At 64.0% G+C, this 57,097-nt stretch carries 53 protein-coding genes (1 of these 53 only partly in view); 30 read left to right on the forward strand and 23 right to left on the reverse strand.

Going from position 1 to position 57,097, the window contains the following annotated elements:
• Positions 1-1,224 carry the 3' portion of a bacillithiol biosynthesis cysteine-adding enzyme BshC gene (gene bshC, locus DEIDE_RS07945; RefSeq protein WP_012693436.1) on the forward strand. It extends 333 nt beyond the left edge of the window, so 1,224 of the gene's 1,557 nt are visible here — the last part of the coding sequence; its start codon lies beyond the left edge, outside the window; it ends in the stop codon at positions 1,222-1,224.
• A gap of 30 nt (positions 1,225-1,254) precedes the next feature.
• Here bshC and ftsY read toward each other — a convergent pair whose 3' ends face one another.
• Genes ftsY through DEIDE_RS07960 form a run of 3 tightly spaced genes read right to left on the reverse strand, consistent with a single transcriptional unit; the run spans position 1,255 to position 4,640 of the window.
• A complete protein-coding gene (gene ftsY, locus DEIDE_RS07950) occupies positions 1,255-2,211 on the reverse strand; it encodes a signal recognition particle-docking protein FtsY (protein ID WP_012693437.1) in 957 nt (318 codons plus the stop codon).
• Positions 2,212-2,247: 36 nt separating this feature from the next.
• Positions 2,248-2,562 carry a glutaredoxin family protein gene (locus DEIDE_RS07955; protein WP_012693438.1) on the reverse strand — a complete coding sequence of 105 codons (315 nt, stop codon included), beginning with the start codon at positions 2,560-2,562 and terminating at the stop codon, positions 2,248-2,250.
• Positions 2,559-4,640, reverse strand: coding sequence for a protein kinase domain-containing protein (locus DEIDE_RS07960; RefSeq protein WP_012693439.1), 2,082 nt, complete (start codon positions 4,638-4,640; stop codon positions 2,559-2,561). Before DEIDE_RS07960 ends, DEIDE_RS07955 begins: the two co-directional genes overlap by 4 nt.
• Positions 4,641-4,843: 203 nt before the next feature.
• On the opposite strand from DEIDE_RS07960, the gene DEIDE_RS07965 reads away from it, so the two are divergent.
• Together DEIDE_RS07965 and DEIDE_RS07970 are read left to right on the forward strand one after the other, a co-directional pair.
• A complete protein-coding gene (locus DEIDE_RS07965) occupies positions 4,844-6,640 on the forward strand; it encodes a hypothetical protein (protein WP_012693440.1) in 1,797 nt (598 codons plus the stop codon).
• Between the two features lie 70 nt (positions 6,641-6,710).
• Complete coding sequence (locus DEIDE_RS07970; RefSeq protein ID WP_012693441.1) at positions 6,711-7,367, forward strand: glycosyltransferase family 2 protein; 657 nt, start codon at positions 6,711-6,713, stop codon at positions 7,365-7,367.
• 147 nt (positions 7,368-7,514) lie between these two features.
• Here the strand turns inward: DEIDE_RS07970 and proC are convergent, their stop codons facing one another.
• Positions 7,515-8,306: a pyrroline-5-carboxylate reductase gene (proC, locus tag DEIDE_RS07975; RefSeq protein WP_012693442.1), complete on the reverse strand. Its 792-nt coding sequence runs from the start codon at positions 8,304-8,306 to the stop codon at positions 7,515-7,517.
• A gap of 87 nt (positions 8,307-8,393) precedes the next feature.
• Here proC and DEIDE_RS07980 point away from each other — a divergent pair, with 87 nt between their 5' ends.
• Together DEIDE_RS07980 and DEIDE_RS07985 are read left to right on the forward strand one after the other, a co-directional pair.
• Positions 8,394-9,209: a 50S ribosomal protein L11 methyltransferase gene (locus DEIDE_RS07980; protein WP_012693443.1), complete on the forward strand. Its 816-nt coding sequence runs from the start codon at positions 8,394-8,396 to the stop codon at positions 9,207-9,209.
• Positions 9,206-9,922 carry a 16S rRNA (uracil(1498)-N(3))-methyltransferase gene (locus DEIDE_RS07985; RefSeq protein ID WP_012693444.1) on the forward strand — a complete coding sequence of 239 codons (717 nt, stop codon included), beginning with the start codon at positions 9,206-9,208 and terminating at the stop codon, positions 9,920-9,922. The genes DEIDE_RS07980 and DEIDE_RS07985 overlap by 4 nt, the downstream gene beginning before the upstream one ends.
• 122 nt (positions 9,923-10,044) lie before the next feature.
• On the opposite strand, the gene recO is transcribed toward DEIDE_RS07985, so the two are convergent.
• Complete coding sequence (recO, locus tag DEIDE_RS07990) at positions 10,045-10,788, reverse strand: DNA repair protein RecO (protein WP_012693445.1); 744 nt, start codon at positions 10,786-10,788, stop codon at positions 10,045-10,047.
• Between the two features lie 214 nt (positions 10,789-11,002).
• On the opposite strand from recO, the gene DEIDE_RS07995 reads away from it, so the two are divergent.
• The 5 genes from DEIDE_RS07995 to pruA all read left to right on the forward strand — a co-directional run bounded on the left by DEIDE_RS07995 (position 11,003) and on the right by pruA (position 15,291).
• Positions 11,003-11,413 (forward strand): hypothetical protein, encoded by a 411-nt coding sequence (locus DEIDE_RS07995; protein WP_012693446.1) that lies wholly within the window; start codon positions 11,003-11,005, stop codon positions 11,411-11,413.
• A 190-nt stretch (positions 11,414-11,603) separates the two neighbouring features.
• Entirely contained in the window at positions 11,604-11,834 is a 231-nt protein-coding gene (locus DEIDE_RS08000; protein WP_012693447.1) for a hypothetical protein, read from the forward strand.
• 239 nt (positions 11,835-12,073) lie between these two features.
• The gene (locus DEIDE_RS08005) at positions 12,074-12,736 is read left to right on the forward strand and encodes a GntR family transcriptional regulator (RefSeq protein WP_012693448.1); all 663 of its coding nucleotides are present in this window, start codon (positions 12,074-12,076) and stop codon (positions 12,734-12,736) included.
• Positions 12,733-13,665, forward strand: coding sequence for a proline dehydrogenase family protein (locus tag DEIDE_RS08010; protein WP_012693449.1), 933 nt, complete (start codon positions 12,733-12,735; stop codon positions 13,663-13,665). The genes DEIDE_RS08005 and DEIDE_RS08010 overlap by 4 nt, the downstream gene beginning before the upstream one ends.
• Before the next feature lie 54 nt (positions 13,666-13,719).
• Positions 13,720-15,291, forward strand: a complete 1,572-nt coding sequence (pruA, locus tag DEIDE_RS08015; protein WP_012693450.1) for an L-glutamate gamma-semialdehyde dehydrogenase — start codon at positions 13,720-13,722, stop codon at positions 15,289-15,291.
• A gap of 449 nt (positions 15,292-15,740) precedes the next feature.
• On the opposite strand, the gene DEIDE_RS08020 is transcribed toward pruA, so the two are convergent.
• The 4 genes from DEIDE_RS08020 to DEIDE_RS08035 form a co-directional block, all read right to left on the reverse strand.
• A complete protein-coding gene (locus tag DEIDE_RS08020; RefSeq protein WP_012693451.1) occupies positions 15,741-17,096 on the reverse strand; it encodes a phytoene desaturase family protein in 1,356 nt (451 codons plus the stop codon).
• 2 nt (positions 17,097-17,098) lie between these two features.
• Positions 17,099-17,971 (reverse strand): UbiA family prenyltransferase, encoded by an 873-nt coding sequence (locus DEIDE_RS08025; protein ID WP_012693452.1) that lies wholly within the window; start codon positions 17,969-17,971, stop codon positions 17,099-17,101.
• Between the two features lie 58 nt (positions 17,972-18,029).
• A complete protein-coding gene (locus DEIDE_RS08030) occupies positions 18,030-18,560 on the reverse strand; it encodes a phosphoribosyltransferase family protein (protein WP_012693453.1) in 531 nt (176 codons plus the stop codon).
• 148 nt (positions 18,561-18,708) lie between these two features.
• Positions 18,709-19,257, reverse strand: coding sequence for a phosphoribosyltransferase family protein (locus tag DEIDE_RS08035; protein ID WP_012693454.1), 549 nt, complete (start codon positions 19,255-19,257; stop codon positions 18,709-18,711).
• Between the two features lie 489 nt (positions 19,258-19,746).
• Here DEIDE_RS08035 and DEIDE_RS08040 point away from each other — a divergent pair, with 489 nt between their 5' ends.
• The 8 genes from DEIDE_RS08040 (at position 19,747) to DEIDE_RS08075 (ending at position 27,054) form a co-directional block, all read left to right on the forward strand.
• The gene (locus DEIDE_RS08040; RefSeq protein ID WP_012693455.1) at positions 19,747-20,208 is read left to right on the forward strand and encodes a DUF4395 domain-containing protein; all 462 of its coding nucleotides are present in this window, start codon (positions 19,747-19,749) and stop codon (positions 20,206-20,208) included.
• A gap of 30 nt (positions 20,209-20,238) precedes the next feature.
• Positions 20,239-21,810 (forward strand): nitrite/sulfite reductase, encoded by a 1,572-nt coding sequence (locus DEIDE_RS08045; RefSeq protein ID WP_012693456.1) that lies wholly within the window; start codon positions 20,239-20,241, stop codon positions 21,808-21,810.
• Positions 21,807-22,352 carry an adenylyl-sulfate kinase gene (gene cysC, locus DEIDE_RS08050; RefSeq protein WP_012693457.1) on the forward strand — a complete coding sequence of 182 codons (546 nt, stop codon included), beginning with the start codon at positions 21,807-21,809 and terminating at the stop codon, positions 22,350-22,352. The genes DEIDE_RS08045 and cysC overlap by 4 nt, the downstream gene beginning before the upstream one ends.
• Positions 22,349-23,125, forward strand: a complete 777-nt coding sequence (locus DEIDE_RS08055; RefSeq protein WP_012693458.1) for a phosphoadenylyl-sulfate reductase — start codon at positions 22,349-22,351, stop codon at positions 23,123-23,125. Before cysC ends, DEIDE_RS08055 begins: the two co-directional genes overlap by 4 nt.
• 84 nt (positions 23,126-23,209) lie before the next feature.
• Positions 23,210-24,379 carry a sulfate adenylyltransferase gene (sat, locus tag DEIDE_RS08060; RefSeq protein ID WP_012693459.1) on the forward strand — a complete coding sequence of 390 codons (1,170 nt, stop codon included), beginning with the start codon at positions 23,210-23,212 and terminating at the stop codon, positions 24,377-24,379.
• 92 nt (positions 24,380-24,471) lie between these two features.
• Positions 24,472-25,446: an ABC transporter substrate-binding protein gene (locus DEIDE_RS08065; protein WP_012693460.1), complete on the forward strand. Its 975-nt coding sequence runs from the start codon at positions 24,472-24,474 to the stop codon at positions 25,444-25,446.
• Positions 25,447-25,450: 4 nt separating this feature from the next.
• Positions 25,451-26,287 carry an ABC transporter permease gene (locus DEIDE_RS08070; RefSeq protein WP_012693461.1) on the forward strand — a complete coding sequence of 279 codons (837 nt, stop codon included), beginning with the start codon at positions 25,451-25,453 and terminating at the stop codon, positions 26,285-26,287.
• Positions 26,284-27,054, forward strand: coding sequence for an ABC transporter ATP-binding protein (locus DEIDE_RS08075; protein ID WP_012693462.1), 771 nt, complete (start codon positions 26,284-26,286; stop codon positions 27,052-27,054). The genes DEIDE_RS08070 and DEIDE_RS08075 overlap by 4 nt, the downstream gene beginning before the upstream one ends.
• 490 nt (positions 27,055-27,544) lie before the next feature.
• Here the strand turns inward: DEIDE_RS08075 and DEIDE_RS08080 are convergent, their stop codons facing one another.
• Positions 27,545-28,948 (reverse strand): MATE family efflux transporter, encoded by a 1,404-nt coding sequence (locus DEIDE_RS08080; protein ID WP_012693463.1) that lies wholly within the window; start codon positions 28,946-28,948, stop codon positions 27,545-27,547.
• Positions 28,949-29,107: 159 nt separating this feature from the next.
• On the opposite strand from DEIDE_RS08080, the gene lysS reads away from it, so the two are divergent.
• The 8 genes from lysS (at position 29,108) to DEIDE_RS08120 (ending at position 39,310) form a co-directional block, all read left to right on the forward strand.
• Positions 29,108-30,274, forward strand: a complete 1,167-nt coding sequence (lysS, locus tag DEIDE_RS08085) for a homocitrate synthase (protein WP_012693464.1) — start codon at positions 29,108-29,110, stop codon at positions 30,272-30,274.
• A 359-nt stretch (positions 30,275-30,633) separates the two neighbouring features.
• The gene (locus DEIDE_RS08090; protein ID WP_012693465.1) at positions 30,634-31,455 is read left to right on the forward strand and encodes a PhzF family phenazine biosynthesis protein; all 822 of its coding nucleotides are present in this window, start codon (positions 30,634-30,636) and stop codon (positions 31,453-31,455) included.
• A complete protein-coding gene (locus DEIDE_RS08095; protein WP_012693466.1) occupies positions 31,452-32,651 on the forward strand; it encodes a benzoate/H(+) symporter BenE family transporter in 1,200 nt (399 codons plus the stop codon). The genes DEIDE_RS08090 and DEIDE_RS08095 overlap by 4 nt, the downstream gene beginning before the upstream one ends.
• Before the next feature lie 83 nt (positions 32,652-32,734).
• Positions 32,735-33,766, forward strand: a complete 1,032-nt coding sequence (gene rlmN / locus DEIDE_RS08100) for a dual-specificity RNA methyltransferase RlmN (protein ID WP_012693467.1) — start codon at positions 32,735-32,737, stop codon at positions 33,764-33,766.
• Between the two features lie 130 nt (positions 33,767-33,896).
• Positions 33,897-35,501 (forward strand): tetratricopeptide repeat protein, encoded by a 1,605-nt coding sequence (locus DEIDE_RS08105; RefSeq protein ID WP_242402889.1) that lies wholly within the window; start codon positions 33,897-33,899, stop codon positions 35,499-35,501.
• On the forward strand, positions 35,498-36,712 hold the full coding sequence (locus tag DEIDE_RS08110) for an SPOR domain-containing protein (protein ID WP_012693469.1): 1,215 nt from the start codon (positions 35,498-35,500) through the stop codon (positions 36,710-36,712). Before DEIDE_RS08105 ends, DEIDE_RS08110 begins: the two co-directional genes overlap by 4 nt.
• 1 nt (position 36,713) lies before the next feature.
• Positions 36,714-37,412: a redox-sensing transcriptional repressor Rex gene (locus DEIDE_RS08115; protein WP_012693470.1), complete on the forward strand. Its 699-nt coding sequence runs from the start codon at positions 36,714-36,716 to the stop codon at positions 37,410-37,412.
• Positions 37,409-39,310 (forward strand): hypothetical protein, encoded by a 1,902-nt coding sequence (locus DEIDE_RS08120; RefSeq protein WP_012693471.1) that lies wholly within the window; start codon positions 37,409-37,411, stop codon positions 39,308-39,310. Before DEIDE_RS08115 ends, DEIDE_RS08120 begins: the two co-directional genes overlap by 4 nt.
• A 58-nt stretch (positions 39,311-39,368) precedes the next feature.
• Here DEIDE_RS08120 and cpdB read toward each other — a convergent pair whose 3' ends face one another.
• The 5 genes from cpdB to DEIDE_RS08145 all read right to left on the reverse strand — a co-directional run bounded on the left by cpdB (position 39,369) and on the right by DEIDE_RS08145 (position 46,500).
• Positions 39,369-41,288, reverse strand: coding sequence for a 2',3'-cyclic-nucleotide 2'-phosphodiesterase (gene cpdB / locus DEIDE_RS08125; protein WP_012693472.1), 1,920 nt, complete (start codon positions 41,286-41,288; stop codon positions 39,369-39,371).
• A gap of 253 nt (positions 41,289-41,541) precedes the next feature.
• Positions 41,542-42,198 carry an FAD-binding oxidoreductase gene (locus DEIDE_RS08130; protein WP_012693473.1) on the reverse strand — a complete coding sequence of 219 codons (657 nt, stop codon included), beginning with the start codon at positions 42,196-42,198 and terminating at the stop codon, positions 41,542-41,544.
• Positions 42,185-43,648, reverse strand: coding sequence for an FAD-binding oxidoreductase (locus DEIDE_RS08135; protein ID WP_012693474.1), 1,464 nt, complete (start codon positions 43,646-43,648; stop codon positions 42,185-42,187). Before DEIDE_RS08135 ends, DEIDE_RS08130 begins: the two co-directional genes overlap by 14 nt.
• Positions 43,645-44,922: a glycolate oxidase subunit GlcF gene (gene glcF, locus DEIDE_RS08140; protein WP_012693475.1), complete on the reverse strand. Its 1,278-nt coding sequence runs from the start codon at positions 44,920-44,922 to the stop codon at positions 43,645-43,647. The genes DEIDE_RS08135 and glcF overlap by 4 nt, the downstream gene beginning before the upstream one ends.
• 405 nt (positions 44,923-45,327) lie before the next feature.
• A complete protein-coding gene (locus DEIDE_RS08145; RefSeq protein ID WP_041227180.1) occupies positions 45,328-46,500 on the reverse strand; it encodes an MFS transporter in 1,173 nt (390 codons plus the stop codon).
• Positions 46,501-46,601: 101 nt separating this feature from the next.
• On the opposite strand from DEIDE_RS08145, the gene DEIDE_RS08150 reads away from it, so the two are divergent.
• Positions 46,602-47,105 (forward strand): hypothetical protein, encoded by a 504-nt coding sequence (locus tag DEIDE_RS08150; protein ID WP_012693477.1) that lies wholly within the window; start codon positions 46,602-46,604, stop codon positions 47,103-47,105.
• A 118-nt stretch (positions 47,106-47,223) separates the two neighbouring features.
• Here DEIDE_RS08150 and DEIDE_RS08155 read toward each other — a convergent pair whose 3' ends face one another.
• From DEIDE_RS08155 to trpC, 7 genes are all read right to left on the reverse strand, one after another.
• On the reverse strand, positions 47,224-47,742 hold the full coding sequence (locus tag DEIDE_RS08155; RefSeq protein WP_012693478.1) for an isoprenylcysteine carboxyl methyltransferase family protein: 519 nt from the start codon (positions 47,740-47,742) through the stop codon (positions 47,224-47,226).
• Positions 47,739-48,683, reverse strand: coding sequence for a methylmalonyl Co-A mutase-associated GTPase MeaB (meaB, locus tag DEIDE_RS08160; protein WP_012693479.1), 945 nt, complete (start codon positions 48,681-48,683; stop codon positions 47,739-47,741). The genes DEIDE_RS08155 and meaB overlap by 4 nt, the downstream gene beginning before the upstream one ends.
• Positions 48,684-48,782: 99 nt before the next feature.
• The gene (locus DEIDE_RS08165; RefSeq protein ID WP_012693480.1) at positions 48,783-49,496 is read right to left on the reverse strand and encodes a histidine phosphatase family protein; all 714 of its coding nucleotides are present in this window, start codon (positions 49,494-49,496) and stop codon (positions 48,783-48,785) included.
• Positions 49,493-50,578 carry a phosphoribosylformylglycinamidine cyclo-ligase gene (gene purM, locus DEIDE_RS08170; protein WP_012693481.1) on the reverse strand — a complete coding sequence of 362 codons (1,086 nt, stop codon included), beginning with the start codon at positions 50,576-50,578 and terminating at the stop codon, positions 49,493-49,495. The genes DEIDE_RS08165 and purM overlap by 4 nt, the downstream gene beginning before the upstream one ends.
• A 78-nt stretch (positions 50,579-50,656) precedes the next feature.
• Positions 50,657-51,349 carry a TVP38/TMEM64 family protein gene (locus DEIDE_RS08175; protein WP_012693482.1) on the reverse strand — a complete coding sequence of 231 codons (693 nt, stop codon included), beginning with the start codon at positions 51,347-51,349 and terminating at the stop codon, positions 50,657-50,659.
• Between the two features lie 71 nt (positions 51,350-51,420).
• Complete coding sequence (locus DEIDE_RS08180; RefSeq protein ID WP_012693483.1) at positions 51,421-52,212, reverse strand: MBL fold metallo-hydrolase; 792 nt, start codon at positions 52,210-52,212, stop codon at positions 51,421-51,423.
• Positions 52,209-53,015, reverse strand: a complete 807-nt coding sequence (trpC, locus tag DEIDE_RS08185; RefSeq protein ID WP_012693484.1) for an indole-3-glycerol phosphate synthase TrpC — start codon at positions 53,013-53,015, stop codon at positions 52,209-52,211. The genes DEIDE_RS08180 and trpC overlap by 4 nt, the downstream gene beginning before the upstream one ends.
• A 79-nt stretch (positions 53,016-53,094) precedes the next feature.
• Here trpC and hpt point away from each other — a divergent pair, with 79 nt between their 5' ends.
• The 3 genes from hpt to leuS all read left to right on the forward strand — a co-directional run bounded on the left by hpt (position 53,095) and on the right by leuS (position 56,706).
• A complete protein-coding gene (gene hpt, locus DEIDE_RS08190) occupies positions 53,095-53,622 on the forward strand; it encodes a hypoxanthine phosphoribosyltransferase (protein WP_012693485.1) in 528 nt (175 codons plus the stop codon).
• A 2-nt stretch (positions 53,623-53,624) separates the two neighbouring features.
• Entirely contained in the window at positions 53,625-54,053 is a 429-nt protein-coding gene (locus tag DEIDE_RS08195) for a hypothetical protein (RefSeq protein WP_012693486.1), read from the forward strand.
• A gap of 157 nt (positions 54,054-54,210) precedes the next feature.
• The gene (gene leuS, locus DEIDE_RS08200; protein WP_012693487.1) at positions 54,211-56,706 is read left to right on the forward strand and encodes a leucine--tRNA ligase; all 2,496 of its coding nucleotides are present in this window, start codon (positions 54,211-54,213) and stop codon (positions 56,704-56,706) included.
• A 75-nt stretch (positions 56,707-56,781) separates the two neighbouring features.
• On the opposite strand, the gene DEIDE_RS19025 is transcribed toward leuS, so the two are convergent.
• On the reverse strand, positions 56,782-56,970 hold the full coding sequence (locus DEIDE_RS19025; protein WP_012693488.1) for a hypothetical protein: 189 nt from the start codon (positions 56,968-56,970) through the stop codon (positions 56,782-56,784).
• Positions 56,971-57,097 lie beyond the last annotated feature (127 nt).

Genomic DNA, 57,097 nt, shown 5'->3' on the forward strand with positions numbered 1-57,097 from the left:
GCGGTGTACTGGGTGGCCAGCCAGGACCACGACGCGGCAGAGGTGGCTTCCACCACCCTGCTGGACCACGCCGAGCGGCTGCACAGGCTGACCCTGGATGTGCCGCAGGGAGTGCCGGTAGGCCGGGTACCGTGGCGTCCGGAATGGACCGCTCAGGTTCACACTCTGCTGGATCAGTTCGACGCCCCGGCCGAGCATGTCGCTGCCGTGCGCTGCCGTCTGGAGCGGGCCCTTGCAGCGGGCGGCAGCTACGCTGACGTGTTTGCACGGCTGATCCACGGCCTGCTCGGGCCTGCGGGCCTGCTGGTTCTGGACCCGCTTCATCCGGCCCTGGCATCGCTGATGGCTCCCACGCTGGCCAGAGAGCTCGAACGGCCGCTGGAGTCCTCGTCGCGTATCGAAGAGGCGGCGCACGCCCTGGAGCAGGCCGGCTTTACTCCGCAGCTTCGCCGGCCGGCTGGCGCGACCAACCTGTTTCTGGAAGAAGACGATGGCCAGCGGCGCCTGCTGCGTTTTGACGGGCAGCAGTTTCGGACAGAAGCCCGTACCTACAGCCCGGCGCAGATCCGCGCGAGTCTGGAGGCTGACCCGTCCAGACTGACCCCGGCCGCCGGCTTACGCCCGGTTGTCCAGGACGCCTTGCTGCCGACCCTGGCCTTTGTGGTGGGGCCGGGCGAGATTGCCTACGGAGCACAGCTGCGCGATGTCTACCCGCTTCATGAGCTTCAGCAGCCTCTCCTCTGGCCGCGCCTGAGTGTGACCTGGCTGGAACCCAATGTGGCCCGGCTGCTGCGCCGGCTGGAGGCCACTGCGGCGCAGGTGCAGGCTGATCCGGAGGGCGTCCTGGGCCGCTCGCTGGCAAGGGAACGTCAGGCCAGCGCCCTGAGTGCCGCACGCCTGAACAGTCTGCGCACCGAACTGCACGCGCTGACTGAGGAGATCGGTGCGCTGGACCCGACCCTCGCCGGGGCGGCCCAGCGTACCCAGTCACGGACCATCACGCGAATGGCCCATCTGCAGGACCTGGGCCTCAGAGCGCTGGCACGCGCAGAGAACGAGCGTACCGGGCAGCTTTCGCGCCTGAGAAGCCACCTCCTGCCCGGCGGCGTGCCTCAGGAGCGTGAAATGAACTTCCTGACCTTCCTGCTCAAGCATGGAGAGGCGCCGCTGAATCTGCTGCTTCAGCAGACTCCCGGCGCCCATCTCGAACTGACGATTCCCTGAGCAGCAAAGGGGGGCCTCCCCCCTCTGCGTTCAGGCTTTGGGAATATCCACGTCGAACAGGGCGCGAACAAACTCCTGACTGTCGAAAGGCTGCAGGTCGCCCGCCTGCTCCCCCACCCCGATAAATTTGATGGGCACACCCAGTTCGCGCACGATGGGAATCAGGATGCCGCCCTTGGCTGTGCCATCGAGCTTCGTGACAATCACACCTGTCAGCGGCGTCGCCTCATGGAACTTCTTGGCCTGCTGCAGGCCGTTCTGGCCAGTCACGGCGTCAAGGACCAGCCAGACCTCGGCGGGCTCGCCAGGATCGGCCTTATCAATGACCCGGCGCACCTTCTTGAGCTCCTCCATCAGGTTGTGCTTGTTGTGCAGGCGGCCTGCCGTATCCACGAACAGCAGATCCGTTCCTCGCGCTGCCCGGGCCGAAGCGCCGTCAAAGGCCACTGCCGCAGGGTCGCCACCATCAATGCCCTGGACGACCGGGATGCCCAGACGGTCGCCCCACACGCCCAGCTGCGCGCCTGCGGCGGCGCGGAACGTATCACCCGCTGCGAACATCACGCTTTTACCGCGGGTCATGTAGTACTGCCCCAGCTTGGCAATGGTGGTGGTCTTGCCCACTCCATTGACGCCGATCACCATGACCACGTGGCCTTTGGGGTCGATCCGGCTGCGGCTGACGTCGGGTGCAAAGCCCAGTTTGCGGAACTCGGCCCGCCGGGCGTCCGGTTCCAGCTGCAGCACCAGCGCGTCCATCAGGGCCTGTTGCAGGTTCTTGCCCTCGCTGGAGCGCACGTCCTCCAGAATCTCCTCGGTAGCCGCGCGGCCCACGTCGGCGGCAATCAGCGCATATTCCAGGTCCTCGATGGTCTCCAGGCGGTTCGTGAAGACGTCACGCACGTCATTGCCGAGAAACCCGGCCGTCTCATTGATCTGCTTGCGGGTTTTGCTCAGCCCGTCCCGCAGGCGTTCTAGCCAACTCATGCTCCGAGCATAGCGCTGCAGGAGCGCACAAACGTCTCAGCCCGGTGAATCCGGCTGAGTGCGCGTTTCACGGAGCAGCAGGAGCTTGATCTGTGACAGGCGTGAACGACTGAAAGCGCCCTTCCCCAGGACACGCCCGCCGCTGGCCAGCACTGGCACGTCCTGGCCGTAGCGGGCCTTGAGCAAAGGATCCGTGTCCACGTCCACCACCTGGAACGTAAATGCCAGTGCCTTCAGATGGGACTCAGCCTGTTCGCATAAGTGACAACCTAAACGCGAATACAGCGTGAGGGCAGGCACAGCGGGGCGCTGCACAGGATCCTGCTGGTCTGGTCCGGTCCGGCCCGTCACGCTCTGCTCTGCGCTGGCACCGCGCGGCGCAGCAGACTCAGGGCCTGCACCGGGGTATACAGGTCGGTGGCACGGATCAGGTCACCGGTGGTCGAGATGGTTCTCAGCACCTGCCCCCCCTGGCGCACGGCGAACAGCTGCCCGTCCGGCCCTACCTGCAGCAGCCAGGGGACGTCCATAGCCTCACCCACCAGATTCTCCAGCGGCAGGGTCAGCCCTGGTGTGCCGTCTGCCTCGATCTTCCGGACCTTGTTGGCCACACTGTCCACGATGTACACGGCCCCCTGCTGGTCCACGCACAGCCCGGCAAGCTGACGCAGCTGCTCGCTGGTGCGGTCCACCCTGAAGGCGTAGCGGTTGATGTACTCTCCTTGAAGGTTAAAGCGTTGCACCTCGTTCTGAGCAGTGTCCAGGACATAGACCTGCCCATCTGGCGCCGCAGCGATGGTGCGGGGCTTCTCGAAGCGGCCTACGCCCTGACCACGTCCGCCAAAGCGGCGCACGAAGCGGCCCTGGCCGTCATAGACCACGACGTGACAGGCCTCAGCGTCCAGTACGAACACCAGCCCGGCCGCGCAGGCGATAGAGACCGGATGCAGCAGTTCAGCTTCGCCCAGGCCGTATGCTCCGAAGCTCAGCAGTTCCTCGCCGTCACTGGAAAACTTGCGCACAAGGGCTCCAGCCTTGCCATGACGGTAATCCAGGAGGGTGGCGTACAGGTTGCCCTCCTCGTCGCCGGCAAGCGCATTAGGGACTCCAGGCAGCGCCTTCGCTCCCCCCTGCTGGTCGGCCAGACTCACGCGCAGCTTGGCGTTCAGGTCCAGCAGCCTCAGGGTGCCGCGTTTTTCCTGCACGCTCACAGCCAGGGCCACCGGGTCTGTAAACACCTCGTCGCTGATAACCCCTGCATCCAGCCGGGCAATCACATCGTCCAGGGTGGGACGCTGGGCAGGATCTTTCTCGATCATGTGGAGAATCAGGTCATTGAGCCGGCCCGGCACTTCAAGCCGCACCTGCTTGGGGGGCTTGGGCGACTCAAAGACCTGCTGGTGCACCACGGCCTCGTAGCTGCCCTTGAAGGCCGTCTGACCGGTCACCATCTCGTAAGCCAGCAGGCCCAGCGAGTACACGTCGCTGCGGGCGTCCACGCGGTTGCCTTTGGCCTGCTCGGGCGCCATGTAGATGGGGGTGCCTACCCGGGCACCGGTCATGGTCAGCCGGGTCAGGATCTTCCCCACCGCAATGCCGAAATCCATCAGCTTGACCCCGCCCTCACGCAGGCGGCCATCGGTAAATGCGTGCTTGAGCACCATCACGTTGCCAGGCTTGATATCGCGGTGAACCACGTTCTGCATGTGAATGTGCCGCAGAGCGTCGGCCAGAGCCCGGATCATCTGGGTGCTTTCAGAGAAGGTCAGGGTCCGGTGTTCCAGCAGGGCTTCGAGGCTCTCGCCGTCCAGATATTCCATGGCGATGTAATGCTCGGGGTCCTGCATGCGGTAGTCGTAGACCCGCACGATATTGGGGTGGTTGAAGCGCTTGAGGACTTCCGCTTCCCGGTAAAAGCGCTTGACGAACTTCGCGTCGGCCAGATACTTCTCCTGGGGCACCTTGAGGGCCACGATCCGGCCGTCCTGGCGGCGGCGGGCGCGGTACACGTTCCCCATGCCGCCGATGCCGATCCGCTCAAGGACCTCATATTCCCGAAACTTCAACTCCACGCCGGTCGTGACCTTTGAAGGCCGGCGGGTCGGCGTCACCGGACGCTGACGGTTGGCCGTAACAGGCTTGAACGCTCCGGAAAGCGGTGTTCGGTCCAGGCTGGGCATCATCAGACGCCCCAGTGGAATCAGTGCCGTGGCCAGCAGAAAAGCGGTCACCCCCAGCAGGCCCTGCACCCGCGTCAGGCCAGCCTGAATATCCACGGCCCCCCCCTGGCCGGTGGCCCCGGCCGCCACCAGCGCCCCGGCCGCAACAAGAGCGGCTACCGCAACAAATGCAGCGAGCACGCGCTCTGGCACCCGCACTGCCAGCAACAGGCCGACCAGGAACAGTGAGCCCAGCAGAGCAAGAGTCATCCAGCTCCCACAGACACAGCGAGCCGCTCAATGAAGACGATCATTTCTTCTGTTATACAGGGCGACTCTTGCCTGTGGCTTACAGCCCCCGCACTGCACCTCCAACGGCACGTCCTCAAAGGTCATACTGGAAGGCGTGAACGTCGTTCTCCCCTGGTGTGCCGGGCGCGCGTGCGCGGAGCTTTCGGCGTGACGGAGCCTGCATGACCTACTGGACCGAACTGGTCGAGCTCTACGAATACAAGGTCACCGACCTGCTGGAAGGCCGTTCTCCTCGTGGAGGCCGGCGCTCGCTGGGGGCTCTGCGGGATGATCTGTTGTCCGCACCCCTGACGCCACCGCAGCTCAGGCGCCTGATGGAAGCCGACCGCCGTTACCGTGCCCTGCTCAAAGGACAGCACGCTGCCCCTCAGACATCAAGCGGTGAACGCCCGGCCTCACGTCCGGGGTGGGCTGTCAACGGCACGGCAGTCAGCGAGGCTGCCCGCGCCTCCAACGACCTGCAGCGCCTGGCGTGGCATGCCGGGGTGCGCCGCGAACTGCTGGAGGAAAGCCGTGCCTGGCAGCAGGAACCCAGTCTGGTCACCTTACGGGTAGCCTACGCCGCACTGGAAAACGCTGAGCGCGCTGCTGGCACCGGACATGACTGGCAGGTCGTTCCAGAAGTCCACGACCCGCTGAGTTCCCTGTACGACACAGAGGTGATTCACCGGCTGATGTACGGTATGGCCGATCTGATGCTGGCGCCTGAGGGCCGCACGCGCCTGCGCACCGAGCTGCTCAAGATTCACGAGGAACCTTTTCGGCGCCACGCTGACGAGGATGTTCTGGCAGCGCGTCTGGAAGCCGTGGGCCGCGAGCCGCTGTCCGAACCGGCGCGCGAGGCCCTGCGGCAGGCGCTGCGGGCTCAGTACCCGCCTCCTCGCGATCCACGCGAGCGCCCGGCGATCCGGGACGCTGCGCAGCGCCTGCTGACCCTGTTACAGGAGCTCGTCGCGCGGGCGCCGGCCCTGGTGCCGGGCCGGCTGCCGCCTCATGTGCTGCTGTATGCCAAAGAACCCTCCCTGGCCCAGGACCGCCCGGATGACGCGTCCGATAAACTGTTCGTGTACATGCCTGGGGGCACGGGGGCACAGTGGCGCGGACTGACGCTGCGCTGGCAACCTGTCTCCACGACCTGGCAGCTCCAGGTCGATGGGCAGCTGATTCAACTCCGGCCCGACGCTCCGGATATCGAGCGTTCGGCGCTCCTGACTACCTCCAGGGGCGACTTGAGAGCGTTTATCAGCGGTCCTTACCTGCTGCTGCGCGCCGAAGGTTCGACCCGTGAGGCGCTGAACTCCCAGGCCACACTGGCCCGTGCTGTGGCATTCCTGATGCGTCCAGCCGGAGGATTCGCAGCTTTGCGGCTGGCCCGGGGAGCCATCCTGTCTCTGCGCCACCAGGCGCTGGATCTGGAATCCCTGGGACCGATGAGTGTCACAAAGTACGCGCAGGCTGCTCCCTCCACGCTGCTGGAAGTCGCGCGCCGGGGCGCTGAGACGCTGGTTTCACGCGTGGCAGAGCTGACGCCAGAGGAGATCGCGCGTCACCTGCAGGGCGCAGCCGGGGCGCTCGCTCTGGACATGACACTGGCCGCAGGACTCCATGAAGTCCTCCACCGGGCCGCCTTTCCCGACGAAGTCCTGCCCGAACCGGTCATTGCCGCGTTGCTGGAGGTCTCCTGTGACGGCGCCTTCCGGTGTGTTCGGCTGGGAGACGACCCCCTGACGCTGCATGTGGCCGACCGGCTGATGACCGTGCGGCTGGACTACAAGGGTGACCGGCTTGCCGTTCTGCCCGGTCAACCGCCGGTGGTGGTAAGTGACCTGGTCGTTATAGCGGTGCCGGGCCTGCGCGTGATGCTGGTGCGGCAGCTTGACTGGCTGGCTGTAGCCGCAGAAGTGGACCCGCCTGGGAGCGAGACGGACCTGACCACCCTGATCGCAGACGAATTCTGAAACGTCCCCTTCCCGGTCAGTTTCAGGAACGGTGTTCCGGGACAGGGGCCGGATGGTCTAGCATGGAGACATGACCCAGCCTGCAGCGTCCGGGACCACGCGGGTGGCGGTGGTGATTCCGGCTTTCAATGAAGAAGATACGGTGGCCAATGTGGTCCGGGTCGGCCTTACCGTCACGCCGGACGTCGTCGTGGTCTCTGACGGCAGCAGCGACAGCACAGCCCGGGTCGCGCGGGAGGCCGGCGCACATGTGGTGGAACTCAACGAGAACGCTGGAAAAGGCGCGGCGCTGCTGGCTGCCCTTCACGCCACACAGGCCGATCTGGTCGTGATGCTCGACGCCGACCTGATGGGCCTGACGCACGAGCATCTGCAGCAACTGCTGGAACCCGTCCGCTCGGGGCAGCTGGACATGAGCATCGGCGTCTTTGATGGCGGCGGCTTCGTCACGGACTGGGGCAACAAGCTCACCCCACATCTCAGCGGTCAGCGTGCCTGCCGCCGCGACTGGCTGCTGGCCGTTCCCGATCTTGGCCGGGAACGGTGGCCCGAACCGGCCATCACCGCACACCTCAAGGAAACGGGAGCACGCTGGGACTACGTGGTGCTTGAGCAGGTGGCGCAAGTGGTAAAGGAAAAGAAACGGGGGTTCTGGAAGGGTGCACAGGCCCGCACCAAGATGTACGCAGACCTGCTGACCTACCACGCCCGGCGAAAGCGACCCTGACCTGCCGTCTGAAGTGAGGAGTCACCCAGGCGCCCAGCAGGCCATCATGGTTCATAGCGACCGCTCGGGAGCTGCGCCTGATCCGGTTTCCATCCGAACTTCAGACCACAGCTCCCTTCAGGGGGCCAGCACCCGGCCGTACGCTGCTTATTCCTGGTCCTGACCCAGTTCGATGCTGCGGCGGGTCGCCGCCTCGACCGCCCGCATCAGGCCCCCACGGACGCCAGCAGCTTCGAGCTCGACCAGTCCGGCAATTGTCGTGCCACCAGGGCTGGCCACCTCGTCCTTGAGCAGCCCCGGATGGGCACGCTTCTGCAGCAGTTCACCGCTGGCCACCAGCAGTTTGGCCGCGAGTTCGTTGGCCAGGGCCCGCGGCAGGCCCATGCGCACGCCCCCGTCCGCCAGCGCCTCGGCCACCACGGCAGCGTAGGCTGGTCCGGAGGCGCTCATCCCGGTAAAGACATTGAACAGGTGCTCGGGAATGTCGTAGACATCACCTACCGCGCCGAACAGGCTGTGGGTGAAGTCGAGATCACCGGCTTCCAGCGCTTCACGTGGGCCCGTTATAGCTGTCTGGCTCAGGCCGATGGTCGCTGCCAGATTCGGCATGACCCGGACCACGCGCTTGGTCCCCAGACGGCGCGACAGCGTGGCCACACTGACGCCGGCCATCGTGCTGATGTATCCCGCGTTCTCCTGCGCCAGCCATTCGCTGACTTCCGGGAACACGCGGGGCTGCAGACTGATCAGGATGCGCTGCGCCCCAGCAAGTTCGTCCGGCGTGATGACCTGGGCTCCGGTGCGGCCAGCGATCTCTTCAAGGCGCGGAACGTTGGTGTCCAGCAGTCCGATCTCCGAGGGCTGGAGCACACCGCGCGACGTGACGCCCTCCAGCAGAGCCAGCCCAAGTTTCCCGACACCGACGATGGCGACCTTCATGCGCGCCAGTATAGGTGCGCCTGTGAGAGTGCCTGGGGGGCCGGTGTGGAGGACTTGCGTCATGCAACTCCCAGGTACACTCGGCGCATGCTGGTGTATGCCCTGCCTGGAACCTTTGAAACGCGCGAAGACCACCTGGATCTGCTGTGGGAGGCAGGCGCGACCGGCCTGGAGGAACGCGCCGGGCTGATCCGCGCCTACTTCGACACTGAAGTGGACCTGCCTGCACAGATCCGGGACGGGCAGTGGCAGAACGAGGCCGATCAGGACTGGCTGGCCGCTTTCAAGGCCAACCTGCGTCCTGTGCGCGCCGGGCGCGTGACCATTGTTCCACCGTGGCTGCGAACCGAGGTCGAAAGCGGCCAGCTGCCCCTGGTGATCGAGCCTGGCATGGCCTTCGGCACCGGCCACCACGCGACCACCCGGATGGCGGTCGAGGCACTGGGCAACCTGGATCTCCAGGGGAAACGGGTGCTGGACGTAGGCACTGGCAGCGGCGTTTTGGCTATTGCCGCAGCTCTGCTTGGGGCTGCGCAGGCCGCAGGCGTGGACATTGATCCCATCACCATTCCGATTGCCCGCGAAAATGCCCAGGAAAACGGAGTTCCCGAGGGCCGCACGGTGTTTGTGGAAGGCACCCTGGGCGACGAGCTGCCCGAACAGGCCGGTGATGAAGAGTTCGATGTCCTGGTGGCCAACCTGTACGCCGAACTGCATGACCTGCTGGCCGCAGAGTATGTGGCGCACCTGCGCCCAGGGGGACCACTGGTGCTGACCGGCATCCTGACCAGCAAGCTGGGAATGGTACAGGACGCCCTGAACCGAGAAGGCTTTTCAGGCATTCAGGTGCGTGAAGACGGCGAGTGGGTTCTGGTGACCGCCAGCGCGCCAGCTCAGCAATGAGCGGCGAGGACCGGGGCTCGGGTCAGGTCCGCCGCGTGCGCGTGGAGGCCCTGGCTCCTGAAATGGTCCTGGGCCCGCGGGAGGCGAGGCATCTGTATGTGCTGCGGCTCTCTCCTGGTGCAGAGGTGCTGGTGTTTGACGGCCAGGGAGCTCAGGCTCAGGCCACGGTGGTCGAACTTGATGCTGCCCGGGCCATCCTGCACCTGGGCGAAAGCATAGGCGCAGCGGCCGAAACGCCCCAGCCGCTGACGCTGGCCGTGGCCCTCCTGAAAGGGGACAAGCTTGCCGACGTGGTGCGGGCCGCCACCGAACTGGGCGTGGCCCGGGTGCAGCTGCTGGTCACGCGCCGGGCTGATGCCCGTGAAATCGGGGCACAGAAGCTGTCGCGCCTGAACCGCATTGCCGAGGAAGCGAGTAAGCAGTCGCGGCGGGCCGTGACTCCTCCGGTGCTCAACCCGGTGACTCTGGCTGATTTTCAGTGGGAAGGCCAGCTCTTCGTCGCCCAGCCCGGCTCCAGCTTGCGTCTGACCCAGCACCTGGACTGGTCAGCCCCAGTAACCGTGCTGACCGGCCCTGAAGGTGGCCTGACCACTGAAGAAGTGAATCAGCTCACTGCGAAAGGAGCGCTGTCGGTGACTCTTGGCCCCCGTATCCTGCGCGCCGAAACAGCCCCGGTGGCACTCCTGGGAGCTATTGCAGCACAGGGACAATAGGCGTCGGCAGACGCTGCGTTCTGGTCCGGATCGACAAGGATACCTGACGGTGGAGTCCTGCCTTGCAGCGAGGAGCATCCACTTCAACCTCTGCCACCGGTACCACTTCTTTCGTGCAGGTGTCAGACCAGCGCCACGGCTGGGCTGTCCGTGGCGGGCACCAGCTGACGCCAGCTGTGGACACTCCCGATCTGTACGGTGACAAATCGTTCCAGGGCGCGCCACAGAGCCGGACGCTGGTGCAGCGGCACCGGGGTCTCCATACTTACCCGCACAGTTCTGCGTACGACGTTGCGCAGAAAATCCAGTGATTCCGCCGGGTAGGCAGGCAGGGCAGCACATGTTGCGCAGAGAAGCTGCCCAGCCAGCGGATCAGGGTGCGCCGGGTCCGGCTGGCCACATCGGGCGCAGCGGGCAGTCTGCGGCACCATGCCGGCCAGTCCCAGCAGCTTGTAGCTCATGACCAGCGCCACCCATTCAGGATCAGGCTGGTGGGAAATGCCCCGCAGGGCTCCGGCGAACAGGTCAAACGCCTGCTCGCTGAATTCGCCTTCCTGGAACAGGGCGTCGGCAAACTCCGCCATCAGGTGCGCAAAGGCGTATCGCTCGGGTTCAGCCAGCCGGGGCAGCGCGCCTTCCAGTACTGCCTGCTTGACGCTGGCCAGATCGTTGTGCGGGCCCTGATAAATCTGGGTGGCCACGTGATGAAACAGGTTCAGTCGGCTGGCCAGGGGACCACGCACGCCACCGCGCGCCACCGCCTTGAGCTTGCCCTGAGGAGTCAGCAAGGTCACGATGATGTCGCCGGCCGGTGTGACGCGGCGCCGGATGACGATCCCGTTGCGGTTGGCAGTTCGCGACCTCACCGGACTCCCAGGAGGGAACAATGCAGGCCTGGTTCCCCGCAACTGGCCCCGAGGGTCCAGTGTGCAGTGTCCTGTGGTTTCCGGCCAGACAGGATCAAACGGGGCAGCGTCCTTCTCACCTCACGAAGATAGGTCACCTGCCCCCCCCTTGCAGTGACTGGAAGCAGTTTTCGCGCACGAATGACCCCTTGCCAGGCACGTACACTGGCTACCAATGAGTGATTCACGCTCCTCCGATCACAGCGTCCGTGACCTGCTGCGCGAACTGTTTCCGGACACTCACCGGGAACTGTTCGGTGATGAAGCCGCCCCGGAGGCCCCGCCCACGCTGGGGCTTTACCCGGTGGCAGACGGACGGCTGGCGCTGGTGCATGGCGATCAGCTGGCCGAGTTCAGTCCGTTAGACCCCAAGGGGCGCAATGCCCTGCACTGCGACCTGTGCCACTACACCCGCAGCCGCAGCGAAGCGAGTGTGTACCGCGTACGGGTCGGGGCACGCCGCACGCGCTACGTGACGCTGTGCCTGGGAACCCAGGCGTGCCAGAAGCGCGCTGGATCGCGGGGCCTGGAGAGCCTGGCCAGCCGGATTTTTCCTCTGGAATCCAGTTTCGCTGACGAGCATTAGGCGCAGGAAGACAGGTGGCGTTTCTGGTATGACAACGCGCTGAACAATGCAGGAACGGGCAGTCTCACCGCAGAGCTAAGTTTTCAAACCCCTGAACGCGGATGCGCCTGGGTCATCCATACGGATTTCTTGACACCTTTGACATCCGACTAAAATCCACGGCGCCTAACATGGAGGATGGAGGTTCTCCATGACAGAGAAAAGTATGGGCGAACGCCTGGGCGAAGCTGTGGATTCCGCCAAACACAAGGTCAACGAGATGGCTGACCGCACACGCGCCGAAGGCCACGAGTTCAAGGCAGAGACCAGCGATAGCCCCGTTGAACGAGCGGTAGAAAAAGGCAAAGCGACCGTAGACCACAGTAAAGCTGAGTTGCACGAAGCTGCCAGCGAGAAACAGGCCAGAGACGCTGGACGGTAACCACCGCGCTACTACATCAGCTGCATCTGGTTTATCTGGAAACAGACGGAAGTCATCCCGTCTGTTTTTATGTCCAATCTGCCGGTTCATCCACAGAGGCCAACTTCGGACATAGGCTTCACAATCAAAAAGAGTCCAGAGCAGGCACCAGCTCAGTCATTGACCACCAGACGGTTTCTGTCCCTTCGTTATCCACCATTGTCTTTACGCGTCTCCGGATATTGTATACAATATCCAGGATGACCAGCGATCCTTCCTTTCAGCGACCCGGCCTGGTCCGGGACGGCGTGTATGGCCATCTGCGCCGCGCCGTGCTGGACGGTGAGATTGCCCCGGGCGAACGCATTGGTGAGGTCGAATTGGGCGAACGGCTTGGCGTATCGCGCACCCCTATCCGTGAAGCCCTGATGCGACTGACTCAGGACGGCCTGCTGGTGGCCGAGGCCAACCGAGGTGTACGCGTACGGACCATCAGTGCCACCGAGGCCCGGGACACCTACGTGGTCCGCGAGGAACTTGACGGTCTGGCGGCGGCACTCGCTGCTACGCACCACACCTCTGCCGACGCTGCCGCCCTTAAGACAGCTCTCGCCGACCTCAACGCCGCGCCTGAGACCGACTACCGGGAGCAGACCCGGCTGGACCTCGCCTTTCACCGGGCAGTCACACTGGCAGCCCACAACGCAGCGCTGACCGACCTGGCACGTGATCTTGAACAGCGCATCGCTCTGATCAAGCATCAGACGCGCACGTACAACGCACATCCTCAGACCGACGCACAGCACGCTGCAATTCTTCGTGCGGTGCTTGACAGGGAGGCTGACGCTGCCCGTGAGGCCGCCCGCGTGCATGTTCGAACCTTCGCCACACTGGTCCTGGAGGACCTGGGAGAACTGAAATGATTGATCAGCTGTACCGCAAAGCCGTCCTGACGGTCGCCGAACGCAAGTCCGTGGAGAATCTTATCCGTGCCCGTGGCTGGGGTCTGGCACAGCGCTTCGTGGCTGGAGAGAATATTCCCAGTGCCCTGAAGGCAGTCAAGGAACTTCAGGCCGAAGGTATCCTGAGTAACCTCGACCTGTTGGGTGAGTTCATCGAGTCACCAGAGCAGTGCAACCAGTTTGCACAGAATGTTCTGGATCTGCTTGATGCCGCCAATGCTGAAGGCATCGTCCCGTACGTGAGCATCAAACTTTCCAGCGTGGGCCAGGGCAAGACGGTCGGCGGCGAGGATCTGGGCCTGACCAATGCACGGCGTATCGTCGGCAAGGCCAGACAGTACGGCGGTTTCGTCTGCCTGGATATGGAAGACCACCCCCGGGTCGACCAGACGCTGGCCCAGTTTCGTCAGCTGGTGGGCGAGTTCGGCGGCGAGCATGTCGGCACGGTTCTGCAGAGCTACCTGTTCCGCACCGAGGCAGACCGTGACAGCCTCGACGACCTGCGCCCCAACCTGCGCATCGTCAAGGGAGCCTACCTGGAGCCCGAGACAGTCGCCTTCAAGGACAAGGCCGACGTGGACGCTGCGTACCGCCGCCTCGTCTACGCTCATCTCAAGGCCGGCAATTACACCAACGTGGCCACGCACGACGAGAGCATCATCAATGACGTCAAGCATTTCGTGCTTGCCCACGGCATTTCCAGAGACGCCTTTGAATTCCAGATGCTATACGGCATTCGCCGGGACCTTCAGAAGTCCCTGGCGCAGGAAGGCTACCGCGTGCGCGCCTACATTCCCTACGGCCGCGACTGGTACGCGTACTTCAGCCGCCGCATCGCCGAAACGCCGCGCAACGCCATGTTCGTTGTCCGGGGCATGCTCAAAGGCTGACCAGCGGCCTTTTCCTCTGTTGTTTTTGCGTCCCCACCCCTCAGGAGTCACCCCATGATCAAAGTTCAGGATTACCGCCCCCAGCCCTTCGTCGATTTCACCAAAGAAGAGAATGTCCAGGCGTATCAGGCGGCACTGAAGAAAGTACGCGCCGAGCTGCTGGGCAAGAATTACCCGCTGGTCATCGACGGCGAGCGTGTGGACACCGCCGAAAAGCTGACCAGCCTCAACCCCTGCGACACCTCGGAAGTGGTGGGCACCACCGCCAAGGCCACCATCGAGGACGCCGAGCGCGCTCTGCAGGGCGCCTGGAAGGCCTTCGAGTCCTGGAAGAAGTGGGACATGGACGCCCGCGCCCGCATCCTGCTCAAAGCTTCGGCCATTCTCAAGCGCCGCCGCATGGAAGCCTGCGCCCTGATGAGCATTGAAGTCGGCAAGAACTACGCCGAGGCTGACGTTGAAGTGGCCGAAGCGATCGACTTCCTGGAGTACTACGCCCGCAGCGCCATGAAATACTCCGGCTTCGGCAGTTCCGAGACCACCTGGTTCGAAGGCGAAGAAAACGGCCTGATGTCGATTCCGCTGGGTGTCGGCATCAGCATCAGCCCCTGGAATTTTCCCTGCGCCATTTATCTGGGCATGCTGGCCGCCCCTATCGTGGCGGGCAATTGCGTGATTGCCAAGCCGGCCGAAGACGCTGGTCTGATCGCTGGGTTCGTCTCGGACATCATGTTCGAGGCCGGACTGCCCGCAGGTGTGTTGCAGTTCCTGCCCGGGGTCGGCAAGGAAATCGGCGAGTATCTCGTCAATCACGCTAAAACGCGCTTCATCACCTTCACCGGGAGCCGCGCAGTGGGCCTGCACATCAACGAGGTGGCGGCCAAAGTGCAGCCAGGACAGAAGTGGATCAAGCGCGTGGTCATGGAACTGGGCGGCAAGGACGCGATGATCGTGGATGAGACCGCCGACTTGGACACTGCAGTCACGGCGGCAGTGCAGGGCGCCTTCGGTTTCAACGGCCAGAAGTGCAGCGCCATGAGCCGCCTGATCGTGGTGGACAGCGTATATGACACGGTGGTCAGCCAGTTTGTGGAACGTGCCCGCGCCCTGAAGGTCGGCACCGGCGAGGACAACGCCAATGTCACGGCAGTGGTCAACGAGATGTCGTTCAACAAGATCAGGAGCTACTTGGAACTGGCTCCCCAGGAGGGTCAGGTACTGCTGGGCGGCGGCGCTCCCGGCGAGCACGACGGCAAGAAGGGCTACTACATTGACGCGACCATTGTGGGCGATGTGAAGCGCGACTCGCGTCTGGCGCAGGAAGAAATCTTCGGACCCGTCGTCACGGTGCTGCGCGCCCGTGACTGGCAGGACGCCCTGGACATCGCCAACTCCACCGAGTATGGCCTGACCGGCGGAGTATGCAGCAACTCCCGCGAGCGCCTGGAACAGGCCCGCGCTGAGTTCGAGGTCGGCAACCTGTACTTCAACCGCAAAATCACCGGGGCTATCGTCGGCGTGCAGCCTTTCGGCGGCTACAACATGAGCGGCACCGACAGCAAGGCAGGAGGCCCGGACTACCTGGCCAACTTCATGCAGCTCAAAACCGTCACTGAGCGCTGGTAAACTCCGCTGCTTACAGACGGCCAGGCCATATGCGCCTGGCCTTCTGCTCTTCCGTATGACAACAAAGCACCAGCCGTACCGGACCCGTGAGAGCAGCGCTGCGGAGCCAAAAGGCCGCCTTCCTCCTTACAATGGCAAATCGTCTTTCCAGATCCGCAAAAGAATCCGGTTTTAGACTTGGTCCACCCATGTCTAAATAAGTTGCCGTGTCTGAAGGGGAACATAAGTATCGCCTCCAGCCCAAATGCGTTTTCCTCGATCTGACTATTTGTAGCCTATTCAGCTCGCGCCTGTAGCACCTGGTTCTTCGGGTTCGCGGTGTGGACCGGTCGCTTTTGCCTTCCCGGGAGATCCCATGAAGCCCACGCGCTCCCTGCTGGCCGCTACCCTTGCGGCCGGGCCGCGTAAGTCATACATCCTGGGCCAAACCGTACCTGTCTGCCAACAGTTCAGATGCCGCGTTCTTGCAACAACCGGTCCACCATCAGAACGCCGCCCAGGACGGCCGGGAGCCCTCCGCCAGGATGAACTCCGGTGCCAACCTGCCACAGCCTGTCTTTCAGGCGGTAAGGCTGTGGATGCAGCGGTCCACCCCGCCAGGGCGCCAGAGCTGCGCCGTACAGCGCCCCCCCGGGGTGCCCGCCCAGAGCGTAATGGGCTGGGGACAGGGCACGCATGTCCAAAACAGTCTTCAGGACACCAGGCGAACCGAGGGTGCGTTCTACACGGGCAAGCTGGGCCTGCACCCAGGGATGCTCAGGCGTAAGGTCCTCACCCATGGCAGGGACCGTCAGCAGAATCGCCAGTCTGGGACCATCCGCATGAATCAGGCTCAGCGTGTCAGGGGGCAGGGCCCCAGCCCGGACGGCCCTGCGGAAGGCCCCAAAATTGGAGGGGGGCACAACACTCGTCGCAGGCCAGGGCGCAGGCGCAGGCAATGCGGCGTAAACCGCGAGGCCGCCGACGGTGCGCCGGGCAACAGGGGACCGCATCTTTTCCCCCCGCAGTACAGCCAGCCGTGCCGGGTCCATTGCACTGATCAGCAGGTCGTGGTGAGCGGTCTCTCCCCCACCCAGCGTGACGGCCTGTTTCCTTACCCTCGCCACCGGCGTGTCCTCACGCAGGCAGACACCCCGCGCCCGTCCAAAAGCAACCAGGTGATCAAGGAGGGCCCCCATCCCGGCAGTCGGCCGGAACACGTCGTGGCCGACAAGCGCAGGGATCAGGGCGTAGAGGGCCGGGGCGTCCTGTGGGGCAAGACCGGCATTCAGGGCATGGGTACTCAGTGCGTGCAGCAGCCTGGCGGGCAGCGACCGGGACCTCAGCCACTGCTGAGCACTCAGATGCGGGGCCGTCACGCGAAACAAGCTGTGGCTGGCTGTGCGGAACACAGGGTCACGCAACCGGGGAGGCGTGGTGAGCAGGGCGGTCAGGTGCGGCCTCAGCGGCGCGGCAGCCTCCACATACCGCTGCCATTCCGCGTACAGCAGATGGTCCGGTGGAACCGGCAGGGGCAGCGCACCGAAGGGAGTGTGATGTACTCCGAAACCGCCCGGCAGGGGTGTCAGCGCCAGAGGATCAGCTTCATGCAGACGTGCCAGATAAGTCTGCCAGACCTCCGGAAAAGTAAACAGGCTGGGCCCCGTGTCGAAGGTCAGCCCGCCGACCTGGATCCTCCTGAGCTTTCCGCCGGCCCGGCCTAGCTCATAGACCGTCACATGGTGGCCCCGCGCCGCAAGCAGGGCCGATAACGCCAGCCCGGCCACGCCGCCGCCCAGCACGCCAATATCTCTCGTCTCAGCCATGCTCAGCTGCCCCGCACCAGCCCCGCCACCAGCTGCACACCCGCCACCGCGCCCACGATCCAGGGAGTCACGATACTCAGCGGATACAGACGTGAAGCCTGCTGAAGCGTCGGACGTATGTGCAGCGCCAGCGCCATACCGGCACATGTCAGCCACAGCGCCAGGGCTGTCAGACGGCTGACCGGCCACAGGCAGGCGCCGGCCAGCAGAAACCAGAACAGGGCATAGCGGGCGGTTCCCTGCACCCCTAGGGTTGTGGCGACCGTCCGGGTCCCTGCAGCGCGGTCGGCGGGGATGTCCTGAGCTGCGTCGAAGGCATGTTTCCCGACCGAATAGGCCATCAGGGCCAGGAGCGGTGCCCAGGGAACCGGGGCGCCCAGGACCAGCGCAGGCAGAGCCAGCGGCAGGGCATAGGCGACGTTGCTCAGGCCGTCGAGGAAAGGCCGCGCCTTCAGGCGCAGGGGAGGAAGACTGTAGGCCGCGAACAACACGGCAGAGCCCAGCAGCAGAAGCGTGGCCTTCAGCGGGAGCAGCAGCGCGAGAGCCAGCAGGAACGGCACATTCAGCAGCAGCGTGGACCTGAGCAGTGGGCGGGCTTCGCCAGGGGTCAGGCGCGCGCCCTGCCAGCCTCCCTTGCGGCTGGACCGGGCGTCCACCTCGCGGTCGGACAGGTCATTCAGGCCATAGATCAGCAGGTTGAAGGGCAGGGTCAGATACACCAGCAGCAGCAGCAGGCTGGCATCCAGCCGGTAGAGATGGCCGGTCAGCCACAGGCCCGTGACCAGCGTGCCAACCGTGTTGACCCACAGTGCGGGACGAGAAACGGTCAGCAGCCGGTGAAAGGGCAGGAGGGGAAAGAGGGCAGGGTTCGGCACAGCGTCAGTCGGGCATTGTACGGGGGCTGCTCCTGGCTCGGCCTCTGATCAGCAGAAATTACAGGCTGAGGGGCAGTTCCTGCAGGTACTGAACCGGCAGCGTGGTCTGTCCCTGGCGGAAGGCGGCGATGTACCCGCTGACGCTGCCGCCTGCGCGTTCCACGAAGCGCGCAAGGGCCTGCGCCGTGCCGCCGGAGGCCACGACGTCCTGCACGATAGCCACGCGCTTTCCCTTCAGGCGTGCAGCGTGTGGTCCGTCGAGCCACAGTGTCTCGGAAACGCCCATGGTCATGCTGGGCACATCCTGAATCAGAGGATCCTGCATATAGGTGCGGCGCTTTTTGCGGACACAGACATACGGTAGCCCGCTGCGGTCACTGATTTCATGGGCCAGCGGCAACGCATTTGTGACCACTGTCAGGAGGACCTCACTCCCTTCCGGAATCAGACGCAGCATCTCCTGGGCCACCGCATTGGTAAACTCGCTGTCACCAATAAATTCCACAAGTGGTACGCGTCCCAGATTGCCCGTGCGGACAGTGGGCAGGGTACGGCTGACGCCACCGATGGTCACCATGAGAGAATCCATACCGAGCAGCCTAGAGCATTTGTGAAATTCGGGGCCCCATTCTCAGCGCCTGGGACAACCAATTTTCTGATCTCCGTACGGAGACCGAGCACCGCCGGAGTACGTGGTTCCGGCGGTGCTCAGCAATCTCAGTGGAGGTCATAGTGGTTCAGCCTTGAGTGGCCTCACTGGAAAACAGCGGGAGATGGCCCAGCGCCGTGACTTCAGGCCGCTCCTGACCTTCTGTAAAGACCGCAATGACAGCTGCGACCTCGCCCCCCACCTCCTCGATGATCTGCCGCAGTGAATGGAGGGTCCCGCCGCTGGACACGACATCGTCCACGATGGCGACCTTGTGGCCTCGGATCTTGGACACATCAAAGCCGTCCAGGACCAGCAGTTGCGGCTTCCCTGTGGTGATACTGACCACCTCACGCGCGACCGGGTCCACCATGTAGGGCTTCTGTGTCTTGCGGATAACGATGTACGGCTTGCCGCTTTCCCGGCTGATCACGTGCGCCAGCGACAGCGCCTTGACCTCTGGCGTCACCAGCACGTCAACCTCTGGCGGCAGCATCCGGGCCAGTTCAGCACCGGCCGCCTCGGTGACTTCTGTGTCACCGAGCATGTTGAACAGGGCAACGCTGACCCCTGGAGCGACTTCCACGATGGGCAATTCACGGGTGACCGGGCCCACCTGAACCTTATGCGTTCTCACGTGCCAGAGTGTAGACCATCTGCTGTAATACACGTCCTCTTTTACGCCACTTCGGGCGCGTGGCCCTGACGCGTACCGCCGGCCGGCGCCAACAGGGGCAGTAAGGCCACTGAGCTCTTCTTTCCCCTGCGGTGGTGCGGACAACACGTCCGTAGCACCCCGCACCTCGGGAACCGCTGAAGGATTAGCTGCCAAGCAGATCATGGAGCTCCGGACGGACGCAAGACGAGCGTGGCCTGATAGCTGCTGACCACTCGTTAGGGGTTGGGTATTGCTGCTGTCGCCTGTGCAGTGACGACCGGGGAACAGCCTTCATTGACGGTAAATCGTCGTGATTTGCTGATCTCATGCAGAAGCAGAAAAAGCTGCCAGCGTCGCGCCAGACGCATTCAATCCAGCCCTGAGGGTGGCGGCTGAATTCAGCAGCTATCTACACAAATGGACAAGTTGAGTTGTTTTGTATCTTATTAGGGTTTATCCTGTTGTCTGATGATCGTGCCGCCCTCCACCACTGCCGTGCGTACTCCTATCCGCACCGACCTCAGCGCGCTGAAGTTCAATCAGCTTGCCGTGGTGTCTATCACCCTGCTGGCACTCGTGCTGAAGCTGCCAGTCCTGACTGTGGTGCTGGGGGCAGCCATGCTGACCGGAGCCCTGCGCCCGGACATCTCTCCCCTGCGCGCCGCTTACCGGGCGCTGGGACCGCTGTTTGGTCTGAAACCCGAAGTTGTCGAGGAAGATCCCCGCGCGCACCACTTTGCACAGGGCGTGGGCGGCACCTTTCTGCTGGCCTCAGCTCTTCTGACGCTGTCGGGACTCACCGCAGCGGGCGCTGTCCTTGGCGTTCTCGTTATTGCCCTGGCGGCGCTGAACCTCTCCAAGAAAATCTGTGTGGGCTGTCTGATGTACTTCCAGTACCGCCGTATGCGTTACGCCCTGCTTCACCGCTGACCGCCCCTTTCCACCCCGAGGACTGAATCCATGAGCGACATTGAAGCCCTGAAAAAAGAAGTTCCGCCGTTCCAGATCTTTGACCTGATTCCGCAGTACGCCGCCCAGGGCTTTATCGACCCCGAGCGTATCGATCTGCTGAAGTGGGCCGGTGTATACCCGCAGCGTCCTCAGGAAGACGGCTTCCTGATGATGCGCGTGCGTGTACCCACCGCCGAGTTCTCCAGCGCGACCCTGCGCGAGGTGGCCAACATCGCCGAGGAGTACGGGCGTGGCTTCCTGGACGTGACCGACCGTCAGGCCTTCCAGTTTCACTGGCTGACCATTGACAAGATCCCCCAGATCTTCGAACGCCTTGAGCCGCTGGGTCTGCACCCCAAGGGCGCCTGCGGCGATACCGTGCGTGCCGTGATCGCCTCGCCCCTGGCTGGCCTGGACGCCCGCGAGATTATCGACATCCGGCCTCTTGCCCTCGCCATGGAAGGCACCCTGACCGGCAACCCGGACTTCCAGGATCTTCCCCGCAAGTTCAAGATGAGCATCACCGCGGTGCCTGAGCTCGAAGGCATCCACATGATCAACGACATCGGCTTCCTGGCGCACCGCGTGAACGGCGAGATCGGTTTCGACGTGTGGGTCGGCGGCGGTCTGGGTGCAGTCGCGCACCTTGCCAAGCGCCTGGGCGTATTTATCCGCCCTGAGGAAGTGGTGGAGGTCGGACAGGCCATCACCGCCGCGTACCGTGACCACGGTTACCGCCAGAACCGCAAGAAGAGCCGCCTGAAGTTCCTGATCAAGGACCTGGGTGTCGAGAAGTTCCGCGAGATCGTCGAGAACGACTACCTGGGCCGCAAACTGCAGGACGGCCCTGCCGCACCGGTTGCCCGCTTCGGCGGCAACGATGTACTGGGCATCAACCCTCAGGCGGACGGGCTGAACTACGTGGTCGTGGCGACCACCGTGGGCCGCATTGATCCCCTCAAGGCCCGCAAGCTGGCCGAACTGGCCGACCGCTTCGGGAAGGGCGTGCTGCGTACCACCGCCTTCCAGAACATGGTGATCCCCCATGTGCGCACCGAGGATCTGGCCGAGCTGACCGCTGAACTCGAAACGATTGCGCTGGCTCCCAAAACCACGCTGCGCGGCACCACCATCGCCTGCACCGGCAACCAGTTCTGCCGCCTGGCCCTGACCGAAACCAAGGCGCGTACTGCCAACCTGGTGGACCACCTGGAGCCGAAGTTCCTGGAGCTGGATGTTCCCTTTACCATCAACCTGACTGGCTGCAGCAACGCCTGCACCCGCTATCAGGTGGCGGACCTGGGCTTCATGGGAGCGAACAAGACCGACCCCGACGGTACCGTGCACGAGGTCTACAACGTTCACCTGGCCGGCAGCATCGGTCAGGCCCAGCGCACCGGCACCAAGCTCAAGGGTGCAGTTCCCGCCGAGCGCCTCAACGAGTACACCGAAGCTGTTCTGGCGGACTTCAGCGCCAACAAGCAGCCCGAAGAAAGCTTCGTGGAATACGCCGACCGCATGGGCCCTGAGCGCTTTACGCCCGACGCTGTTCTGGGACCCAAGGAACTGGTGAACGCATGACCGCAACCCTGCAGCGTGAAAGTGTCGGAACCGGCCGCGTCGTCTGGTTCACCGGTCTGTCAGGTGCCGGCAAGAGCACCCTGGCCAGCGCCCTGTACGAGGAACTGATCGCCCGTGGTGAACAGGTCGAGTTGCTCGACGGCGACGCAGTGCGCGAGAACCTCAGCAAGGGCCTGGGGTTTACCAAGGCTGACCGCGACACCAACGTGCGCCGCATCGCCTTCGTGGCCGGACTGCTGGCAAAGCACGGCGTCACGGTCCTGGTCAGCGCAATCAGCCCTTACGCCGAGACCCGCCGCGAGGTACTGGCCAACCTGCCCAACCCCACGGAAGTGTTCGTGGACGCCCCGCTGGCCGTGGTAACTGAACGCGACGTCAAGGGGCTGTATCTGAAGGCCCTTGCCGGCGAGATCCCGCACTTCACAGGGGTCAGCGATCCTTACGAGGCGCCCGAGAATCCGGATCTGCACCTGCGCACCGACCGCATCAGCGTGCAAGACGGGCTTAAGCAGCTGCTTGATCATCTGGGGGTGAATGCATGACTGCCGTCAATGACCGTCCCGAGGTCCGCACGCCTGAGCAGGGCGGTGTGCCTCTGACCACCGAGCCCCGTGCCCCGCGCGGTGAACGAGGTGTAGCCGACCGGAGCGCTCCAGCGTTTGGTCCCGAGACTGATCCGCTCGACGTGATTCGCTGGGCACTGGAAGCCCACCCGGACGTCGTGATGCCCAGTGCTTTCAACCTCAACGGAGTGGTGCTGCTGGATCTGGCAGTCAGAGCCGGCTACCGGGGCGAGGTTGTGTTTGTCGATACCGGGTACCACTTTCCCGAAACCCTGCAGACCCGCGACCGGCTAGCTGAGCGTTATCCGGAACTGAGCTTCGTGACGCTGAATGCCGGGGCCCACCCGGAAGATGGCCAGACGCCCTCCGATCTGTACGCCAGCGATCCGGACGCCTGCTGCGCCGTGCGTAAGGTCGCGCCGCTGCAGAGCCACCTGCGTCAGAAAGCCCCCTCTGCCCTGCTCAACGCCCGCAGCCGTGAACAGGCCACCACCCGCGCCGACATCCCGTTTGTCGAAACAGGTGTGCGCGTCAAGGTCAATCCGCTGGCCCACTGGACGCGTGAACAGCTCGAAGCGTACGCCACCCAGAATGATCTTCCGGTCAATCCGCTGTACTGGGACGGCTTTCTGAGTGTGGGCTGCTGGACGTGCACGCGTGCCGTTCGCCCCGGCGAGGACGCCCGAGCGGGGCGCTGGGCCGGTAAGGGCAAGACCGAGTGTGGCCTGTGGGCCGGCAATAACGCCCTCTGATATCCGTGCTCTTTTTTTCGTTCCTATTGTTGAGTTCTTTTATCCACCAGTGTGCGCCAAAACCGCTGCGCGAGGTTTCCTGATATGACGATCCTGCTTTCCGAAACTGCCATCCTGCCCACCCCTCTTGGCGGCACCCTGGTCAATGCCCTGCACCGTCCCGGTCACGACTTCGATCCGGCAGAACTGCGGGATCTGCCCCGTCTGGCCCTCAGCGAACGCAGCGCCGCCGACCTGGAAATGCTGGGCACCGGCGCTTACTCGCCGCTGCGCGGTTTCGTTGGCGAGGCCGATTACCTCAGCATCATCGAGCGGATGCGTCTGGCTGACGGCACGCCCTGGAGCATTCCGATCACGCTGCCGGTCACGCGTGAGCAGGCCAGCGAACTGAGCGGCCGCGTGGTCCTGACCCACGGCGGGCAGGATGTCGGCTGGATCGACGTGCAGGAGAAGTTTGAGGCCCGTAAGAGCTTCGAGGCGCGTGAGGTGTACCGCACCGAGGACCCGGCACACCCCGGAGTGGCAGCGCTGCTGGCCCAGGGCGACGTCAACCTGTCAGGACCGGTGGCCCTGTTCGACGTGCCGCGCGGTGCATTTCCCCGTCATCACCGCACTCCGGCAGAAGTGCGCGCAGTGATCGAGGCCCGTGGCTGGCGCAGCACGGTGGCCTTCCAGACCCGCAACCCCATCCACCGTGCCCACGAGTACCTGCAGAAGGTGGCGCTGGAACTGGTTGACGGCCTGCTGCTGCATCCGCTGGTCGGGGCCACCAAGGGTGACGACGTGCCGGCCGATACCCGCGTCAAGGCCTACGAAGTGCTGCTCGACAACTACTACCCCCAGGAACGCACCCTGCTGAGCGTGTACCCGGCCGCCATGCGCTATGCCGGTCCGCGTGAGGCGATCCTGCATGCCCTGTCGCGGCGCAATTACGGCGTGACCCACTTCATCGTGGGACGCGATCACGCCGGCGTGGGCAGCTATTACGGCACCTACGACGCGCAGGAGATCTTCAGTGCCTACGCGCCCCAGGAACTGGGCATTCAGATTCTCAAGTTCGAGCACACCTTCTATTGCCAGTCCTGCGGGCAGCTGGTCAGCCCCCGCACCTGCCCCCACGATTCCAGTCATCACCTGGTTCTCAGCGGAACCAAGGTCCGCGAGAAGCTGCGTGCTGGCGAAACCCTGCCGGCCGAGTTCACCCGTCCCGAGGTAGCTGAAGTGCTGCGCGAGGCGTACGCCGCCCAGGGTTAATCCCTCACGCTCTTCACCGGACGGCTGCGAAAAAGGATTTTCACAGCCGTTCCGGTCTCCCTTGACCCGTACCCCTACCCCTGGAGGACGTGATGAAGAAACTGCACCGAAGTTCCCGGCCCACCGCGTTTCTGGCCCTGATTGGCCTGCTGACCCTGGCTCCTCATACCAGTGCCCAGCAGGCCACAACGGTACGTCTGGGGTTCTTTCCCAACCTGACCCATGCGCCTGCACTGGTCGGACTGGAACGGGGCCTGTTTCAGAAGGCCCTGGGGAACGTCAAGCTTGATCCCCGGCATTTCGCGTCCGGAACCACATTGACCGAAGCCTTCGCCGCTGGACAGATCGACATCGCGTACGTGGGGCCAGGGCCAGCGATCACCGCTGCAACGCGTGGCATGCCGGTCCAGTTTCTGGCCGGAGCAAGTGAGGCTGGTGCGGTCCTGGTGGCCAGAAAGGACACTCCGATCCGCTCGTACAAGGACCTGAGTGGCAAAATCGTGGCCGTTCCCAGCTTGGGCAACACGCAGGACATCAGCCTGCGGCACCTCCTATCCGAGCAGGGGCTGAAATCCAGGGCGGACGGCGGCACCGTTACGGTCGTGCCGGTGCCCCCGGCGGATACGGTGAGTGCCCTTGCAGGCAGGCGTGCTGACGCCGCGCTGGTCCCCGAACCCTGGGGAGCGGCGCTGGAAGCCAAGGGACACCGGGTGATCGGCACCGAGAAAACTGTGTGGCGTGGTGGGAAATACCCCACGACCCTGGTGATCGTCAATGCGCGGTTCGCTCAGGCCAACCCGGCGCTGGTCGCCAGCTTTCTCAAGGCACACGCGTCGGCTGTAGCCTTCCTGGTCAAGTCACCTGCTGCTGCCCAGACGGCGGTCAATGCGCAAATGGACAAACTGACCGGCGAAAAGCTCGACGTCCGGGTCCTGCAACGCGCCTTTGCCCGGACCCGGTTTACCACCATCCTGGACCCCGAAGCGATGCGCGAATACGCCATTCTGAACGTCAACGCCGGATACGCCCGCAGTGTGCCGGACCTCGCACCGTTCTTCCGGAAGTGACGCAGTGACAACTCGCCTGAACCCTGATCTGACCCGTCCCGAAACTCGCGGCCTGTCGCGCTGGCAGGTGTTGAGCTGGCAGGTGTCCGGCCTGGCTCTGATTCTGGCCATCTGGTGGCTGGTCACCGACATTCTCAAGCTGTATCCCCCGTACGTGTTTCCCGGGCCAAAAGCGGTCTGGACCGAGATCAGTTACGGCCTGTGGGGAACCGGTCCACAGGATGGCAAACTGCTTGCCGCCATTGCTGGCAGCCTGCGCCGCGTTCTCACGGGGTATCTGGTCGCCGTGGTCCTTGGCGGCCTGACCGGGCTGCTGATGGGAGCGTGGCTGCCCTTACGTGCCACGCTGGGCGCCTACCTGACTGGCCTCCAGAGCATCCCCAGCATCGCGTTCGTGCCGTTTGCCATCCTGTTCTTCGGGCTCAATGAGCGGGCCGTCCTTTTCGTGGTGATCCTGGAAGGGTTCATCCCAGTGGCGCTGGCTGTTTCAGGTGCGCTGCTGAACGTACCCCCAGCCCTCCGCATCGCGGGCCGGACCCTGGGAGCCCGCGGACTGGCCCTAACCTGGCGTGTTCTGCTCCCGGCATCGGTGCCGAACCTGCTGACGGGCCTGCGCACCGCCTGGAGCTTCGCCTGGCGCGCGCTGGTTGGCGGGGAACTGCTGATTGCCGGAGCCAAAAGTCTGGGTGAGCAGCTGGAGGTCGGGCGCAACACTGCCAATGTGGCGCTGGTGCTCTCCACCATCATCATCATTGGCCTGATCGGGGGCTTGTTCGACAGCCTGCTGCGCGCGGTCGAGACTCGTGTCAGACGTGACTACGGGCTGGAGGTGACACAATGACGGCCACGATGGAAACGCCACGCACAGACCGTCAGGTGGCCGCACAGGATCGTGCCCAGGGTGACAGCCTGACCCTCGACAAGGTGACCTTCCGCTACGGGAGCGGTCAGGCTGGCCTGGGCCCCATTGACCTGCACGTGGAACCGGGCGAATTCCTGTGCGTGGTTGGGCCGTCAGGCAGCGGGAAAAGTACGCTGCTGAGCCTGCTTGCCGGTTTTCTGCGCCCCCAGGTCGGCCAGATCCGCCTGGCGGACGCTCCGCTGAACGGCCCTCACCCCCGCCTGACCCTGGTTCAGCAGGAAGCCGCGCTGTTTCCCTGGCTGACTGTGGCGGGCAATGTGGGTTTCGGGCTGCGCAGCCTGCCACGCGCGGAACGCGAAACGCGGGTGCTAGATGCGTTGCGGCAGGTGGGCTTGCAGGGCTACGAGAAGCGCCGGGTTCACGAGCTCAGTGGTGGCCAGCGCCAGAGGGTGAGCCTGGCGCGTGCGCTGGCGGTCCAGCCTGGACTCCTGCTACTCGATGAGCCCTTCAGCGCCCTGGACGTCCAGACCCGTACCGGCCTCGCCGACGAACTGCTGGGCATCTGGTGGGCCCACAAGTTGACAGTCGTGTTCGTGACCCACCATCTGGACGAAGCCCTGCACCTGGGTCGGCGTGTTATTGCGCTCCGAGGCGGCGAGATTGCTCTTGATGCCCCAGCCAAATCTTTGAGCGTGCAGCAGTTGCGTGCGGCGCTTGAAGGTCAGGCCGGTGCCACCCCGCTGTAACCAGCCTCAACTTCCAAACAAGCCGGGCTGAACTCCAAATGGGTTCAGCCCGGCTTGTTCAGCGTGCGCCACTCCCTGTACCCCACCACAGCGGCTGCACGCTACACCTCATATTTGCAAGCGAGACAGACACTATATCCCTGTAGCAGGACCGGAACCGGCTCCACCCACCACAAACTGATTGTTTTGCCTGGTACTCACAGTAGGAATGATGCTCTCTTCACACGACGGACTCTCCCCTCGGTGATACGAATGAGGTGCCGAAGAGATCAGGTCCGTTCCTGAGTGTCTCAGACGGACTGCGGTTGGGTGGTCACGTGTGCGACCTTGTCGCACAGCGCTTTCAATTGGTCAGTCCTGCCAGATCTAAACCTGTATGCAACGCTACCGGCTCGGAAGTTCCACGCCGGACCGTTTCAGCGCGAACAGAAAACCCCAAGAGCCTTTTCACCCAGCTCAAACCAGCAGCAGAGGCCTGGAGCCAGCAGGCTCAATGCGCAGGAGCCGGTTCCTTACCGCGCTGCTCCAGGGCAAGCTTCTCCCAGTCGATACGGCGGCGGCGCCACTCGAACACGCAGACCTTGACGATCTCCTCCAGAGCACGCGCCAGGAACACTCCCCACACACCCAGCGGCGTGTACAGCCCCAGCCAGATCGCCAGCGGCAGGCCAACAATGAACGCGCCCACGACATCGCCGATGATGACGCCTTTACCGTCACCAGCGCCGGGCAGCACTCCGCCCCCAACAATCATGTTCCGCACCTTGACCACCTGAATGACTGCGCCCAGCAGAATGCCCACCAGGGCGATATGGTGCACCTCCGCACCCACCTTGGGAAACAGTCCGGGTACCACCAGAGCACTGAGACCGAACAGCACCCCGAAGCCCACTCCTGTGATCAGCCCGGCATGGGTGATCCGCCGCAACCAGGTCCGGGCACCCTGAGCATCCCCCGCACCCAGGCTGCGCCCGATCAGCACCGTGGCCGCGCTCATCAGCCCGAACGAGCCGACTATAAAGATGCCTTCCAGGGTGCCCACGATCTGGCTGGCCGCCAGCGCCTCGGTGCCCACGCGCGCAAACACAGCCGCGTACAGAAACCCTCCCAGACTCCAGGCGAACTCGGTGAAGGCCAGTGGAGCCGAGACGTTGACCAGTGGACCAATGATGCCGCGGCGGGTTCCGGGCCTGGGCAGCGTCAGGCGGGCCAGGCAGCGCGGTCCATACACCTGATAGGCCAGCAGCACCACTTTCAGGACATTGCTGATGACCAGCGCCCAGGCTGCTCCCACCACGCCCAGTTGTGGCAGCGGGCCGGTACCAAATACCAGTCCGTAGGCTGCCACGACCTCGACCAGCACAGCGATGGTCGTGGCAATCAGGGGCGTCCGGGCATGGCCCAGGGAACGCAAGGCGCCGCTGAGAATCCATCCCAGAATGCCCGGCACGAACGAGAGCATGGCCACCTGCATATAAGGCGTGGCGGTGGCGGTGACCTCCGGGGCGGCCCCAGCCAGCCGCAGCAGGCTGCTGGCCCCCAGCACGATTGGCACCGTCAGCACGCCAGCCACCACGCCGCTGAATACCAGGGCCACTGTCAGCGTGTGGTTGACCCCAAGCGGGTCACTGGCCCCCGCCCGCCGGGCCACCAGAATGCTGGTCCCGCTGCCCAGGGCGCCCAGGGTAATGAAAAACAGGAAGCTGAGACTGCCGGTCAGGCCCACCGCAGCCACAGCGACAGCACCCAGCGTTCCGACGATCACCTGGTTCACGAAGGTCAGCAGCAGCTGAATAACCATTTCCAGGCTTACCGGCACGGCGATAGAGCTGATTTCCCGCGCCGGAGACTGGATCGATTCAGAAGAAGGGGATGAGGTGGGCGCGGCAGTCATACCGCGCCACGGTACACCATGAATGTGCTTTCTCCGTCAGCCATTTGGCGCACCGCCTACACAGCCCAGTCCTCATAGACGAATATCAAATGAAAGGATTTTGATCGCTTTAGTTGACATTTATCAAGTGCCGGGAGACAATGCACGGTAGAGGTTGATATGACTGACTCCCCCGCTCCGCTGATTCCCGCCCACTCGTGGGCCATCATTGACTCCACCCTGCGGGAGGGGGAGCAGTTTGCACGCGGCAACTTCAAGACCGGCGACAAGGTCGAGATTGCCCGCGCTCTGGACGCCTTCGGTGTGGAGTTTATCGAGGTCACGACGCCGATGGTCAGCGCCCAGACTCTGTCCGACATCCGGCTCCTCACCGGTCTGGGCCTCAAGGCGCGGTTTCTGACGCATGTCCGCTGCCATATGGAAGACGTGCAGCGCGCCGTGGATACCGGCGTGCATGGTCTGGACCTGCTGTTCGGCACCAGCTCGTTCCTGCGCGAATTCTCGCATGGCAAAAGCATTGCGCAGATCATTGACAGCGCCCAGAGCGTCATTGGCTGGATCAAGGACAATCATCCGGAACTGGAGATCCGCTTTTCCGCTGAGGATACCTTCCGCAGCGAGGAAACCGACCTGATGGCGGTGTACCGCGCGGTGTCGGATATGGGCGTGCACCGCGTAGGACTGGCCGATACGGTAGGTGTCGCCACGCCACGTCAGGTCTATACCCTGGTCCGCGAAGTGCGCAAGGTGATTCACGCCGAATGCGGCATCGAATTTCACGGCCACAACGACACCGGCTGCGCGGTCAGCAACGCCTACGAGGCAGTCGAGGCCGGTGCCACGCACATCGACACGACCATTCTTGGCATCGGCGAGCGCAACGGGATCACGCCGCTCGGGGGCTTCCTGGCCCGGATGTTCACCTTTGACCCGATGGGCCTGATCGACAAGTACGACCTGGAACTGCTGCCGGAACTTGACCGCATGGTCGCCCGCATGGTCGACCTGCCTATTCCCTGGAACAACTACCTGACCGGCGAATTCGCCTACAACCACAAGGCCGGCATGCACCTCAAGGCCATCTACCTGAATCCCGGCGCCTACGAAGCCATTCCGCCCGGCGTGTTCGGCGTGGGCCGCCGCATCCAGGCCGCCAGCAAGGTAACTGGCAAGCACGCCATTGCATACAAGGCCCGCGAACTGGGCCTGCACTACGGCGAGGATGCCCTGCGGCGCGTCACCGACCACATCAAGGCCCTGGCCGAGCACAACGAACTGGACGACGAGCACCTGGAACAGGTGTTGCGTGAGTGGGTCAGCGCATAGAGCACGCCTTAAACCGCAGTCCTTGCCAGATCTTCCCGGTGGGAAGACACTTATGTGCGCACGGTTCAAAATATACGGCTGCCGTTTTAACCTGACGGCGGCCAACATACACTGATCGCGCCTCCGCTGGCCCTGCACCTGGGTTCAGAGAATCCAGCGCTGTCCCAGGCGCCGGATGGAAAGAGGCCGAAGCCCTCTGGCAGCAACTACACGGACTGTCAGCCGGTCCAGCTGTGGCAGACCTGCTTGCTTTAGCATTTGACCCTGCTTTCCCATTTGTCCCAACGGGTGCGCGGAGACAGCGGGCTCTTCCAGGCAAGAACAGGTCCGCCGTCCCCTGGCATGCTGAAATAATCCCCATGACTCAGCCTTTGCCACCTGCCCGATACCGCGTGTTCGCGCCGCCTGGAGAACAGGGCGGCAAACTGGTTGCGGTACAGCCTGCTGCCGGAGACGAGGCGTCCACGCAGGCCGCCACAACAGGCACCCCGCTGACAGCTTTTGTAGAAGCTGTGGAACCCGGTCTGGTGACCCTGCGGCTGTTTACCCCTACCCGTGAAAAGGGAGCCTCGGACTCGGGGGCCATTGCCGCACTCGCGGCGTTGCAGGGTCAGGTCCCCGACGCTCTGGACGTACAGATGGCCGGAGAGACTCAGGCCGCGCAGCTGTGCGGCGGAGAATGGCTGCTCATGCAGGGTGACGTGCAGGTGCAGGCGACCGAAGCTGACCTGAGTGCGCTGGGCCTGAACGCCTGCCCGGTGTGGATCACTTCGGCCGGCCGGCCCAACCTGGCCGTTCAGCTCCCGGATCTGGACACGTTGATTGCGTTTGTCCCCCAGGAGCAGAACATCTCCGAACTCAACAAGGCGACAGGAACGACCGGGCTGCTGCTCTTTACGCCTGGCGGGGCGCCGCACGCCGGCATGGCCCGCGCCGACGTGAGCTTCCGTGCCTTCGGCCCGCTTAAGGGCTTTCTCGAAGATGCCGCCAGCAGCAACATGTTCGCCTGCCTGACGGGAGTTCTCAGCGTGGCCGGCCTCCTGCCCGACACCAGTGATGTGATTCGCGGCGCCCAACTGATGCCTGGCGCTCCTGCCCGGCTCACAGCCCAGTTCACCCCGGCCCGAGACGGAGCCCAGGGCGTGTGGGTGGGCGGCGGCGCCGCACCGGTCAGCCTTTGAGCGCGGTCAGCCGGCCTGGACTGGCGGGACTGCGGGGTGACGCCTCGCTCTCGGCGGTGCTGGCTGGCGTGGTGGCCCTCATCGTGAGTGTGGCCAGTAGCATTGGCCTGCTGGTCTCAGCGGCCCAGGACTTCGGGCTGAGCGCCACCCAGACCGCAAGCTGGCTGACCTCCAGCTACCTTGCCATCGGAGTGGGAACCCTGGTCCTCTCGTGGCGTTTCCGGGCCCCGGTGCTTCTGGCCTGGACAACTCCGGGGCTGGCTGTCATTGCGGCCGTCGCCGCCACTGGGCAGGCCACCTTTCCCGAGGTTCTGGGCGCCAGCGTCCTGAGCGCAGTGGTGATGATCGCCCTGGGCGTGACCGGAGCCTTCGAGGCCGTGACGTCGCGCATTCCACCGGCGCTGGCCGGTGCTCTGCTGGCGGGTGTGCTGCTGCCTTTTATCCTGGGAACGTTTCAGGCTGTGCCTGCGGCCCCGGTGCCGGTCGCCGGGATGATTCTGGTCTTCCTCGCCGGGCGGCTGCTGTTCCCCCGCTGGGCCGTACCGGCAGTGCTGGTCGCAGGCGCCTTACTTTCAGTCCTGGCAGGACAGGTCGGCAGCCTCAGTGACGGTGGCCCCGGAGCCCTTCTCCTCCAGACGCCCAGCTTTGATCTCGCGAAGATGCTGGCACTGGCGCTGCCCCTGACCGTCCTGACGCTGGCCTCGCAGCAGTTGCCCGGCGTGGCTGTGCTGCGTCAGTGCGGGTATGCCCAGGTGCCGGTCTCGCCACTGATCACCTGGACCGGGGTGGCCAGCCTCCTTTCGGCTCCGTTCGGTGCCCACACCACGAATCTCGCGGCCATCACGGCAGCCATCGCGGCCGGGAAAGAAGCCCACCCGGACCCCTCACGGCGCTGGGTCGCCTGCATCAGTGCTGGCGCCCTGTACCTGCTGCTGGCGCTGGGGGCCGGCTGGGTGCTGGGCGCGGTGGGTGCCATTCCTGCACCTGTCATCGCGGCGCTGGCCGGCCTTTCACTGGTAGGAACGGCGCTGAGCAGTCTGAGCACGGCGCTGAACGACGAGTCCTGGCGCGAAGCGGCCTTTCTGACCCTGGTGGTCACCGCCAGCGGAGTGACTTTTCTGGGTGTGGGCAGCGCCGTGTGGGGGCTGCTGGCCGGCGGGGCACTGGCCTGGGCTGGCCGCCGGCGTGTCCGGTAATCCGGTTCAGCTCTTATGCCAGATCATCCGCTTTGCAACGCGGCTTCCTGCGCCTTCCACCGTCCCTGCGTAGACTGGCAGGCATGGAGTTTCTTCTCGACCTACACCCCGATGCCTATCCTCTGGAGGGCTTCCGGCGGCGCCAGCTGCTGGAGTGGGTTTTCGTGCAGGGAGTCGGCACGTTTGATGCCATGACCAACCTGCCTGCCGAGGCCCGCGCCGAGCTGGCCCGAAGCTATCACCTCAATCCTTTCCGTGAGATCGAAACCGTCCGCAGCGCAGACGGCAGCGTGAAGTACCTGTTTACCCTGACCGACGGCCGTCAGATGGAAGCGGTGTACATGCCCTACCTGGACCGCAAGACCATCTGCGTGTCCACCATGGTGGGCTGCCCCGCCCGCTGCGCGTTCTGCGCCACAGGGGCCATGGGCTTCGGGCGCAACCTGACCCCTGGGGAAATTGTCGCGCAGGTGCTGGCCGTCGCGGGCGGCGAGGGCATCGGCCCGCGCGAGATCCGCAATCTGGTGTTCATGGGCATGGGCGAGGCCATGCTGAACTATGAAAACACCATGCAGGCTGCCCGGATCCTGCTGCATCCTCAGGCTCTGGGCATGAGCAAGCGCCGCGTGACCCTGTCTACGGTAGGCATCGCCAAGGGCATCCGTCAGCTGGCGGCCGAGGACGACCTGGGCATCAAGCTGGCCATCAGCCTGCATGCCCCGGACGAGGACACCCGCCAGCGCATCATTCCAACCGGGGCGGCCAATTCGATTGCCGAGATCATGGCGGCCGCGCGGGATTATCAGGCGGTCACAGGCCGCCGGATCACCCTGGAATACACCATGCTGCGCGGCATCAATGATCACCTCTGGCAGGCTGAGCTGCTTGCCGACGTGCTGCAGGGCTTAGTCAGCCATGTCAACCTGATTCCTATGAACCCCTGGGACGGCAGCGGCTTCGAGAGCAGCACCGAAGACCAGATCCAGGCCTTCTACGACACCCTGGAGGCGCGCGGAGTGGACGTCAGTGTGCGGCGCTCGCGAGGCAAGGATGCGGGCGCTGCGTGTGGTCAGCTGGCGCTGAAGCGCCCGGGGGCCGTGACTGGCGCTGCCTGAACATCTTCATTGAACTGGTCGGCCGGATTGTGGAACACCATCACACAGTCCGGCCGACCCATATGAGTAAGGGTTAGGAAAGGCATTAATGGTACCCTACAGGCGTTTCCGCATCTCAGGAGGCTTCCGAGTGACGCACCCCAAACGCACGATTATGCTTGGCCTTTTTCTGGGCCTGACGACTCCTTCCAGTGCACAGGGTCTGGTTGAGGTCGTGACGACCACCAGCATCCAGAACACGCTGCTCCAGACTCCGGCTGTATCCCCCACCGTACCCAAGGTGCCTGCTCCTCCGGCGCCAGCAACTCCGGCTGAAACGGCCAGGCCGGCTGTGGCCATCACGCCCCTGACCGACGCGCAGCGCACCCTGCTTGCCCAGGCCCAGGCAGCGTTTCAGGCTGGTCAGTATGCTCAGGCCCGGACCGCCTTCGAGCGCCTTATTGCCCAGAACTACACACATCCCGAAGCGCATTTCGGGCTGGCCCTGACGCTGCTGGCCCAGAATGACGAAAAGGGCGCTGCGTTCGAGTTCACCCAGTTTCAGGCCCTTGCGCCAGATCGTTACGAAGGGCCATACAACCTTGGCGTGATCGCCACCCGTCAGGGCCGCTTTGATGAGGCCCTGCGCCTGTACACGGCCGCCCAGGGCCTGATGAAAGATCAGGCTCCGCCCGCCGCTCAGCGGCAGGTTCTTGAAGCGCTGGCGACCGAACAGGCCCGCCGGCTCGACTACGCCGCCCTGACCACCACCCTCGAAATGGTGGCCACGCTGGAGCCCGGCGACCTGAATGCCCAGTTCCGTCTGGCACAGGCGCGGGCCCTCAGTGGTCAGGGCACGGCTGCGCTTCCCGGTATCTACGCTCTACTCCAACGTGCTCCAGCACGCGTGGACGCAGCGTTGCTGCTGGCTGACATCTATGTCACCCAGGGGCTGCCGGACCGTGCCGTACGTGAACTCGACGCGGCCGCCGGCCGGGTAACCAATGGTGGAGACCGCGCCCAGGTGCTGCTGCGTAAGGCCGACATCCTGGCAGCCCGGGGAGATACCCGTGGAGCTGTCCTGGCTGCCCAGGACGCCACGCGGGAAGACACCCGCAATGCGCTGGCGTTTGCCCGCCTGGGAGAACTCCGCGCTCAGCGGGGTGACCGGCCCGGAGCACTGACGGCCTACCAGAATGCTGTGAAACTTGCCCCGGACAGTGCGGCTTACCGCACCGGGCTGGCCGCCGTACGGCTGTCGCTCGGTCAGGCCGCACAAGCTGCCAAGGACGCAGCACAGGCCCTGAGGCTCACTCCCGACGCTTCTACCCTGGCCCGCGCCCTGTACATTCAGGGGGTCAGCGCCTATCAGCAGCGTCAGTACGCTCAGGCCCGGACGGCTCTGCAAAGCAGCCTGCGGCGCGTACCCAGTGCCGACACGGCACTCTGGCTGGGTTTGAGTGCCTACGCCCAGAAAGACTACGCCGCCGCCGTCAACGCCCTGGCCGAGAGTGTCAAACTCGATCCCACCCCCACAGCACGCCAGAATCTGGCCTCTGCCCTGCTGGCCACGGCCCGGTACCCTGAGGCGGAAGCCATCGCACGGGGCCTCGTGACCGAGTCGCCCCGCCATGCCGAAGCCTGGTACCTGCTGGGGTTGGCACAGCGCTCCCAGCAGCGCACGGCCGAATCCAGACAGTCATTCAAGTCAGCGGCCAACCTGGGCCACGCCAAAGCCAAGGAGGCACTGAAATGAGCCGTCCTAACGTAGCCGGATCTCGTCCCTCGCCGGGCATGGCACGCCGCTGGCCCGATCTGATGATCAGTGTGCTGGTGGTCCTGCTGCTGGGTGGGTTTGGTGCCCTGCTGATGAGGGGGAATAACTCAGCCGCAACCATCACCGCCGAGACGGAATCCTCGACAGCAGCCGTTGAAGCGGACATTCCTGCCGCCCCTGGCACAGACAACGTTTCCGCCACACCACCCAGTGAGCCCGCCGAAGCGGTGACACCTCCCACTTCTCCGGCGTCCGCCGCCCCCGAACCCGAACCGACGACCACAACGGAGGTGCCGGCACCAGCCACGACAGCCCCTGTAACCACGGAGGCCACGCCCGGCACCGACCCCGTCGCTGCTGCTCCTTTGCAGCCAGCGCCCACGGCAGCCGGGACCGAGAAGAGCGAGGTACCCAGCGCGGCCACCCTGCCCGAAACACCGGCGGCTCCAGTAACACCTCCAACCTCTTTAACTACTGGCAACGCTGCTGCAGAGACCATTACCATCAGCCCCCCGCCAGCCGCAGCAGTCCCCGCAGCTGAGCAGCGCGTCCCCCTGCGCAGCGACTACCGCATCAGCCTCGGGAGCTTTGGTACAGAACAGACGGTTCGCACCCAGACAGCCGGAGTCAGCGGACTGGGCTATACCGTGCACCCGATTGATCTGGGCGGTCAGTATGTCGCGCAGGTTGGCCCCTTTGCTGACGAGGCGACCGCCCGCCGTGCCCTCGCCGATATTCGGCGCGCGTTTCCATCTGCCGTGCTGTATCCCCCCCGGGGCGTCAGCCTGACCGGAGAAACGGCTCCTGCGCCCCAGACCCCTCAAACCCCCGCAGCGCAGGAGCCCGCGGCTCAAACTCAAACTCCCGCCGTACAGACGCCCGCACCTGCAACAGGCACCAATACGGCAGCAGCCACGCCAGCCCCTCCCCTGCCTGTGCCTGCCCCGGCCGAACCTGCAGCACCGCCATCCGCCAGCAGCCCGGCCTACCTGCAGGTTGGCGCCTTCGACCGCGTCGAAAGTGCTCAGACGCTGGTCGAGCAGCTGCGAGCCGCGGGGTTCACCCCCAGCGTTAACGCTCCGGAAGGCCGCAAGGTAACCGTGCTGGTTGGCCCCTTTAGTGGCACAGCCCTGACCGATGCCGAATCGAAGCTCAGCGCTGCCGGTCACGACTCGTTCCGGGTGCGTTGATATGGCTGATATTCCCACCGCCGCCATCAGCCGCCTCGTCACCTACCTGCGCATCCTCGAACAGCTTGAAGCGCAGGACATCAGCCGCACCAGCAGCACCGACCTTGCCGAACGCGCCGGCGTGACCGCCTTTCAGGTGCGTAAGGATCTGGCCTACTTCGGGCGCTTCGGAACCCGCGGGATGGGCTACACGGTGGCCATCCTCAAACGAGAACTGGTGCGCGTGCTGGGGCTCAATCAGACCTGGAACGTGGTCATCATCGGGACCGGTCGCCTTGGACAGGCCATCGCCAACTACCCTGGCGCCAGCGACTATCAGTTTCAGTATGTGGCCCTGTTCGATGTCAACCCAGCCGTTATTGGTCAGCAGATTCGCGGCCTGACCGTGCAGCACATGAATGACCTTCGGTCCTTTGTAGAGGTCAACCGCGTCGACATGGGGTTCCTGGCTGTTCCACCCGACCATGCCCAGGACGCCGCCCAGAGTCTGGTGGACGCAGGAGTTCGGGGCATCCTCAATTTTGCACCCGTTGTCATTCAGCCCCGAACGCTGGAACGCGCGGGCCAGCATGAGCTCAGCGACGAATGGCGAAATGTCATCGTCGAAAACGTCGACTTCCTCGCCGGCATGAAACGCCTGGCCTTCTACATTCTCAACCCGCACTTAAAAGACGCCCCGAACTCGGAGGACCAAGAATGAAGAAACTCGCCCTACTCTCCCTGCCCCTGATGCTTGCAGCCTGCAATGGTGGCAGCTCTACTCCAGGTGCGTCGGTCGTCAACGTTACTGCCGACAAAACAAGTGTCACCATGGCCTCCACCGACACGGCAGGCACAACTACCTTCACCTTTACCAACAAGGCGGGCAGCCGCGAAGCAACCATCAACTCTGCCGTTCTTACCTGGAACGATCCCGCTACAAAGGCTGTCACCACACAGACCGTCAATCTGGCCGCGTTTACTTTGCCAGCAGGGCTGACGTGCGCCGCCGTGGCAGCTAATCCCAGCGCCAGCTGCAACTTCAACGACGCAGGTACTACGTACGCAGATCGCACGCTTACGCGGATCATCAATAACTCAGAGCTGTTCAGCAAGGTCCTCGCAGCTAACCCGAGCGTAACCGGACTTCCAGTCACCGTGCAGTTTAACAACGCCAATGCTCTGCCTTTTACTTTCACATCCATGAAACCATCTGAAGGAGGAGGCGTCGTTACAGCGCCTCCAAAGCCAGCCATCATCGTCAACAACTCCAGCTACCAGACCAATCCAACTACTCCTATCAGCAACACGCTGAGCGTGACGGTGTCTGCAGGTGCAGCAGCAGGGGTGGGTCTAAAGCAGCTGATCCTGGAAGTAACGGATGCTAAGGGCATCGTGGACACGACCACGTACTCCAGCACTCAGGAGACCGTTACGTTCAACATCGACACCACGAAATATCCAGATGGCGCTCTGAAGCTTCGCGCAATCGCCATCGACGCCCTGGACCGTCGGGGTGAGACTGCAAACATTACCACGGTGAATGTCGCCAACCAGGTCAGCCCCAGCATCCGCATTACAAACCCTGTGAATGGCGGCGAAGTGACAGGAATTGCGCCTATTGTGGTTCAGTTCCAGCAGAACAACACCCCCTTCACATTTGTGGACGGCAAGACCACCATTGAAGTTGTGGACTCGGGTGACCGTACCATCACCGTGCAGCAGGCCGACATCGTCAAAGTGAACGATGGACTTTGGGAAGCTCGCAGTCAGATTGATCTGAATTCTCCCCAGTATATCAATGGCACCTACACATTGCGCGCCAGGGCGAATGTCCAGTTGAGCGGGGCTACTAATACAAGTACCATCATGACCACTAGTACTTTTGTCAACAAGTCCCGTGTTGATGAGGCACCAGCACTGAACATCCTTATGCCCGCTTATTATGGGGGCTCCAATACCCTTCGTCCTGTTCTGACACGCAAAAGTGCCATTGTCGTTCAAGCCAGCGATAGCAACAATGTCCGGCAGATCAATCTGCGGTTTGTATGTAACCCGACCGAGGTGCTGCCCGGCCAGAACTGCAATACCAACGTGTATAGCTACAACATTCCAGTCAACAAGGCAGGCATCCAATACCGTCTGTTTAACACGGGTGTACTGATGGACGGCGAGCCTTATCTTCCTGACGGCTATTACACAATGCGCGCGACCGCCACCGATGACACGAACTTCAGCAGCTTCCGCGAAATGAAAGTAGAAGTCAATCGAGCCAAGAATGGTATTGCAGGCCTGGGCTACAACCGTGCAACGACCTTTGAGCTTGCCGCAAGCAAGCTAACCCCTGCAGGCGCTCAGTGGCAGATAGACGGCACGACTGTCAACGAAACCCGCATCATTGAGTTGTTCTACAATTCCAATGATCAGGGCATTGCGCGTGAACTTCCCTCGGCTATTGGGATTGACACCTCAAGAACAGGGGACGCAGTTATTTCCAGCGGCCAGATTGTCTTCCCAGCTGCTGGCACGTATGCAACTTCGTTTGTTGTTCAGGACATGATCACGGGAGTCGTAGAGTTCTACGACGGCGCAAACATCATTGCGACTACAAAACCATAATCTGAACTCAAAGAGGAAGGGGGGCACTACCGCGGTAGTGCCCCCCTTCGCATTGTTCTCAGTATTTGATCGCGTACTCCGCGAATCCGTCGTCACGCGTGCGCAGGAGCGTCGCGCCAGCGGGCAGGTACTTCTGGGCATTCGGGCTGCTGACGTACAGGATTGTCGCGCCTGGGACTGGCGTGAGCTTCCAGTTATTGTCAGCCGTAGGGTTCACGGTCTTCTGCTCGGTGAAGTACTTGACCAGCGCCTCACGGGTTTCGTCCGGCGCCTGCAGGATGATGTTTTTTCCATTCAGGCCTGGGAAGGAACCGCCGCCGCTGGCGCGGTAGTTGTTGGTGGCCACCACGAACTGCGCAGCCGGGTCAATCGGCTTGCCCTGGTACTGCAGGTTCTTGATGCGCCGGGCGTTGGGGTTGGCCAACTCGCCTCTGCTGTTATACCGGCTGGGCTGGGTCACGTCGATTTCGTAGGTGACACCGTCGATGACATCAAAGTTGTAGGTGGGGAAGGATTCGTCTACCAGAGCCTGGGGCTCTTTCTTGCTGGGGTCAATCTGCTTGAACTGGCCAGCGCTGCGCTCCAGCCACTCCTGGACCTGTGCTCCAGTGACAAGCACCGCCTGAACCGTGTTCGGGTACACGTACAAGTCTGCAACGTTCTTGATAGCTAAGGTTCCGGCAGGGATATCGGTGTAATAGCTGACTCCTCCGCGGCCGCCTGCCTTGAAGGGTGCGGCGGCGGACAGCACTGGCAGGTCCTTGTACTGCGTGTTGCTCAGCGCGGCCTTGACGTAAGCGGTCTGGGCATTGCTCACCAGCTGTACGCTGGGGTCATCCTGCACCAGTGCCCAGTAGGAGTTGATCGGGGCAGTCAGGTCAGCGACTTTGCTGCGCACAAAAGCCAGGGTTCCCTCGTGTGCCTGTTTGACGGCCGCAGCAATGCGCGGGTTTGGAGTGACCAGATTCTTCTTGGCGGTCTTGTCCCAGATCGGACGGATGGCGGCTGTGCCGTTAACAATAGTCCACTTCTGAGTTTTGCGGTCAAAGTTGAGTTTCAGGTCGATAATGCCCAGATCATTACCCCAGAAGCCGGCCATCACGACGGGCTTGCCGTTAATGGTGCCTTTGGTGATGTCCGCGCCGGGAATGCTCTTGTACACCGGGCCAGGGAACTCCTGGTGGCTGTGGCCGCTGAGGACCACGTCCAGTCCTGGAACCTTGGTCAGTTCCGTGGCGACGTTCTCCTGCCCAGGCTGGTAATCGGCAGTGATGCCGCTGTGAGCAATAGCTATGACAATGTCGGCCCCTTGTGCTTTCATCTGCGGAATGAATTTGCGGGCAGTCTCGACAATGTCACGCGTGGTGACTTTACCTTCGAGGTGGCTCTTGTCCCACAACATGATCTGCGGGGGGAGCAAGCCGATGACACCGACGTTGATGAAGTAGGGGCGGCCATTGGTGTCGTACACCAGCTTGCGCTGAATCATGTACGGCGTGAAGGCGTTTTTGTCATTGTCGGGGTTGTTGTCACCGTCATTGAGATACACGTTCGCGCTGACGTACGGCATTGGCGCGCTTTTGAGAACCCGCTGGAGGTAGTCCAGGCCGTAGTTGAACTCGTGGTTGCCCAGGTTCCCCCCGTCGTAGCGCAATATGGCCATGGCGGCGTGGATGGGGTGCTTCTGGCCATCACGAAGCGGGTTGACGCGGGCAACGTAATCACCCAGGGGGTTGCCCTGAATCAGGTCGCCGTTGTCGTACAGCAGGGTGTTGCGCTTTTCCTTACGGGCGTTCTCGATAAGGGTGGCGGTGTACTCCAGGCCAAACTCGCCAGTGGGCTTGTCCTGGTAATAGTCGTACCCCAGCGCATTGCTGTGAAGGTCAGTGGTCTCAAGGATGCGCAGATCTACGGTCTGCGCGCCTGCCGTGCCCAGGAGCAGGGCAGCCATCAGGGCAAGTTGCTTTTGCACGCCCATCAGAATACGCCCTGGTGCCAGGACCATGTCCGCAATTGGACATGGTTGCCCGGCACCTTCCAGACCCCACAGCGCCTCCACCATCTCAGGCGTTCGGTCAAGCTCTGAAGGTGCCTTCAGCATCACCTGAGGCCCGCCAACTTCCCTGCGAGTGCAGGAACACCCATGCCCAGCCTTGGCGTGCCACGATTGACGTGCTAACGCGGGAGACTCAGAAGCGCCCACCGTTCTCCCCTGCGCGACGCCAACGAGTTCAGAGCGTAGAGGCCAGCCGCTCGAACAACGGGGGAACCGGTGGCCGGGCCGCCCCGTCCGACCAGGAAAAGCGCCGGTCCCGCACGGGTCCCTCCCCTACCCCCATGCCTCGCGGAAACCGGGAGGTCAGGTCAAGTGTCGCCGGCATCTCCCGCACTTCTGGGAGTGACGCCAGAGCACGCTCTACTTCGCGGGCGTGGCCAAAGTGCATCAGGTGGAGCTGACCGTCGAGTGTCCAGGCAAAGCGAGCTCCTGACTGAAGCCCTGCTTCCGGGGTTGCAGATGCCACCACCTGTCGGCCCACCCGGCCGGGGCGCAAGCGGAGTGTTACTTCCAGTGCATCACCCAGCAGGCCAAAACTGCCGACAAAAGGCCGGGTCAGGTCATACCCCTGGACGTTCTTTACGGTCCTGCCGCCCGCGTGCACTGTGCGGCCACTGGGCGCCTGAAAGGTGACCCCCAGAACCTCGGCTCCAAAGAAAAACGTCTGGGCGAAGCCGCCCCGGGCCACCAGTCCCCCGACGCCGCCGGGCAGTTCCACCGGCGGGAAGGGCGGATACAGCCCGGCAGGAAGGGCCGCGTAGACTTCCAGCAGCGGGGTATCACCACTGACGGTCACGGTCTGGTCTCCGGGAGACAGCTCAAGAACCGGCATGCGCGGGCTCCTGGGAAGAAACGGCCGGAAGAGGATCGGGCAGCAGCTTGCCGGGGTTCAGGGCACCAGCGGGGTCCAGGGCTGCTTTCACGTCCCGCAGGGCGCTCATGGTAACCGGGTCAACTGCGTCATTCATAAAGGCTCGTTTCATGGTGCCGATACCGTGCTCACCGCTCAGTACCCCGCCATAGCGGATAGCCACCAGGGCAATCCGGTGCGCCAGATCGTGCACGGCTTCCATGGATTCGCGCCGGGGATCGAAGAGGATGTTGGGGTGCAGGTTTCCGTCTCCGATGTGCCCGAACTGCACCAGATGAAATCCGCTGGCATCCCCTAGTGCCCGGATCTCGCGCACGACTTCCGGCAGGACACTGCGGGGCACCACGATGTCCTCGTTCATCCGCTGGGGGCGGATGCGGCCCAGGGCCGGCGACACGCTGCGCCGCGCCTGCCACAGGGCAGCGCTTTCGGCGTCGGTGGTGGCGCGGCGGACCTTTCCACCTGCCTCCACGCAGGCAGCTTCCACCAGGGCCAGTTCTTCCTGAACGGTTTCCAGGTCATCGCCGTCGGTGTCGACCAGCAGCACAGCTTCGGCGTCTCTCGGCAGGTCCAGGTGAAGAAAGTCCTCTACGGCGTTGGTGCAGGCGCGGTCCATAAATTCCAGCTTGCTGGGCACCGCGCCGGCAGCAATGGCCGCGCTGACGGCCTCGGCACATGCACCAACCTCTGCAAAGCTGGCCAGCAGGGTGCGGGTGTGTACCGGGGGCGGTGCCAGACGCAGGGTCGCGGAGGTAATCAGGCCCAGGGTGCCTTCGGACCCGATCAACAGGCCCGGCAGGTCATAGGCGTCCCGCTCGAGGGTATACACCTCGCCCTCCGCATCCACGAATTCCAGGCCGCGCACGTAATCACCCGTGACGCCGTACTTGAAACACAGCGGCCCCCCCGCATTTTCCCCCAGATTCCCCCCGATGGTGCTGGTGCGGAAGCTGGCCGGATCAGGCGGATAGATCAGTCCATGTGGACGTGCCGCCTCGGTGACCTTCAGGGTAATGACCCCGGACTGGGCCACCGCCTCCCGCCTCTCTGGGAAAATCTGCAGGCCGGTCATGCGGGTAAATGACACCACGACCGCTTCCTCCATGGGGGCCGCGCCCCCGCTGAGGCCGCTGGCCGCGCCCCGGCCCACGATGGGGAGCCCCGCACGCCGGGCGGCTTTCACCACAGCCACCACATCGGCCGTACTTTCCGGCAGGACCACGCAGACCGGCGTCACCCCGAACTGAATGGCGTCGTAGCGGTAGTTCAGGCGCTCAGAAAGGCTGGACAGGACCTTGCGCGGCCCCAGCAGGCGGGTTAGTTCGGCTCCCAGCGGGTGCGCCTCGTTGCCTTCCGACCGGGGACGTGAGCGGCTGAGTCCTGGCTTCAGGCCCTGTTTTTCCGGGCTCACAGTTCGCCCTTGTAGGCCAGATCAAGCAGTTCGACCGTGTGCATGACCGGCACCCGGCTGCCCTGCCGGCGCACGTGACTTTGAATCTGGGTGTGGCAACCGATGTTGCCGCTGACGACCAGATCCGGCTGGGTGCCCAGGATATGGCCAGCCTTGCGGGCTCCGAGCTGTGAAGCCAGTTCCGGCTGCTCCAGGTTGTAGGTTCCGGCTGAGCCGCAGCACAGGTCGCCTTCCGGAATTTCAATGACCTCTACGCCGGGAATGGAGCGCAGCAGCTGACGGGGCGCCATACGGACGCCCTGCGCGTGCGCCAGATGGCAGGCGTCGTGATAGGCGACCTTCAGCGGGCGCGAAGCAGGCATGGGCGCTGTCAGGTCACCGCTGCGCAGCAGGCCGTAGAGATACTCGCTGATGTCCTGCACCTTGGCAGAAAAGGCCCGGGCCTGCGCTTCGTCGGGCAGCCCATGCAGCACAGCCGGATACTCCTTGAGGCCGGCGCCGCAACCGGCGGCGTTGGACAAGATGGCGTCGTAGTCATCAGGGTTGAAGGCCTTCAGGTTGGCGCGGACCAGTTTGAGGGCCTCGTCCCGTGCGCCGGTGTGCAGCGCCGCAGCTCCGCAGCAGCCCTGGCCTTCCGGGATGACGACCTCGATTCCGTTGCGCGCCAGCACCCGCAGGGTCGCCGCGTTGAAATTGGGGGCCAGCGCCTGCTGTGCGCAGCCCACGAGAAACGCTACGCGGCCCCGGCGGGGTCCCTGTGCGGGCGTCAACGCTGGACTGGGCTGCATGGCCGGCACCGATTCAGGCAGCAGGTCAAGGGGCGCCCGAAGTGCTGCGGGCAGCATGGGCCCCAATGGTTTGGCGTACTGTCCCACGCGGGCGGCCACGCTGAACAGCTTGGGCGCCGGCAGGGCCTTGAGAATGGCGAAGCGTTTGGCCCGGTCCAGCGGAGAGCGCTGGCGCTGCGGCTCACTCCATCCCCGGAACGCGGTGATCAGTTCGCCGTACGGCACCCCACTGGGACAGGCGCTGACACAGCCCAGGCAACCCAGACAGCGGTCCAGGTGGGGTGCGGCGTCCTCCAGAGGAAGGGCTCTTTCAAGGACTTCCTTCATCAGGACAATGCGCCCGCGTGGGCTGTCCATCTCGTCACCAAGGAGCGTATACGTTGGGCAGGCAGGCAGACAAAAGCCGCAGTGCACGCAGGCGTCGACGCCATGCGCCATCACCTCGCCCTGGGGGCCGATCTGCAGCACCGGAATGTCGTGGTTCAAAGGCCGGACCTCATGCGCCCAGGATAGGCCGGGCAGCCGGGACCACAGGGTGTCTGAAACCTCACTGAACTAGGCGACAGTGAAATCCGCAGCCCGTGCGCTCGTAAGGCAGCTCAGGTTCTGGACAGATAGCCGCAGCGCAGACTCGGGCGGGTGAGCACCTTTCCCTGCCCCTGTCTGTCCTTGATCTGATTCCGGTGCCTTCAGGACACGCCGCGGCCGCTCCTGTGAGAGGGTCGCTGCAGCTGGCCCAGTATGCCGAAGCTCCGGTCTATCCGCGTGATCTGTGCTCCCACCCAGGCGGAAAACAGGCTCTGCCACTTGGCCTGATGGTGCTGCGGCTGCGCCGGGGTGATGCCGGTCCTTTCGGAGCGTCGGTTGCACCTACAGGCCTGACAGACCGCGTTACTCGAACTCAGCTCGCTTGGGCTCTGGAAGCCGGTAGGCGATCATGGCGCTGGGAATGAGCAGCGCCAGGCTGGCCATAGCTGCAGCCTGTGGGGTCGTCACGTCAGCCAGGGCACCCACCAGAAACACCAGTAATCCGGCAAAGCCCCAGGAAAAGCCCATCATGATGCTGCTGGCCACCGCGACGTGGCCCGGTGCATACTCCTGCGCGGTTACCACACCAACCGGAATGCTGGCGTTCACGGCTGCGCCGACCAGGAAGGTCAGAGGGTAGAACCACCAGTTCGCCGGGCTGCTCAGAATAAGCGCAGCGAAAAAAGGAATGGTGGTCAGGATGGCGGCCCGCAGCACGGGTGTCCGGCCGTAACGGTCGCTGTACCGGCCGCCAAGAATGCCTCCAAGGGCGCTGGCCACCGAGTACACAGCCAGCGTGATGCCCACCTCACGGGCGCCGAAACCCTTGGCCAGCAACATGAACGGCAGCATGGCGTTGTATCCCATGCTGGCCAGGGACCGCAGCACCGCCATGCCCCACAGCCAGACGATGGGCCCCCGGAAGATTCCTACGTACTCGCGCAGGCCAACCCGCCGGGACTGCTGGCGCCCGCTGGGCGTGACGGCAAAGGTCACTGCGGCAAGCACCGCCCCGATCAGCGCAAACCAGGGCAGGTGCGTCAGGCCAACTCCCGCGAACACTGGCCCCAGGGCCATGCCCCCGGTGCCCCCTGCACTGAACAGACTGGCCCATAAGCCCCGTTTGTCAGGTGGGCTGTGCTGCGCAACATAGGCCGCTCCTGCCGGGTGAAAGAATCCACTGCCAAACCCAGCAACCGCCACCAGCAGCACCAGAGCGCCGAACCACGGAACAAAGCCCATCATGGTCAGGCCCAGACCGGTCATCAGCGGGCCCAGTGCAGCCGCGTAGCGCCGGTCAATACGCTCCCCAAGAATGCCCAGGACAGGCTGCAGCACACTGCTGGTCAATGAGTACACACTGGACAGAAAAGTAACAGCCGCAATACTGACGCCATATTTGGCCTGCAAGGCAGGCGTCAGCGGAGTCAGCATGGCACTGTACGCGTCATTGATGAAGTGCCCGGCTGTTACCGCCACGGCAATGGCGGTGGCGTGCCGGGCTACGGGAACGGTAACGGCGCTGCGTGCCTGCATAGGCCCGTACGCTACGCTCTTCTGCCCGTTCATGCCAGCCTCACGCAGCAAGTGTGAGTCCGGATGCTAGTAGCGTGAGAAAATTCACGGTACACTGGACCATGTCAGCCGTCTTCCGCAATACCGTCCTGCAGGCGCTGCCCAGCGCTGAGCGTCTGCAACTGCAGTTGGCCTCTCTAGATTCCGCTGCGGTTCAGGACCTGGCGGATGATTTTGCTGCCTCATTGCCGGAATTTGACCTTCTGCTGGGGCTGCCGGGCACCGAAGCGCTCATGAATACCCTGGCCCGGTTACGAGGCGTGCCGGCCATGGTTATTCCCCTGCGTGCCCATCAAACGAAGGTGGCGCTGCCAGTCGAGGGTTCAGGCGCCGTTGCAGTCCTGGTCACTCATTTGCTTGACAGCGGAATTCCAGAGCTCCAGGGCCTGCTGTTCGCGGCACATCATGGGCTTGAGGTGCCAGTAGTGGCCGCCGCTGTCGAACGGTCAAGTGGACTGGGCCGGACCCGGCTGGAACTGCTGAACACCAAGGTGCGCTCGGCCATACCAGTCGCAGATACCCCACGGGGCCTGTGCGAGGAGCGCCGGACCCCCCACGTTGCCTGACCAGTGAAAAAATGATGGTGTTCTTCTGACCTGGTGCAGCGCCTGATCAGCACAGAATCCAGGACATAACGAGGCCGCCTGAGTAAGTTCAGGCGGCCTCCTGTCATGGTCCCAGTATTCAGGACTGCTGCCGGTAGGCCGCCAGGGCCCGCTCCTCGGCTGGAATCCGGATCAGAAGAAGCAGCGCAGCGTTCAGCACGGTGAAAGCCAGGGCCGTGCGCCACGCGCCCAGGGCCAGGGGCGCTGTGGCCAGTTCCAGGGCTACCACCGCGTAGTTGGGGTGCTTGACATACCGGAAGGGCCCGCTCGTAACGCGCTCGCCTCCGGGAACAATAAGAATGCGGGTATTCCAGTATCGCCCCAGACTGCGGATGACCCACAGGCGCAAAGGCTGCGCCAGGACGAACAGCAGCAGTGCCCACAGCCTGACGCGTCCCCCAGCAGCGCGGCCCTCCAGCAGCAGGGCCAGCATCCAGGCCGGGTGCAACACAAAAAACAGCGGATAGTGGTTCTGCCCGTACTCCTGCGCGCCGTGTTCGCGGGCCCAGCGCTCGTTGGCCCGGGCCACCCGCAGTTCCAGCAGGCGCTGCACGGCGATGGCTCCAGTCAGCCAGGGGGCAAAGGCCCGCGCCTTCATGCCTGCACAGTCAGCAGGGTATCAGCGGCAGCGTCGGCATCAAGTTCGCCGCGGGCCACCCGGGCATAAAGGTCATGTGCGGCGCTGCGGGCACGCTGCAGCAGCCGCTCCTGCACCAGAGAACGCACCTCGAATTCCGCGCGGCGTTCGCGGCGGGTCTGCAGGCCTTCTTCTCCAAGCCAGGCACGGTGCTTTTCGACAGCTGCAATGACTGTGTCTATGCCCTCGCCTTTAGAGGCGATGGTTTTGCGGATAGGCGACATCCAGGTGTGCTCGTCGTGAGCCCCCAGGCCCTGCGCGGCCATCAGCTCACGGACGGTGCGGTCCGCTCCCGGCAGGTCACTTTTATTCACGGCAATCACGTCTGCAATCTCCATGATGCCGGCCTTGAACGCCTGCACCCCGTCGCCTCCGGCCGGCGTGAGGACCAGCAGGGTATGGTCACACGCCGCGGCCACGTCCACCTCACTTTGCCCAACCCCGACGGTTTCCAGAATCACCCAGTCGAAGCCAGCGCCGTCCATGAGAGCCAGCACCTGCATGGTACGCGCCGAAAGCCCACCCAGGGCTCCCCGGCTGGCCAGAGACCTCACGAAGACACCGCTGTCGGCGTGGTGGCGCAGCATCCGGATACGGTCACCCAGAATCGCCCCGCCGCTGTAAGGGCTGCTGGGGTCCACGGCCAGGACGGCCACCCGCTGTCCGCGCGCCCGCAGCGCCGCAATCAGCGAGTCGGTCAGGGTGCTTTTGCCACTGCCGGGACTGCCGGTCACCCCCACCACCACCGCGCGGTGTGCGGCCCCGCTGGCCGACTTTTCACGCGCAGCACGCAGCAGCGGACGGGCAGCCTCCAGCCCTGCTTCGGCCAGGGTGATGGCCCGTGCCAGGGCACGAAGATCGCCGGAGCGGTAGCGCTCAAGCAGGGTGTCGGGCAGGCTCATGGCTGAGTCCCCCGGACAGGACAGGCGGAAAAAACGGTCATGGCGGTGTTTACCCTACAACCTGCCCGGCTCTGCGCACAGGGCCTGTGAGGAATCTGCTCAGGGAGACTGCCCCAGCACGTCGTCGGCCTCGGTGGCCTCCAGCAGATTTTCCAGGTGGGCATCGTCATTGAAACCCAGCAGCGTTCCACTGTCGGGCCCCAGCAGCACCCGCGTGATGCTGGAGTTCGTGACGCTCAGGCGCGACCAGGCATGTGCCGGAACGCCGCCCAGCGCCAGGCCCACAGCCACCCGGACCACGCCGCCATGCGTAAAGACCAGCACCCGCTGGCCAGGATGACGCTCGCGCAGGCGGTGGAAGGCCGCCCCACAGCGCTCGAATAGGTCTTCCATGCTCTCCCCGCCAGGGCGGCGGGTGGTCCAGGAATCCTGGGCCAGAGCCTCCAGGTACTCGGGATAGCGGGCGCGAATATCAGCAATGACCAGTCCAGCCAGTTCGCCCACGTTGATCTCACGCAGAGCGTAGTCCGGCTGGACCACTGGCGCCCCTGCCAGACGCTCGGCCACCGCATCGGCAGTCTGGGAGGCGCGGATCAGGTCACTGGTGTACACCGCATCGAAATGCAGGCCGGTCAGGCGCTCGGCGAGACTGGCGGCCTGAAGCACGCCCACATGGCTCAGCGGCACGTCCGTCTGCCCCTGGTAACGGCCGTCCATGTTCCAGGTGCTTTCCCCATGACGAACCACCCAGAATTCGGTAGCGACGCTCCGGTCGGGCGCGGTGAAGCCAAAGGGGGCAAGGCGTCTGGTCAAGTGGTGACTCCGTTTTCAGCGGCACTTTCCGAAAAGCTGACCCCCTGGCCGGCAATCATCTCGCCAATCACCCAGGGCTGCTCGCCGGCTGAGGCGAGGACCCGCAGCGCCTGCTCACGTTGCGCTGCCGGCACAATAAACAGGAAGCCCACGCCCATATTCAGGGCACGGAACGCTTCCAGACGTTCGACCTGCGCCTCACGCACGATCAGTTCAAACAGCGGCGGCACGCTCCAGGAGGAGGTGTCTACCCGCATGCCGATGCCAGCTGGAAACACCCGCGGCGGATTGTCCACCAGGCCGCCACCTGTGATGTGCGCCATCCCCCGGATGTCCACCCCGGCCGATTCCAGCGCCGCGTGTGCCTGGAGGTAGCTGCGGTGCGGCACTGGGAGAACTTCGGCCAGGGACTGACCACCCAGATCACTTCTGGCCTCGTCCCAGTCGAGGCCGTCCAGGGCCATGCGGGCCAGCGAGAACCCGTTGGTATGCAGCCCTGAGCTGGGCAGCGCAATCACACTGTCGCCGACCTCAATGCGCTGACCGTCCACGAGTCGGGGCCGGTCCACGACGCCGACAATGGTCCCCACAATATCCAGTTCACCCTCGACATACACGCCGGGCATCTCGGCGGTCTCTCCGCCCAGCAGAGCCACGCCCAGAGCTTCACAGGCCTGGGCGGCGCCGGTCACGACCTCGGCCACGGCCTCGGGCTTGAGGCGTCCCATGGCCACATAATCGAGGAAGAACAGCGGCCGGGCGCCCTGCACCAGAATGTCGTTGACGCAGTGGTTGACGATGTCGGCGCCCAGGCCGCCGTAGCGCCCAACCCGCACGGCCACCTTGGTCTTGGTTCCCACGCCGTCTGTGCTGGCCACCAGCACCGGGTCGGTCAGGGTGCCGAATGCAGCGCGGAACAGACCGCCGAAACCGCCGATGCCCCCCAGTACTTCGGGGCCGTGCGTGCGGGCTACGGCCCCTTTCATAAGTTCAACGGCGCGGTGTCCGGCGTCGATACTGACCCCCGCGCGTTCGTAGGCAGACGCCCCCTGGGGTGCTGCGTCGGTGTTGCTGTCCTTCATGCTCCTCCCGGAAGAAGCGCCCGCAGATGGGGCGCTTTGATAGGACCCAGTTTACCCGACTCGGCCGGGAAGAGCACTTCAGGGCGCTGCTGCCCGCTGCGCCAGCCACCAGCGCCCTCCAGCCACCAGCGCTACCAGCACCGAGAGGCCCCCCAGGCCCCACAGCAGCCGCTCCCCCGAGCCGGACAGCCATACCACCAGCAGTGTGACCGGCACCGCGCCTGCCGCCGTGGCCAGCATGAACGGACGGAACGGCATCTGCGCGGCGCCAGCCACCAGGTTCATGGCGTCGGCGCTCAGAATCGGCATCAGGCGGACCATCAGGATGCCCTGCACCCCGTAGCGCTCTGCAAAATCGTAAGCCTTGCGCCGCGCGGTCTCTCCGACCAGTACCCGCACCAGCGAGTTGCCCACGGAGCGGCCCAGCCAGTAGCCGGCTACCGCTCCCAGCAACGTGCCGGCGTAAACGATGAAAAACCCTTCCACTGGTCCGTAGGCGCGCGCTGTTACCGCGGTCATGACCAGCGCCGGCAGCACCGGCAGCACCGCTTGCAGCACAAAGCCGGCAATCAGGGCCAGCGGGCCGGCCCACCCCAGGTCCTCGACGAAGGCCTGCGTCACGGCCGGGTCGGTGGAAGTCAGAGCGGCATAGCCCTGGATCAGAAAATCACGCACGTCCGGGATCAGGCCCAGTCCCAGCAATACAGCCGGGACACCAGCCAGGATCAGCCAGCGCAGGTAGCGGGGCGGAGAGGTACGGACGAGGGTCACCTGCGCAGTTTAGACAAAGGCAGTGAGAACAGACGTCCTTCCAAGGGAGGAGCCTGGGCAGAGCGCACCCCTCACTCCAGGGTGACACTCAGGCCGTCATAAGCCAGGGACCAGCCTTCAGGCAGGACCACGGCGCGTGCGTCTACACCGTGAGACAGGTGAGTCAGCACCACCCGGCCAGCGGCACGCGCCCAGGGAAGTTCCAGCGCTTCCTGGATGTCGTACACGCTGCGTCCGCTGCGCGGCGAGCCCGATTCATCTGCAAAGGACGTTCCAAGAACAAGCAGGTCCAGGTCCTGCAGCCACACGCCCGCGATCTCAGAAGGCACGTCAATAGCGTCAGTCATGATCACGGCTGCCCAGCCAGGACGCTCCAGGCGGAAGGCATGACTCTGGCCGTTGGCACCGTGAGGCACCTGAAAAGCCCGTAGGCTCAGGCCAGCCAGCATGACACCGTCTTCCGGCAGGACTCGTACCGGGGCGGAAGCCCGAAAGGCATAGGCAAAGCGGGCCTGAATATCGGGGAGGGTCGTCTGCGGCGCATACACCTGCAGGGACCCGCGGGCGTAGTGCACGTAGTCCAGCAGATCTCCCAAGCCGAGCAGGTGGTCATTGTGCGCGTGACTGATCAGCGCCGCGTCCGGCACAACCGGCTCAGGAAGGCGTGCAAGCTGGGCGTGAAGGTCTGCGCTGGCGTCGAACAACACAGTCTGACCTGCCGCACGCAGAAGCAGCCCCGTGCGGGTGCGGCGGTTGCAGCCGCCGGCACGGGCCTCGGTACAGACTGCGCAGCCACACCAGAAGCGCGGCACGCCTTTGCTGTCGGCCGTGCCCAGAAAGGTCAGGGTGGGCGCGGAACTCACTCGCGCAGCAGGTCCCGGGTGGCCTGAGCCAGATCTGCGCTGCCTGCCAGACTGCTGCCGACCAGCACCGCGTCGGCCAGGCCACGGACCTGAGCAAGGTCAGCAGGCGTCCGGTATCCGCTTTCGGCCACCAGAACGCCGCCGAAGCCGGCCTCGCGCGCGCGGCGGATCAGCCGCGGGCTGACGTCCAGATCAATGTGCAGCGTGGTCAGGTCGCGGTTGTTGACCCCGATGATGCGTGCGCCGCTCTCCAGGGCCAGGTCCAGTTCCGAGTCGCTGTGGACCTCCACCAGGGCGTCCAGACCCAGGTGATGGGCCATTTCCAGGTAAGCCGCGGTTGCCTCTCCCAGAACACTGACCATCAGCAGCGCGGCCGAGGCGCCCCAGTCCGCCGCTTCCCGCAGCATGGCAGGATGAATCACGAAGTCCTTGCGCAGGGCAGGCAGGTCCACCGCCCCTACCACGGCCCGCAGAAAGTCGGGGTGGCCGTCGAAATGCCGCGGTTCGGTCAGCACACTCAGGGCTGCGGCGCCGCCCTGCCGGTAGGCCTGCGCAGCGTCCACCGGATCAAGCGGCGCAATGGCTCCCTGGCTGGGGCTTGCCCGCTTGATCTCAGCAATCAGACTCAGGCCCGGGCTCTGCAGCGCCGCCTCGAAGCGCCGCGCTGCCGGGCGAACCGGACCAAGCGCCGGGTCTGCGCCGTCATAATCCGCGGCGCGCTCGGACACGATGCGCCCCAGCACGCCTGGAACGGCGCTCAGGTTCAGGGGCGGCAGGCTGGGCTCAGGCGGCGGGCGGGTCATGGCGGCGAGTATACGGGCCTCGTTTGCCCCTTGGCCGGGTTCATCTGGCCCGGGGCAGGCGTGTTAGCCTGATCAGGTTATGAGTATCGCCCCCGGTAATGGCCCCGTGCAGATCACGCAGGAGCAGCTTCAGGCCCGCATTCAGGAGCTCGCGTCCAGGATCCGTCAGGATTACGCCGGGCGTGAACCTCACCTGATCTGCGTACTCAACGGTGCATTCATGTTTCACGCTGACCTTGTGCGTGCCCTGAACCTGCCCTGCACCATCGACTTCCTGCAGGCCAGCAGCTATGGCAACGCCAAACAGAGCAGCGGCGAGGTCAAGATCGTCAAGGACCTGCAGTTTCCGATCAGCGACCGTCACGTCATTCTGGTCGAGGACATCGTGGACACCGGCATCACCATGAACTACCTGCTGCACTATCTCGAAGGGCGTGGCCCCACCAGCCTGAAGATTGCTGCGCTGCTCAGCAAACCAAGCCGCCGCAAGGTGGAAATCCCGGTGGAGTACCTCGGCTTTACCATCCCTGACGCTTTTGTATACGGCTACGGGCTGGACCGGGCCCAGTTCGACCGCAACCTGCCGTTTATCACCAGCCAGGAGTAAGCGTGAGATTTCAGCGCGCCGCAGTGCTTTCCCTGCTGGTGCTGGGGCTGCTGACAGCTGGCATGAGTTTCTGGCTGGCCCGCGAGGCCAGATGGAAGCAGCCGCTGTACTGCATGCAGGTCCAAGGCCAGGTGTGGGGCACCGTGCCCGTGCCTGCTGGTGCGACCCCTGCCTGTCCGGAGTCGCAGACGGTCCGCGAAGAGGTCCGCCGGGGCGAGAGCCGGCTTGAACAGTACGAATTGCGTGGCTGGCAGCCTGCGCCAGTGCTGGACGCACTGGTGGCCGGGGGGTTTTCAGTGGTCAGCCGGATCCCGGACGACGGTATTCAGGAAGCCGCGGTCCTGGCGCGCGGCAAGGAACGTCTGACGTATGTGGCCGACCGCATGGGCGAAGACACGCTGGTCAGTATCACGACGCGCGGTGGCCGCTAGGGCACACTGCTGCAAGGCCGGGGCTCATCCGGTACACTGTGAGCCATGATCCGCTCTGCGCTTACCATCCGGGGACGCCTCGACTAGCTTCACAGCTTGTTCGACCGTCCCCGGCTGCGTAAGCCGGGGCCTTTTTTTGCCAAGGAGCTCACACACCATGACCCAGACCAACGAGCAGACCACACCTATCCAGATCAACGAACCCCGGGCCGAGCGCTACAACCCGCACGCTATCGAGCAGAAATGGCAGGACCACTGGGAAAAGAGCGGCATCTACACCTTCGATGAGCATGGGCCCGGCGAGAAACATTACGCGCTGACCATGTTCCCTTACCCCAGTGGAAACCTGCACATCGGCCACTGGTATGCCAACGTGGCCCCCGACGCCCGTGCCCGCTGGATGCGCATGCGGGGATACAACGTGCTGTTCCCCATGGGTTTCGACGCCTTTGGCCTGCCCGCCGAGAACGCCGCGATCAAGAACAATCTGGACCCCGCCAAGTGGACCTACAGCAACATCGAGCACATGACCGGGCAGTTCCGGCGCATGGGCACCATGATTGACTGGAGCCGCAAATTCGCCACCTGTGATCCGGAGTACTACCGCTGGAACCAGTGGTTTTTCACTGAGTTCTTCAGGCGCGGCCTGGCTTACAAGAAAGACGGCCTGGTGAACTGGTGCCCGAAAGATCAGACGGTGCTGGCCAACGAACAGGTCGTGAACGGCCACTGTGAGCGGTGCGGCACCGCTGTCGAGCGGCGCAACCTGAGCCAGTGGTACCTGAAGATCACCGACTACGCCGACGAGCTGCTGGACTTTGGCAGCGCAGACATGCCCGAGCGCGTGCGCCTGATGCAGACCAACTGGATCGGCAAATCGGTGGGTGCGGAAGTGACCTTCGAAACTCCAGCCGGCCCCGAGACGGTCTTTACCACCCGCCCTGACACGCTGATGGGCGCCACCTTCCTGGTGCTGGCGCCGGAACACGCCAAGGTCACAACCCTGACCACCGACGAGCAGCGCAGCGAGGTGGAAGCCTACGTCGAGGCAGCCGGTCGCAAGACTGACGTGGAGCGTCAGCAGGACAGCGGAGACAAGACGGGCGTGTTCACCGGCTCTTTTGCCACGCACCCGATCACCGGGCACCAGTTGCCGATCTGGGTGGCGGATTACGTGCTGGTGACCTACGGCACGGGTTCCATCATGGCCGTGCCCGCCCACGACGAGCGTGACTTCGCCTTCGCCCGGAAATTCGGGCTGGAAATCCGCGAGGTGATCCGTGCAGAGGGTGCAGAAGCCATGGACCCGCAGACTGCGGAAACGAGCTACAGCGGTGAAGGACTGATCGTCAACTCCGGTGAGTTCGACGGCATGCCCGGCGGCAAGGCCAGCATCGCCACAGTGGTGGAGAAGCTGGAAGCGCGCGGTGTGGCCAGGGCCAGGACCACCTACCGCCTGCGCGACTGGCTGGTGTCACGCCAGCGTTACTGGGGCACGCCAATTCCTATCGTGTACTGCGCCGAGCACGGAGCGCAGCCGGTCCCGGCAGAAGAACTGCCCGTCCGCCTGCCCGAAAGCGTGGAGTTCACCCCCACCGGCCAGAGCCCGCTGAAACTGAACCGTGACTGGGTGCAGACTACCTGCCCGGTCTGCGGCGGACCCGCAGAGCGTGACACCGACACTATGGACACCTTTGTGGACAGCAGCTGGTACATGTACCGCTACCTGTCTCCCCACTCAGAGGGGCATCCTTTCGACCCGGCGCACGCACACCTGCTGCCCGTGGACCTGTATACCGGTGGCATCGAGCACGCGATCCTGCACCTGCTGTACAGCCGCTTCTGGACCAAGGTGATGCGTGACATGGGCCTGACTACGCAGAGTGAGCCCTTCGCCCGCCTGCGCAACCAGGGCATGATCCTGGGCGAGGACAACGAGAAGATGAGCAAGTCACGCGGCAACGTCGTGGACCCGGACGATCTGGTGCGCGAGTACGGCGCCGACACGGTCCGCACGTTCCTGATGTTCATTGCCCCGTGGGAACTGGGCGGGCCATGGGACTCCCAGGGCATCAACGGCCCGGCGAAGTGGCTGTCGCGCGTATGGAACCTGTACTTCGAGGACAAAACCACTGGTCCTGAAGAAAACATCACCGAAGCCGACCTGCGTCATGCGGTGCACAGCGCTCTGGCCAAGGTCAACGGTGACTTCGAGCGAATGAGCTTCAACACCATCATTGCCACCCTGATGGAGTTGACCAACATCCTGGTCAAGGCCAAGCGCAGCCCCGTGGCCTCCACTGCTGCATGGGACGAGGCGCTGGGCATCTTCAACCTGATGCTGGCGCCCATCGCGCCTCACATCGCCGAAGAGATCTGGGCCGGGCGCAACCAGGAAGGCAGTGTCCACACCCACGTCTGGCCTGCTGTGGACGAGGCAGCCGCCGTGCGCGACACCGTCACCATCGGCGTGCAGGTCAGCGGCAAAGTACGCGGAGAAGTCAGCATTTCCAAGACGGCCACCCAGGATCAGGCGCTGGAAGCTGCCAGGACGAATGCTGATGTGGCGCGCTTCATCGAGGGCAAGCAGGTTGTCAAGGAGATCTACGTGCCTGGGCGCATTATCAATATCGTCGTGAAAGACGCAAAATAAATCTCTGCTTCAACTAGAAAAATCCCCGCTCTGGTATCAGCCAGAGCGGGGCGCTTCGTCTGAGTTGTTCGGTACTTACCGGTCCTTCAGCTCAACAGACAGCACGTCATGGAAGCTGGGCGCAAGTTCCTCCACAACCTCACCGCGCTCCTGCCCAATCGGCGACGAGTCGGCCGGCTGGTCCAGTGCCATAGCCGCGTAGCCCCAGGCCACAGCGGCTTTGCCTGCTGCCGCTTCCATGCCATCCACCCGGGGCAAGACCATGAATCATCCCAGCACGGGAATTTTGTGGTCATACTTTTTGACGGCAGTGAGCCCCAGCATTCGGCGTAGGCAGCTTTCTTCTGGCCAGTGGCTTCAGGAGAATTTGCCCGCCGTTCGGCGGGCTGAG

This window comes from Deinococcus deserti VCD115 (genome assembly GCF_000020685.1).
GTDB classification, from domain to species: Bacteria; Deinococcota; Deinococci; order Deinococcales; family Deinococcaceae; genus Deinococcus; species Deinococcus deserti.

Coding starts and splice junctions, on each gene's coding strand:
- DEIDE_RS08115 (WP_012693470.1), top strand. CDS start 36,714: ATGGCTGATATTCCCACCGCCGCCATCAGCCGCCTCGTCACCTACCTG.
- DEIDE_RS08000 (WP_012693447.1), top strand. CDS start 11,604: ATGACAGAGAAAAGTATGGGCGAACGCCTGGGCGAAGCTGTGGATTCC.
- cpdB (WP_012693472.1), bottom strand. CDS start 41,288: ATGGGCGTGCAAAAGCAACTTGCCCTGATGGCTGCCCTGCTCCTGGGC.
- DEIDE_RS08010 (WP_012693449.1), top strand. CDS start 12,733: ATGATTGATCAGCTGTACCGCAAAGCCGTCCTGACGGTCGCCGAACGC.
- DEIDE_RS08120 (WP_012693471.1), top strand. CDS start 37,409: ATGAAGAAACTCGCCCTACTCTCCCTGCCCCTGATGCTTGCAGCCTGC.
- DEIDE_RS08130 (WP_012693473.1), bottom strand. CDS start 42,198: ATGCCGGTTCTTGAGCTGTCTCCCGGAGACCAGACCGTGACCGTCAGT.
- DEIDE_RS07995 (WP_012693446.1), top strand. CDS start 11,003: ATGAGTGATTCACGCTCCTCCGATCACAGCGTCCGTGACCTGCTGCGC.
- leuS (WP_012693487.1), top strand. CDS start 54,211: ATGACCCAGACCAACGAGCAGACCACACCTATCCAGATCAACGAACCC.
- rlmN (WP_012693467.1), top strand. CDS start 32,735: ATGGAGTTTCTTCTCGACCTACACCCCGATGCCTATCCTCTGGAGGGC.
- DEIDE_RS08075 (WP_012693462.1), top strand. CDS start 26,284: ATGACGGCCACGATGGAAACGCCACGCACAGACCGTCAGGTGGCCGCA.
- purM (WP_012693481.1), bottom strand. CDS start 50,578: ATGAAGGACAGCAACACCGACGCAGCACCCCAGGGGGCGTCTGCCTAC.
- DEIDE_RS08145 (WP_041227180.1), bottom strand. CDS start 46,500: ATGCAGGCACGCAGCGCCGTTACCGTTCCCGTAGCCCGGCACGCCACC.
- DEIDE_RS08030 (WP_012693453.1), bottom strand. CDS start 18,560: ATGGATTCTCTCATGGTGACCATCGGTGGCGTCAGCCGTACCCTGCCC.
- DEIDE_RS08110 (WP_012693469.1), top strand. CDS start 35,498: ATGAGCCGTCCTAACGTAGCCGGATCTCGTCCCTCGCCGGGCATGGCA.
- DEIDE_RS07980 (WP_012693443.1), top strand. CDS start 8,394: ATGCTGGTGTATGCCCTGCCTGGAACCTTTGAAACGCGCGAAGACCAC.
- DEIDE_RS19025 (WP_012693488.1), bottom strand. CDS start 56,970: ATGGTCTTGCCCCGGGTGGATGGCATGGAAGCGGCAGCAGGCAAAGCC.
- meaB (WP_012693479.1), bottom strand. CDS start 48,683: ATGAGCCTGCCCGACACCCTGCTTGAGCGCTACCGCTCCGGCGATCTT.
- DEIDE_RS08005 (WP_012693448.1), top strand. CDS start 12,074: ATGACCAGCGATCCTTCCTTTCAGCGACCCGGCCTGGTCCGGGACGGC.
- trpC (WP_012693484.1), bottom strand. CDS start 53,015: ATGACCCGCCCGCCGCCTGAGCCCAGCCTGCCGCCCCTGAACCTGAGC.
- lysS (WP_012693464.1), top strand. CDS start 29,108: ATGACTGACTCCCCCGCTCCGCTGATTCCCGCCCACTCGTGGGCCATC.
- DEIDE_RS08080 (WP_012693463.1), bottom strand. CDS start 28,948: ATGACTGCCGCGCCCACCTCATCCCCTTCTTCTGAATCGATCCAGTCT.
- DEIDE_RS07970 (WP_012693441.1), top strand. CDS start 6,711: ATGACCCAGCCTGCAGCGTCCGGGACCACGCGGGTGGCGGTGGTGATT.
- DEIDE_RS07960 (WP_012693439.1), bottom strand. CDS start 4,640: ATGACTCTTGCTCTGCTGGGCTCACTGTTCCTGGTCGGCCTGTTGCTG.
- pruA (WP_012693450.1), top strand. CDS start 13,720: ATGATCAAAGTTCAGGATTACCGCCCCCAGCCCTTCGTCGATTTCACC.
- DEIDE_RS07965 (WP_012693440.1), top strand. CDS start 4,844: ATGACCTACTGGACCGAACTGGTCGAGCTCTACGAATACAAGGTCACC.
- sat (WP_012693459.1), top strand. CDS start 23,210: ATGACGATCCTGCTTTCCGAAACTGCCATCCTGCCCACCCCTCTTGGC.
- DEIDE_RS07985 (WP_012693444.1), top strand. CDS start 9,206: ATGAGCGGCGAGGACCGGGGCTCGGGTCAGGTCCGCCGCGTGCGCGTG.
- hpt (WP_012693485.1), top strand. CDS start 53,095: ATGAGTATCGCCCCCGGTAATGGCCCCGTGCAGATCACGCAGGAGCAG.
- DEIDE_RS08155 (WP_012693478.1), bottom strand. CDS start 47,742: ATGAAGGCGCGGGCCTTTGCCCCCTGGCTGACTGGAGCCATCGCCGTG.
- DEIDE_RS08055 (WP_012693458.1), top strand. CDS start 22,349: ATGACTGCCGTCAATGACCGTCCCGAGGTCCGCACGCCTGAGCAGGGC.
- DEIDE_RS08150 (WP_012693477.1), top strand. CDS start 46,602: ATGTCAGCCGTCTTCCGCAATACCGTCCTGCAGGCGCTGCCCAGCGCT.
- DEIDE_RS08020 (WP_012693451.1), bottom strand. CDS start 17,096: ATGGCTGAGACGAGAGATATTGGCGTGCTGGGCGGCGGCGTGGCCGGG.
- DEIDE_RS08045 (WP_012693456.1), top strand. CDS start 20,239: ATGAGCGACATTGAAGCCCTGAAAAAAGAAGTTCCGCCGTTCCAGATC.
- DEIDE_RS08065 (WP_012693460.1), top strand. CDS start 24,472: ATGAAGAAACTGCACCGAAGTTCCCGGCCCACCGCGTTTCTGGCCCTG.
- proC (WP_012693442.1), bottom strand. CDS start 8,306: ATGAAGGTCGCCATCGTCGGTGTCGGGAAACTTGGGCTGGCTCTGCTG.
- DEIDE_RS08040 (WP_012693455.1), top strand. CDS start 19,747: ATGATCGTGCCGCCCTCCACCACTGCCGTGCGTACTCCTATCCGCACC.
- ftsY (WP_012693437.1), bottom strand. CDS start 2,211: ATGAGTTGGCTAGAACGCCTGCGGGACGGGCTGAGCAAAACCCGCAAG.
- cysC (WP_012693457.1), top strand. CDS start 21,807: ATGACCGCAACCCTGCAGCGTGAAAGTGTCGGAACCGGCCGCGTCGTC.
- DEIDE_RS08090 (WP_012693465.1), top strand. CDS start 30,634: ATGACTCAGCCTTTGCCACCTGCCCGATACCGCGTGTTCGCGCCGCCT.